Annotated in this window: 62 protein-coding genes and 2 tRNA genes (2 of these 64 cut by a window edge); 46 read left to right on the plus strand and 18 right to left on the minus strand. The window is 62.3% G+C overall.

The features are described 5' to 3' along the window. Positions 1-13: the beginning of a DNA mismatch repair protein MutS gene (gene mutS, locus LOY33_RS06320; protein ID WP_054914991.1), read on the minus strand. It extends 2555 nt beyond the left edge of the window; only the first 13 of its 2568 coding nucleotides appear in the window; its start codon is at positions 11-13; the stop codon falls past the left edge of the window. Between the two features lie 169 nt (positions 14-182). Here mutS and LOY33_RS06325 point away from each other — a divergent pair, with 169 nt between their 5' ends. After that, entirely contained in the window at positions 183-917 is a 735-nt protein-coding gene (locus LOY33_RS06325) for an XRE family transcriptional regulator (protein ID WP_078480062.1), read from the plus strand. A 137-nt stretch (positions 918-1054) separates the two neighbouring features. Here the strand turns inward: LOY33_RS06325 and LOY33_RS06330 are convergent, their stop codons facing one another. Next, the gene (locus LOY33_RS06330; RefSeq protein ID WP_258662299.1) at positions 1055-3064 is read right to left on the minus strand and encodes an acyltransferase family protein; all 2010 of its coding nucleotides are present in this window, start codon (positions 3062-3064) and stop codon (positions 1055-1057) included. A 648-nt stretch (positions 3065-3712) separates the two neighbouring features. On the opposite strand from LOY33_RS06330, the gene LOY33_RS06335 reads away from it, so the two are divergent. From LOY33_RS06335 to recX, 23 genes are all read left to right on the plus strand, one after another. Further along, the gene (locus LOY33_RS06335; protein ID WP_258662300.1) at positions 3713-4066 is read left to right on the plus strand and encodes a phage holin family protein; all 354 of its coding nucleotides are present in this window, start codon (positions 3713-3715) and stop codon (positions 4064-4066) included. Positions 4067-4172: 106 nt separating this feature from the next. Further along, the gene (locus LOY33_RS06340; RefSeq protein ID WP_043864288.1) at positions 4173-4529 is read left to right on the plus strand and encodes a hypothetical protein; all 357 of its coding nucleotides are present in this window, start codon (positions 4173-4175) and stop codon (positions 4527-4529) included. A gap of 103 nt (positions 4530-4632) precedes the next feature. Next, the gene (locus LOY33_RS06345; protein WP_043864287.1) at positions 4633-5154 is read left to right on the plus strand and encodes a hypothetical protein; all 522 of its coding nucleotides are present in this window, start codon (positions 4633-4635) and stop codon (positions 5152-5154) included. Further along, positions 5151-5711, plus strand: coding sequence for a phage baseplate assembly protein V (locus tag LOY33_RS06350; protein ID WP_043864286.1), 561 nt, complete (start codon positions 5151-5153; stop codon positions 5709-5711). The genes LOY33_RS06345 and LOY33_RS06350 overlap by 4 nt, the downstream gene beginning before the upstream one ends. An 80-nt stretch (positions 5712-5791) precedes the next feature. Further along, positions 5792-6118 (plus strand): GPW/gp25 family protein, encoded by a 327-nt coding sequence (locus LOY33_RS06355; RefSeq protein ID WP_043864285.1) that lies wholly within the window; start codon positions 5792-5794, stop codon positions 6116-6118. Beyond that, on the plus strand, positions 6115-6996 hold the full coding sequence (locus LOY33_RS06360) for a baseplate J/gp47 family protein (RefSeq protein ID WP_054914989.1): 882 nt from the start codon (positions 6115-6117) through the stop codon (positions 6994-6996). Before LOY33_RS06355 ends, LOY33_RS06360 begins: the two co-directional genes overlap by 4 nt. A 1-nt stretch (position 6997) precedes the next feature. Continuing rightward, entirely contained in the window at positions 6998-7600 is a 603-nt protein-coding gene (locus LOY33_RS06365) for a phage tail protein I (protein ID WP_054914988.1), read from the plus strand. Then, positions 7600-9498, plus strand: coding sequence for a phage tail protein (locus tag LOY33_RS06370; RefSeq protein ID WP_054914987.1), 1899 nt, complete (start codon positions 7600-7602; stop codon positions 9496-9498). Before LOY33_RS06365 ends, LOY33_RS06370 begins: the two co-directional genes overlap by 1 nt. Before the next feature lies 1 nt (position 9499). Next, on the plus strand, positions 9500-9892 hold the full coding sequence (locus LOY33_RS06375) for a phage tail assembly chaperone (RefSeq protein WP_082405719.1): 393 nt from the start codon (positions 9500-9502) through the stop codon (positions 9890-9892). Between the two features lie 61 nt (positions 9893-9953). After that, the gene (locus LOY33_RS06380; protein ID WP_404940715.1) at positions 9954-10145 is read left to right on the plus strand and encodes a Com family DNA-binding transcriptional regulator; all 192 of its coding nucleotides are present in this window, start codon (positions 9954-9956) and stop codon (positions 10143-10145) included. A 10-nt stretch (positions 10146-10155) separates the two neighbouring features. Beyond that, entirely contained in the window at positions 10156-10488 is a 333-nt protein-coding gene (locus LOY33_RS06385) for a hypothetical protein (RefSeq protein WP_088514470.1), read from the plus strand. 109 nt (positions 10489-10597) lie between these two features. Continuing rightward, positions 10598-11764, plus strand: a complete 1167-nt coding sequence (locus tag LOY33_RS06390) for a phage tail sheath family protein (protein ID WP_043864279.1) — start codon at positions 10598-10600, stop codon at positions 11762-11764. A 12-nt stretch (positions 11765-11776) separates the two neighbouring features. Next, complete coding sequence (locus tag LOY33_RS06395) at positions 11777-12286, plus strand: phage major tail tube protein (protein ID WP_043864278.1); 510 nt, start codon at positions 11777-11779, stop codon at positions 12284-12286. A gap of 9 nt (positions 12287-12295) precedes the next feature. After that, a complete protein-coding gene (locus LOY33_RS06400) occupies positions 12296-12595 on the plus strand; it encodes a phage tail assembly protein (RefSeq protein ID WP_043864277.1) in 300 nt (99 codons plus the stop codon). Between the two features lie 140 nt (positions 12596-12735). Further along, a complete protein-coding gene (locus LOY33_RS06405) occupies positions 12736-14118 on the plus strand; it encodes a hypothetical protein (RefSeq protein ID WP_258662305.1) in 1383 nt (460 codons plus the stop codon). Between the two features lie 9 nt (positions 14119-14127). Next, positions 14128-14973, plus strand: coding sequence for a phage tail protein (locus LOY33_RS06410; protein WP_258662307.1), 846 nt, complete (start codon positions 14128-14130; stop codon positions 14971-14973). Next, positions 14948-15154, plus strand: coding sequence for a tail protein X (locus tag LOY33_RS06415; RefSeq protein ID WP_078480052.1), 207 nt, complete (start codon positions 14948-14950; stop codon positions 15152-15154). The genes LOY33_RS06410 and LOY33_RS06415 overlap by 26 nt, the downstream gene beginning before the upstream one ends. A 64-nt stretch (positions 15155-15218) precedes the next feature. Beyond that, a complete protein-coding gene (locus LOY33_RS06420) occupies positions 15219-16262 on the plus strand; it encodes a phage late control D family protein (RefSeq protein ID WP_258662310.1) in 1044 nt (347 codons plus the stop codon). Between the two features lie 26 nt (positions 16263-16288). Next, positions 16289-16840: a glycoside hydrolase family 19 protein gene (locus tag LOY33_RS06425; RefSeq protein WP_258662311.1), complete on the plus strand. Its 552-nt coding sequence runs from the start codon at positions 16289-16291 to the stop codon at positions 16838-16840. Then, on the plus strand, positions 16837-17331 hold the full coding sequence (locus LOY33_RS06430; protein WP_258662312.1) for a lysis protein: 495 nt from the start codon (positions 16837-16839) through the stop codon (positions 17329-17331). Before LOY33_RS06425 ends, LOY33_RS06430 begins: the two co-directional genes overlap by 4 nt. Before the next feature lie 59 nt (positions 17332-17390). Continuing rightward, on the plus strand, positions 17391-17873 hold the full coding sequence (locus LOY33_RS06435) for a CinA family protein (protein ID WP_054914980.1): 483 nt from the start codon (positions 17391-17393) through the stop codon (positions 17871-17873). 106 nt (positions 17874-17979) lie between these two features. Further along, entirely contained in the window at positions 17980-19062 is a 1083-nt protein-coding gene (recA, locus tag LOY33_RS06440; RefSeq protein WP_043864269.1) for a recombinase RecA, read from the plus strand. A 14-nt stretch (positions 19063-19076) separates the two neighbouring features. After that, entirely contained in the window at positions 19077-19544 is a 468-nt protein-coding gene (recX, locus tag LOY33_RS06445) for a recombination regulator RecX (RefSeq protein WP_043864268.1), read from the plus strand. 53 nt (positions 19545-19597) lie between these two features. Here recX and LOY33_RS06450 read toward each other — a convergent pair whose 3' ends face one another. Together LOY33_RS06450 and LOY33_RS06455 are read right to left on the minus strand one after the other, a co-directional pair. Continuing rightward, positions 19598-20716: an LOG family protein gene (locus tag LOY33_RS06450; RefSeq protein ID WP_043864267.1), complete on the minus strand. Its 1119-nt coding sequence runs from the start codon at positions 20714-20716 to the stop codon at positions 19598-19600. Positions 20717-21061: 345 nt separating this feature from the next. Continuing rightward, the gene (locus LOY33_RS06455) at positions 21062-21481 is read right to left on the minus strand and encodes a quorum-sensing-regulated virulence factor family protein (RefSeq protein ID WP_043864266.1); all 420 of its coding nucleotides are present in this window, start codon (positions 21479-21481) and stop codon (positions 21062-21064) included. A gap of 246 nt (positions 21482-21727) precedes the next feature. On the opposite strand from LOY33_RS06455, the gene LOY33_RS06460 reads away from it, so the two are divergent. From LOY33_RS06460 to LOY33_RS06470, 3 genes are all read left to right on the plus strand, one after another. Next, entirely contained in the window at positions 21728-22438 is a 711-nt protein-coding gene (locus LOY33_RS06460; protein WP_043864265.1) for a tRNA-uridine aminocarboxypropyltransferase, read from the plus strand. Positions 22439-22702: 264 nt separating this feature from the next. Further along, positions 22703-23353: a response regulator transcription factor ErdR gene (gene erdR / locus LOY33_RS06465; protein ID WP_043864264.1), complete on the plus strand. Its 651-nt coding sequence runs from the start codon at positions 22703-22705 to the stop codon at positions 23351-23353. 77 nt (positions 23354-23430) lie between these two features. Then, the gene (locus LOY33_RS06470) at positions 23431-23793 is read left to right on the plus strand and encodes a diacylglycerol kinase (protein WP_054914977.1); all 363 of its coding nucleotides are present in this window, start codon (positions 23431-23433) and stop codon (positions 23791-23793) included. On the opposite strand, the gene LOY33_RS06475 is transcribed toward LOY33_RS06470, so the two are convergent. Next, positions 23790-24716, minus strand: coding sequence for a LysR family transcriptional regulator (locus LOY33_RS06475; RefSeq protein ID WP_043864262.1), 927 nt, complete (start codon positions 24714-24716; stop codon positions 23790-23792). The two genes, LOY33_RS06470 and LOY33_RS06475, sit on opposite strands and share 4 nt — an antisense overlap. A 121-nt stretch (positions 24717-24837) precedes the next feature. On the opposite strand from LOY33_RS06475, the gene fpr reads away from it, so the two are divergent. Further along, positions 24838-25617, plus strand: a complete 780-nt coding sequence (fpr, locus tag LOY33_RS06480; protein WP_043864261.1) for a ferredoxin-NADP reductase — start codon at positions 24838-24840, stop codon at positions 25615-25617. Between the two features lie 111 nt (positions 25618-25728). Here the strand turns inward: fpr and tsaA are convergent, their stop codons facing one another. From tsaA to rimO, 5 genes are all read right to left on the minus strand, one after another. Next, entirely contained in the window at positions 25729-26424 is a 696-nt protein-coding gene (gene tsaA, locus LOY33_RS06485; protein WP_258662867.1) for a tRNA (N6-threonylcarbamoyladenosine(37)-N6)-methyltransferase TrmO, read from the minus strand. A 7-nt stretch (positions 26425-26431) separates the two neighbouring features. Beyond that, positions 26432-26893 carry a DUF1456 family protein gene (locus LOY33_RS06490; protein WP_043864260.1) on the minus strand — a complete coding sequence of 154 codons (462 nt, stop codon included), beginning with the start codon at positions 26891-26893 and terminating at the stop codon, positions 26432-26434. 41 nt (positions 26894-26934) lie between these two features. Continuing rightward, positions 26935-27645, minus strand: a complete 711-nt coding sequence (locus LOY33_RS06495; protein WP_258662321.1) for an rRNA pseudouridine synthase — start codon at positions 27643-27645, stop codon at positions 26935-26937. Positions 27646-27775: 130 nt separating this feature from the next. Further along, positions 27776-28243 carry an acetyltransferase gene (locus tag LOY33_RS06500; protein ID WP_054914976.1) on the minus strand — a complete coding sequence of 156 codons (468 nt, stop codon included), beginning with the start codon at positions 28241-28243 and terminating at the stop codon, positions 27776-27778. Between the two features lie 89 nt (positions 28244-28332). Continuing rightward, a complete protein-coding gene (gene rimO, locus LOY33_RS06505) occupies positions 28333-29670 on the minus strand; it encodes a 30S ribosomal protein S12 methylthiotransferase RimO (protein WP_058541505.1) in 1338 nt (445 codons plus the stop codon). Between the two features lie 267 nt (positions 29671-29937). Here rimO and LOY33_RS06510 point away from each other — a divergent pair, with 267 nt between their 5' ends. After that, on the plus strand, positions 29938-31836 hold the full coding sequence (locus tag LOY33_RS06510) for a potassium transporter Kup (RefSeq protein WP_043864257.1): 1899 nt from the start codon (positions 29938-29940) through the stop codon (positions 31834-31836). Between the two features lie 74 nt (positions 31837-31910). Here the strand turns inward: LOY33_RS06510 and LOY33_RS06515 are convergent, their stop codons facing one another. The 4 genes from LOY33_RS06515 to LOY33_RS06530 all read right to left on the minus strand — a co-directional run bounded on the left by LOY33_RS06515 (position 31911) and on the right by LOY33_RS06530 (position 36355). Then, entirely contained in the window at positions 31911-33203 is a 1293-nt protein-coding gene (locus LOY33_RS06515; protein WP_043864256.1) for a virulence factor family protein, read from the minus strand. Then, entirely contained in the window at positions 33203-35845 is a 2643-nt protein-coding gene (gene mprF / locus LOY33_RS06520; protein ID WP_043864255.1) for a bifunctional lysylphosphatidylglycerol flippase/synthetase MprF, read from the minus strand. The genes LOY33_RS06515 and mprF overlap by 1 nt, the downstream gene beginning before the upstream one ends. A gap of 224 nt (positions 35846-36069) precedes the next feature. After that, positions 36070-36146: transfer RNA gene (locus LOY33_RS06525), tRNA-Met, on the minus strand. A gap of 132 nt (positions 36147-36278) precedes the next feature. Next, positions 36279-36355: transfer RNA gene (locus LOY33_RS06530), tRNA-Met, on the minus strand. Between the two features lie 213 nt (positions 36356-36568). Here LOY33_RS06530 and dinB point away from each other — a divergent pair. Continuing rightward, complete coding sequence (gene dinB, locus LOY33_RS06535) at positions 36569-37633, plus strand: DNA polymerase IV (protein ID WP_043864254.1); 1065 nt, start codon at positions 36569-36571, stop codon at positions 37631-37633. A gap of 45 nt (positions 37634-37678) precedes the next feature. Here the strand turns inward: dinB and LOY33_RS06540 are convergent, their stop codons facing one another. The 3 genes from LOY33_RS06540 to LOY33_RS06550 form a co-directional block, all read right to left on the minus strand. Beyond that, the gene (locus LOY33_RS06540; protein ID WP_043864253.1) at positions 37679-38626 is read right to left on the minus strand and encodes a lipoprotein; all 948 of its coding nucleotides are present in this window, start codon (positions 38624-38626) and stop codon (positions 37679-37681) included. A gap of 20 nt (positions 38627-38646) precedes the next feature. Further along, the gene (locus LOY33_RS06545; RefSeq protein ID WP_043864252.1) at positions 38647-40362 is read right to left on the minus strand and encodes a proline--tRNA ligase; all 1716 of its coding nucleotides are present in this window, start codon (positions 40360-40362) and stop codon (positions 38647-38649) included. Positions 40363-40528: 166 nt separating this feature from the next. Further along, the gene (locus tag LOY33_RS06550; RefSeq protein WP_043864251.1) at positions 40529-41803 is read right to left on the minus strand and encodes an OprD family porin; all 1275 of its coding nucleotides are present in this window, start codon (positions 41801-41803) and stop codon (positions 40529-40531) included. Positions 41804-42574: 771 nt separating this feature from the next. Here LOY33_RS06550 and LOY33_RS06555 point away from each other — a divergent pair. Further along, positions 42575-43000 carry an HIT domain-containing protein gene (locus LOY33_RS06555; RefSeq protein ID WP_078480040.1) on the plus strand — a complete coding sequence of 142 codons (426 nt, stop codon included), beginning with the start codon at positions 42575-42577 and terminating at the stop codon, positions 42998-43000. A gap of 3 nt (positions 43001-43003) precedes the next feature. After that, positions 43004-43210 (plus strand): SlyX family protein, encoded by a 207-nt coding sequence (locus LOY33_RS06560; RefSeq protein WP_043864249.1) that lies wholly within the window; start codon positions 43004-43006, stop codon positions 43208-43210. Positions 43211-43334: 124 nt separating this feature from the next. On the opposite strand, the gene LOY33_RS25905 is transcribed toward LOY33_RS06560, so the two are convergent. After that, positions 43335-43922, minus strand: coding sequence for a cold-shock protein (locus LOY33_RS25905; RefSeq protein ID WP_043864302.1), 588 nt, complete (start codon positions 43920-43922; stop codon positions 43335-43337). A gap of 303 nt (positions 43923-44225) precedes the next feature. Between LOY33_RS25905 and LOY33_RS06570 the strand changes: the two genes are divergently transcribed. The 14 genes from LOY33_RS06570 to pal form a co-directional block, all read left to right on the plus strand. Continuing rightward, positions 44226-44696: a Dps family protein gene (locus LOY33_RS06570; protein ID WP_043864248.1), complete on the plus strand. Its 471-nt coding sequence runs from the start codon at positions 44226-44228 to the stop codon at positions 44694-44696. Between the two features lie 275 nt (positions 44697-44971). Then, entirely contained in the window at positions 44972-45301 is a 330-nt protein-coding gene (locus tag LOY33_RS06575) for a ribbon-helix-helix domain-containing protein (protein WP_054914974.1), read from the plus strand. A gap of 110 nt (positions 45302-45411) precedes the next feature. Continuing rightward, positions 45412-45633, plus strand: coding sequence for a zinc ribbon domain-containing protein (locus LOY33_RS06580; RefSeq protein ID WP_258662333.1), 222 nt, complete (start codon positions 45412-45414; stop codon positions 45631-45633). Positions 45634-45729: 96 nt separating this feature from the next. Then, entirely contained in the window at positions 45730-47505 is a 1776-nt protein-coding gene (gene aspS, locus LOY33_RS06585; protein WP_043864301.1) for an aspartate--tRNA ligase, read from the plus strand. 121 nt (positions 47506-47626) lie between these two features. After that, positions 47627-48373: a YebC/PmpR family DNA-binding transcriptional regulator gene (locus LOY33_RS06590; protein WP_043864245.1), complete on the plus strand. Its 747-nt coding sequence runs from the start codon at positions 47627-47629 to the stop codon at positions 48371-48373. Positions 48374-48489: 116 nt separating this feature from the next. Next, positions 48490-49014, plus strand: a complete 525-nt coding sequence (ruvC, locus tag LOY33_RS06595) for a crossover junction endodeoxyribonuclease RuvC (RefSeq protein WP_043864244.1) — start codon at positions 48490-48492, stop codon at positions 49012-49014. A 108-nt stretch (positions 49015-49122) separates the two neighbouring features. Then, positions 49123-49731 (plus strand): Holliday junction branch migration protein RuvA, encoded by a 609-nt coding sequence (ruvA, locus tag LOY33_RS06600; protein ID WP_043864300.1) that lies wholly within the window; start codon positions 49123-49125, stop codon positions 49729-49731. After that, positions 49732-50787, plus strand: coding sequence for a Holliday junction branch migration DNA helicase RuvB (ruvB, locus tag LOY33_RS06605; protein WP_043864243.1), 1056 nt, complete (start codon positions 49732-49734; stop codon positions 50785-50787). Between the two features lie 125 nt (positions 50788-50912). Then, positions 50913-51368: a tol-pal system-associated acyl-CoA thioesterase gene (ybgC, locus tag LOY33_RS06610; protein ID WP_043864242.1), complete on the plus strand. Its 456-nt coding sequence runs from the start codon at positions 50913-50915 to the stop codon at positions 51366-51368. Positions 51369-51370: 2 nt separating this feature from the next. Then, positions 51371-52066, plus strand: a complete 696-nt coding sequence (gene tolQ / locus LOY33_RS06615) for a protein TolQ (RefSeq protein ID WP_043864241.1) — start codon at positions 51371-51373, stop codon at positions 52064-52066. A gap of 14 nt (positions 52067-52080) precedes the next feature. Further along, on the plus strand, positions 52081-52533 hold the full coding sequence (tolR, locus tag LOY33_RS06620; RefSeq protein ID WP_043864240.1) for a protein TolR: 453 nt from the start codon (positions 52081-52083) through the stop codon (positions 52531-52533). After that, entirely contained in the window at positions 52533-53618 is a 1086-nt protein-coding gene (gene tolA, locus LOY33_RS06625) for a cell envelope integrity protein TolA (protein ID WP_043864239.1), read from the plus strand. The genes tolR and tolA overlap by 1 nt, the downstream gene beginning before the upstream one ends. Before the next feature lie 47 nt (positions 53619-53665). Continuing rightward, on the plus strand, positions 53666-54916 hold the full coding sequence (tolB, locus tag LOY33_RS06630) for a Tol-Pal system beta propeller repeat protein TolB (protein ID WP_213085823.1): 1251 nt from the start codon (positions 53666-53668) through the stop codon (positions 54914-54916). A 52-nt stretch (positions 54917-54968) separates the two neighbouring features. After that, positions 54969-55107, plus strand: partial view of a peptidoglycan-associated lipoprotein Pal gene (gene pal, locus LOY33_RS06635; RefSeq protein ID WP_042121796.1) — the beginning only. It continues 359 nt past the right edge of the window; 139 of the gene's 498 nt are visible here — the first part of the coding sequence; its start codon is at positions 54969-54971; the stop codon falls past the right edge of the window.

The following is a 55107-nucleotide window of genomic DNA, read 5'->3' on the forward strand; positions in this document are numbered from 1 at the left end:
AAAGATCGCTCATTACAGAAACTTGGCTCGCAGTGTCGTTTAGACCAAAGGCAGCGGGCAATGGTACAGGGATTTTTTCCCCGTTGCCGGGCCTAACGCTGCGCAGCGACCTTTTGCCCCTGGCATTGTGTTAATGCATATTTGAATTTGCATTTGTGCACGAGATGGTTACTATGCACGTTATGCAAAAACGCAACGTAGCTACCGTCTTGAGAGCATTGCTCGACCGCCACGGGATCTCCCCCACGGAGCTTCACCGTCGCACCGGCGTGCCCCAATCCACCCTGTCGCGGATTCTCAGCGAGAAGATCGTCGATCCTTCCGACAAGCATGTGTCGAAGATCGCCGAGTACTTCGGCGTGAGCACCGATCAGTTGCGCGGCCGTGCCGACCTGGGCGATACCCGCCCGGCGAACGCGCCGCGCGCCGACGTGCAGCTGCAGGACATCAGCCTGTGGGATGACGACACCCCCGTCGAGGACGACGAAGTGTCCATTCCGTTTCTTCGTGAGGTCGAGTTGGCAGCAGGATCAGGACGATTCGTCATCGAGGAAAGCGAGAAGGCCAGCCTGCGCTTCGGCAAGCGCAGCCTGCGTCACAACGGCGTGCAGTTCGACCAGGCCAAGTGCGTGACGGTGCGCGGCAACAGCATGCTGCCGGTGCTGCGTGATGGCGCCACGGTGGGGGTGAATGCGGGCAAGAGCGGCATCGGCGACATTGTCGACGGCGACCTGTATGCCATCAACCACAATGGCCAGTTGCGCGTGAAACAGCTGTATCGCCTGCCCACGGGTATCCGCCTGCGCAGCTTCAACCGCGACGAGCACCCGGACGAGGACTACACCTTCCAGCAGATGCAGGAGGAGCAAATCAGCATCCTCGGGCATGTGTTCTGGTGGGGCATGTACGCCCGCTAGGTTCTACGCTTTCTCAGAAACCCGCCCCGGCGGGTTTTTTGTGCCTGCTCAAACCCCTTATTGATCCTTTCCGGCAAGACCGATACCTGCAAAAGTTTGCGGGGTCGGCCCTGTCGGAGCAAGCATCAGCGCGCTGGCTACTTCGCCATTTCGGCGGTTTGTGCCGAGCGGGTAAGCCCTTCGGCCAGCGCGGGATAGACCTTGAGCGCCCCCGTGATACTCAGGTGATCATCATCGGAATACAGAAACGCGTTCCCCTCGACCAGCGGGCAGATATCCCCAGGGCACAGCGCGCGGTCGAAGTTGATGATTGTGGCGGATGTCTTGCGCAACGCCGCGTTCACGAATGCTTGATTGCGAACATGCTCTTCGCGGCTGACCGACAACTTCAAGTATTCGCGTTCTATGCCGCGCCCACGCCGTAATACATCCTTGGGCTCATACCGCTGCTGCGGGTTATCCTCGATGAAGATAACGTTCACGCCAATCTGGGCATAGCGAGAAACGGTGTTATCCATTGCCCAGACAAGGTCATGGGTTGAGCTCTGGACCGTTGCCTTTGCGGATGGATCTCTTGCAATGCCATTGAACTCCGAAGGGCGTGACGGTGATGAAGTGTAATACGTCCAGCGATTGATCAATATGACGTGCTTAATACCCGAGGCCCGAACGTCGTTGAAGATGCGCTCGTTCAATGCCTGGCAATTGTGTTTTTCAATTCCGGCTTCGCCACGCAGTGACTGGATACCCAGCAGCGAGGGGCAGCCAGACGTTCCCGTAAACTTCATGCCTACCTTATGGTCGCGTGCAAACTTCTCCAATGCCGGCACCAGGCTCAGTGCATGACTGTCACCGTACGCAAAGTACTCAACGGGCGCACCACGCTCACCCAGCCCGCAGAACCAGCCATCCGGCTTCTTGTAGGCATAGGGTATTTCAAAGCATTCGGCCGCTCGCTCAGTGACTTTTATACTGTTCTGGTAGGCCATGAGTTTTTGGTTATGCGTTCGCTGTGCAATGCTGTCCTGCGTGTAGGTCGCATAGCCTGTTGCTCCGCAGCCAGCTGCCAGCAGCACGAGCACAATGACCTTGGAGCGCCCCTGCCACCTTGAACGCAGGGGAAGCTCCACCAGCCTGTATGTCAGCCAAGCCAGAAGAATAGCCAACAGTACGGCCGCTACGCGAATGCCGACAGTGGGTACTTCGCCTTCCACGATCCTTGCGAAAGACAACAAGGGCCAGTGCCACAGGTAGAGAGGGAAGCTGATCAAGCCGAACCACACGGCCAACTTGTTACCCAGCACCCTGCGATTGAACCAGGCATCAGGGCCCGCCGCAATGATCAACACAGCGCCCAGTACTGGAACGAGTGCCCATTTTCCAGGAAAGTTGAGGCCTTTGTTTATCCTGAAGAAGCCGAATACCAGTAAACACACACCCAGCACGGAAAGCACATGCCCAAGTCGTTTTCGCACGGCACGCGTTCTATAAAGGGTGAGCCATGCGAGAAGCGTGCCGGCCAGCAACTCCCAGAAACGTGTATGTGGTGAATAGAATGTGGCGATCGCATCATGCTTGACGCCTTTGACGCTCAGGAAAAATGAGACAGCACCCAAGAGGATCGTCAAGGCCAGAACGTTGAACCTGAATCGCCACGCCACCCACAACAATATTGGCCAGACAATGTAAAACTGTTCCTCTACGCCCAAACTCCACAAATGCAATAGCGGTTTGGTTTCCACTGAGTTGTCGAAATAACCGACCTCACTCCATAGCACCAGGTTCGAGACGAAACCGGCGCCGCCTGCGACATGTTTTCCCAGTTGCCTGAATTCATCGTCCAGCAACGTGAACCAGCCGAAACCATAACACGCTGAAAGTATCAGCAGCAGCGCAGGAAATATGCGTTTTATACGTCGTGCGTAGAACTCGGTAAAACTGAATGCGCCCCGATCCAGGCTTTCAAAAATGATAGTGGAAATCAGGTAGCCTGAGATGACAAAGAATATATCGACGCCGATAAACCCTCCCCTGAGCACACTGGGGAAGGCGTGATAGATAACTACTGCCAAGACGGCAACAGCCCGCAAGCCGTCGATATCTGGGCGATATTTGGGATGAGAAAGATGAAGGGTAGGTTGTGTCATTTATAGGGTAAGCACTTGATGTCCGACGGAGGAGAACAGCCCCGTCAAAGCGAGGAAAATTCCGCGATTATAGCCTTTCGCCTCACTTCCAATGCAACGTTGATGGCGATGCCACAGCTATCTATCTGCCCGCTCAGGAGCAACTGCGCAGATCTCACCGATCACGAGCAACCAGATGGAAACGGAATTCATCTGCTGGCGCCCGTCAAAATCTCTGCTCCTCATGAGCCCGCTCTTGCCGATTCGCAGCCGGTGTTGACTGCATAAAACAGCCCTGCAGGCCCCACCGCGCAAGGCCAGCATGCGTCAGTGCAAAAGAAAATGCATAAATATTTCCAGAAATGCATTGACTGCATATGCATTGATGCATAATCTTTGTCTCAAGCCGGTCAGACACCGGCAGTGGCAAGGCAGCGATGAACAGGCCTGAACTGTTCAGAGGGTTGGCAACTGACCCGGGTGTGCAGCGTAAAGCACCGTAAGCAGTTATCCGGCGGGCAGGCGGCCGCGGTCGGAGGAACAATTTGAGGCGGGATCGCACGGCGCACCAGCAGTGGCCGGCGATCCGACCACGCATTACTGAAAAGCCTGGGCGGCCGGGCTTTTTGGAATGCCGAGTGATCGGCTGTTCAACAAGGGAGCACGAGCATGACAAACGAGCAACAGACGTTGCTGGAAATGCCGATCTGGCTGGTGATCGTCCTGGCATTGCTGGGTGGTCTGTCTGGCGAGATGTGGCGCGCAGACAAGGAGGGCGCCCGCGGCTGGGGCCTGTTCAGGCGACTGCTGCTGCGCTCCGGGGCCTGCATGGTCTGCGGCGTATCGACCGTGATGCTGCTGTATGCCAGCGGGCTGTCGATCTGGAGCGCCGCAGCCTTTGGTTGCCTGACCGCCATGGCGGGCGCCGACGTGGCCATCGGGCTTTACGAGCGCTGGGCTGCGAAGCGGCTGGGTGTGAAGGATTGCACACCTGTGCAACCAACCGACCATCCACCCCGCTGACGGGCGTCGGTGTTCGGAGGTGAAGGCCATGAGCCTCCAGTCATCGCCTGCGAGCGACACCTACAGGGCACACGCCCGCATTTGATCAATCAACGGAGAAAGACTCATGTCACTTACTGCTGAACAGATTCAGAACTGCAAGGCCCTGGTCACCAGCATCTGGGGCGCCAGTGTGGCAAACAACCTGGACTACAACGAGGAGGTCCTGGCCGTGGTAGGTACGGCGGTGAACGAAATCGGCACATGCAGTGCTCTGCTGGCTGATTTGTTCCGGGCCCTGGTGATCGCCACCGGGGCGGGTGCCGCATTGATCTACTCACGCATGTGGATCGTGGAAGGCGCGCAGAAGATCGCCGATACCATCAACGACATGAAGGAGGCCAATCTGCAGGCCCGGGCCTGCATCGCCACTGCTGCCGCAACCTATCGATCGCCGCTTGAAATGGCATCGATGGGTATTTGAACCCTTGCAGTAGACCCGGCATCCATCTGTCACGCCCAGGTTCGCCTGGGCGTTTTCATTGCGATGCAATAACAGAACAGCGCACCGATAGCGAGGAGTGACCGTGAACGAACTTGGGACGTTACATCAAGCGATCAGCGCCACCCTGAGTGCGGGCATGCCCCAGTTGCGGCACGTGGAAGCGTTTGCGCTGCCGGACGAGAACACGGCCTTGCCTGCGCTGATGCACACCCTCACCGGCATGAGGCCTGGCGTCGACCCCGGCGATGGGCGTACATGCGTTAACGCCTCGTTCGAGGCGAGGATTCTGGTGAGTAAAGCGCGCCAGCAGGCTTCGCTGGAAGCAATGACACTGGCCGCGCAATTGACCGCGCTGCTGCGCCAGCAGTTCTGGAGCCTGGGTTTCGTCGACGCCATCTCCCAGGTGCAGGCCCGCCCTTCAGCCATACCTGCCGAAGTACCCGGCACCCTGGAATGGCGGGTGCAATGGCAGCAGCCCGTTTATCTTGGCGACCTGCAGTGGCCCTGGCCAGACCAGCCACCCGGTTCGCTGCTGTTCGCCTTCAGCCCGGACACAGGGCCCGCGCACAAGGACAGCTACCAGGCACCGGAGGACATGGCATGAGTTACGCCAGCTCCATGCATGACCGCATGCTGGCGGCGTTGGTCATTCCATGTCGGGTGGTCGGCATCGACCTGGCAGCAGCGCGGGTACGGGTCTCCGATGGCGCCGGCTGGACCAGCGCCTGGGTGCGCTGGCACAGCCACGCGGCAGGCAAGGCCCGCCACTGGCGTGCGCCGAGCCTGAACGAGCAGGGCGCACTGCTCAGCCCCAGCGGTGAGCCGGCGCAGGGCACCTTCGTACCGGGCCTGTACGGCAATGCCGGCGCGCCACCCGACAATCGCGAGCACGTCGAGGTATGGCGCTTCGATGACGGTGGCTCGCTGGTCTACGACTGGCAGGCCCGCAGCTACAGCATCGAGCTGCCCGGTGGCACCGTCAGCCTCAAGGTGGCCGGCAGCTCGCTGCTGGTCACCGACAACGCAATCACCCTGAACGCCGCCAACATTGCCCTGACCGGTGAGGTGAGCATCAACGGTGGCCTGCGCGTGACCGGTGACATTCTGGGGGCCGGCAAGATCATCGACACCGGCGGCAACACCGCCAATCACAAGCACTGAACCCCGCCCGCCGACGCGGGCTTTTTTATGCCTGGAGACAACATGGCTAGTGAATGCATTCAGGCCAGGGAGGTACCGCGATGATCGGCATGAGCCGCCACGGCGGGCAGACGCTGTCCGGCATCGGGCACCTGCGCCAGTCCATCGAAGACATCCTCACCACCCCGCTGGGCAGCCGGCGCATGCGCCCCGACTACGGCAGCAAGCTGCGCCGTTTCGTCGACCTGCCAGTCAACGAGGGCTGGAAGAGTGCGGTGCAGGCCGAGGTCGCCCGCGCCCTGACCCGCTGGGAACCACGCCTGAAATTGCAGCGGGTGCGCGTGGTGGCGGTAGTGGGCGGGCAGATCAGCCTGCAGCTGAGCGGGCAGTACCTGGGTGACAGCCAACTGCTGGAGATAACGGCATGAGCAACGTGGAACTGTCGGCGCTGCCCGCGCCGCAGGTGCTGGAAGACCTCGACTTCGAGGACATCTTCCAGGATGACCTGGCGGCCTTTCGGTCGCACATGGGCGAGAACTGGGACGCGCTGCTGGAAAGCGACCCGGTGACCAAGCTGCTGGAGGTGGGCGCGTACCGCAAGCTGCTCAATCGGGCGCGGGTCAACGATGCCGCCAAGGCGTTGCTGCTGGCCTATGCCCAGGGTAGCGACCTGGACCAGCTGGCCGCCAACGTGCAGCTCAAGCGGCTGGTGGTACAGGCCGAAGACGCGAACAGTGTGCCACCGACCCTCGAAGTGCTTGAGGAAGACGATGCACTGCGCGAGCGGGTGCAACTGGTGTACGAGGGCCTGACCACCGCCGGCCCGCGCAACAGCTACATCCTGCATGCACGCAATGCCTCGGGGCAGGTGGCCGATGCCTCTGCAGAAAGCCCGTCACCGGCAGTGGTGGAGGTGACGGTGCTGAGCCTGGAGGAGGACGGCATCGCCAGTGCGCAGTTGCTGGCCGAAGTGGCCGCCTATTTCAACGACGACGATGTACGCCCGGTGGCGGACCGCCTGGAAGTGCGCAGTGCCGAGGTGATTCCTTATCGCATCGATGCCGTGCTCTACATGGCCGGGACGGGGCCGGAGAACGAAGCGACCCTGGCCGAGTGCCAGCGGCGCCTGCAGGCCTGGGTCAACCCCCGACGACGCCTGGGCGTGGAGGTCTCGCGCTCGGCCATCGATGCGCAACTGCACATCGCCGGTGTGAGCCGGGTGGAGCTGCGCAACTGGACCGACATCCGCCCGAGCAAGGCGCAGGCGGCCTGGTGCACCGGGTTCGAACTGACGCGGGGGGGCTGACATGCACAGCCTCCTGCCGCTCAACAGCACGCCGCTGGAACGGGCCGTCGAGGCGGCCTCCAGCGAAGACCTCAAGGTCACCCTGCGCACCCTGTACAACCCCGATACCTGCCCGGCGAACCTGTTGTACCAGCTGGCCTGGGCCTGGTCGGTGGACCGTTGGGACGACACCTGGCCCGAGGCGATCAAGCGCTCGGTGATTCGCTCCTCGTTCTACGTGCATGCCCACAAGGGCACGATCGGCGCATTGCGCCGCGTGGTGGAGCCGTTTGGCTATTTGATCGAAGTGATCGAGTGGTTCAAGGCCACGCCCCCGGCGGTGCCCGGCACGTTCGCGCTGAAGATCGGCGTGTCCGAGGCGGGGATCAGCGAACAGACGTACCAGGAACTGACCTGGCTGATCGACGACGCCAGGCCCGTCAGCCGACACCTGAGCGGCCTGGTCATCAGCCTGGAAACCGCCGGCTCGCTTTACCTCGGCGCCGCGCTGCAAGACGGCGACGAACTTGACATCTACCCGCCTGCGCCGGCCGACCTCACGGTCATGGGTGCCATCGGGCGTGGTGGGCGAGAACACACCATTGACTATCTGGACATTTACTAATGGTTGATCAGAACTCCCAGTTCTACGCGATCCTGACCAAGGTGGGGGCCGCGAAACAGGCCAATGCGGATGCCCTGGGCATTCCTTGGAAAATCACACACATGGCCGTCGGTGACGCCAGTCCGGCAGGGCTGGACAACCCGCCGCTGCCAATGCCCGACGCGAGCTGGACCAGCCTGCTCAACGAGTGGCGGCGGGCGCCGCTGAACCAGCTCAAGGTCGACGAAAAGGACAGTGCGGTCATCGTCGCCGAGCAGGTGATTCCTGCCGAGATTGGCGGGCGCTGGATTCGCGAGGTGGGGCTGTACGACGCCGACGGCGACCTGGTGGCGGTGGCCAACTGTGCGCCTACCTACAAGCCGCTGCTCAACCAGGGCTCGGGCCGCACCCAGGTGGTGCGCATGAACCTGGTGGTCAGCAGCGCCAGCAATGTGCAACTCAAGATCGATCCGGGTGTAGTGCTGGCGACCCGCGAGTTCGTGACCGAGGAACTGGCCAAGCGCGACTTCAAGCACTCGGTGCTGGCTGCGACCACCGCCGCGGTCACCTTGAGCGGGTTGCAGACGATGGATGGTGTTGCGCTACAGGCGGGCGCGCGCGTGCTGGTGAAGAATCAGGCCGCTGCCAAGGACAACGGCCTGTATCTGGTTGCCAGTGGAGCGTGGACACGTTGCCCGGATGCGGACAGCAGCGCCAAGGTCACGCCCGGCCTGCTGGTGCTGGTGGAGCGGGGCGCGGCCAACGGTGACAGCGCCTGGCAACTGACCACGGATGCACCCATTACCCTGGGCGTCACTGCGCTGGCCTTCGAAATGGCCTTCGGGCGCAGCGGGGTCGCCGCCGGTACCTATCGCAGCGTCAAGGTGGATGCCTACGGCCGTGTCATTGCCGCGACGAATCCAACCACATTGGCCGGCTACGACATCACCGATGCGTACACGATGGCGCAGATCGATGCTCTTCTGGAGCAGAAGGCCGGGTCTGCTGGTGTGTACAGCTTCAGCATCGACAAGACCTTGACCAGCTCGCACCGGGGGCTGGTGCTGCTCGATGCCAGTGCTGGCACGCGCACGATTACTTTGCCGGCGGTTACCCCCGCCCTGGGTGTGATGGACGTGATCCTGCGCCGTGTCGACCTGACGACCAACGCCCTGGTAATTGCGGCAAGTGGCACGGACAAGATTTTGCTCGATACCACGGGATCGACCTCCGGCCAGACCTCCACCGAGCTGCTGTTTGCCGGGGATTACCTCTGCCTGCGTAACGATTCGGTAGGCCGATGGTGGTGTGTTGGGCAGGCCCAGTTGCCGCCAAGTATCGAAACGGTGATCACGAAGTACTCGACCCCTGGAATTTTTACTTACACGGTGCCGCCACTGTTTCGTTCGGGGCGTCGCCGGGCTCGGGTGAAGGTGACCGCCGGCGGTGGTGGCGGCGGGCACGTAGAAGGTAATGGCGTAGCCGGTGGTGGTGGCGGCGGGGGTGGCATGGGCTCATCGGTGCTGGATCTGAGCGGCGTCGTATCGGTAACCGTTACCGTCGGGGCCGGCGGTGCTGCCCGTCCTGCCGGCGCCTCGCTTGCCGGTGGGGCTGGCGGGGCTTCGTCGTTCGGTGAGCTGATCAGCTCGACCGGCGGCAGCGGTGGTTCATCGCCCAGTGGCGGGATTACCGGCAGCACAACAGGTCAAATCGTGTACCCGGTATCAGCGTCTGGTTGTGGCACGGCGTCCTCTCTTGGACACGGTGGCGGCCATGGCGGGTGCAGTAAGGCTTTCAATTGGCAAGTCGGTGATCCCGGCGTCGGCCCTGGTGGTGGTGGTGTAGGTGGTGCAGGAACGTCAGGCGCACGGGGCTCTGGCGCGGGTGCACCGGGTGAAGTGCTGATCGAGGTGGCGTGATATGTGGGCATTGGTTGTAGGCGACAAGGTTATCGAGGTGACCCCAATTGACCCGGTTGGCCGGTTCCATCCCGCACTTAATTGGCTGCCGTGCGCGGCCGATGTTGTTCCGGGTTTCCGGCTGGGAGACAAGGGCTTTGAGCCTGCGCCCGAGGGCGACCGGATCGCCGCTGAGCGTGAATGGCGGGATGCCCAGGTTAGCGGTACTGAATGGCTGGTAAATCGACACCGCGACGAACAAGACATGCAGTTGACCACGACGCTGCAGGCGGGGCAGTTCGCCGATCTGCTGCAGTACCGCCAGGCCCTGCGCGACTGGCCCCAGTCGGAGCTGTTCCCAGTTTCTGAGCACCGGCCGGTACCGCCGCTCTGGTTGGAGAGCATCACCCCCTGAAGCCCCGCACTGTCGGGGCTTTTTCATTCTTCAAGACCCTTCAGCAGAAAATCACAAGGCTTTGCAGATGTTGAAAGATTGCAGATGCGGCAGATGCAAACGACTGCTTGCCCGTATGGGCGAGTTCACAGAACTCCAGATCAAATGTTCCCGCTGCGGAACGTTGAATCATGTGAAGGCCACGAGCCTCGAACCATCGCCTGTGAGCGACATGAACGCGGAATGTTCCGCTACCCAGCATTCGACTCGATAGGTGAAAAATCATGGAACCAGTAAAAGTAGGCAAGCATTTCTTCAACGCTCACCCGACCACGGTAACTCAAGTCTTCAGCCCGGAAGAAAACAAGGAAGGTGTCTATCTGCGCACCGCCACCATTTGCACCGGCGGCGGCATCATCAACCTGTACAGCGGTCCCAAGGCACCTGCTCGTCTGGGTGACATGACGGTGCACGCCATCATGGGCGGAGTAGCCAGTAGCAACAACTGGCAGTACACCCAACCCTACCCACTGCTTATCCCTGCTGGCTACGGGCTGTGGACCGTCTCGAACAACTCTGTCGCCGCGATCTCGCTGACCTGGGACTTCCTCGCCTGATTTTGGCCACCGCATCTGTACCTGCAACGGCCGGTTCACCCCGATAGTTGCCGATCCAACCTTACAAGGCCCTGCACCGCAGGGCCTTTTTCATACCCGGAGTTTACCCATGAGTGGTTTCTTTCACGGCGTCACCGTCACCAACGTCGACACCGGCGCACGCACCATAGCATTGCCGTCGTCCTCGATCATCGGTCTGGTGGACACCTTCACCGAAGGCCCGACCGCCAGCGCCAAGTTCAACGACCTGGTGCTGATCACCAGCGAGCGTGAAGCCATCGCCGCCTTCGGCGCCGACGCGGCCATCACCCGTGCCTGCCAGGCCATCTACCAGCGCGCCAAGGCGGTCATCGTCGCCTGCGGTGTGGCCAAGGTAGCCGACGCCGCCGAGCAGACCTCGGCCATCATCGGCAGCGTGCTGGCCGACGGCAAGCGTACCGGCCTGCAAGCGCTGCTCGACGGCAAGAGCCGTTTCAACGCCCAGCCGCGCCTGCTGGTCACTCCAAAGCACAGCGCAACTCAAGCCGTCGCCACCGCCCTGGTGGCCCTGGCCGACAAGCTGCGCGGCCTGGCCATCATCGACGGCCCGGCCACCACCGACGAGGCCGCCCTGGCCTACGCCGAAAACTTCGGTGCCAAGCGCGCCTTCCTGGTCGACCCGGGCGTGCAGTACTGGGACACCACCACCAGCGCCACCGTCGATGCAGCGGCCTCGGCCTGGGTCGCCGGCCTGTTCGCCTGGACCGACAACGAGTACGGCTTCTGGGCCTCGCCCTCGAACAAGGAGTTCGTCGGCATTACCGGCACCACCCGCCCCATCGAGTTCCTCGATGGCGACGAGACCTGCCGCGCCAACCTGCTCAACAACGCCAACATCACCACCATCATCCGCGATGACGGCTATCGCCTGTGGGGCAACCGCACCCTGAGCAGCGACCCGAAGTGGGCCTTCGTCACCCGCGTGCGCACCATGGACATCGTGATGGACGCGATTCTCTACGGGCACAAATGGGCAGTCGACCGTTCGATCACCGCCACCTACGTCAAGGACGTGACCGAAGGCCTGCAGGCGTTCATGCGCGACCTCAAGGCCCAGGGCGCGATCATCAACTTCGAAGTGTTCGCCGACCCGGAACTCAACAGTGCCAGCCAGCTGGAGCAGGGCAAGGTGTACTGGAACATCCGCTTCACCGACGTACCACCGGCCGAAAACCCCAACTTCCGCGTCGAGGTCACCAACCAGTGGCTGACCGAAGTTCTCGATAACGCAGCTTAAGGAGCACTAGCAATGGCAATGATTCCCGAAACCCTGGCGAACCTGAACCTGTTCGTCGATGGCACCAGCTTCCAGGGCGATGTCACCAGCCTGACCCTGCCCAAGCTCACCCTGAAAATGGAAGAGCACCGGGTGGGCGGCATGGATATGCCCATCGAGATGGACATGGGCATGGAGAAGCAGGAAGCCGGCTTCACCACTACCGGCGTGCGCCGTGAGTCGCTGAAGTTCTTCGGCCTGGCCGATGGTTCTGCGTTCAACGGCACCTTCCGCGGTGCCTTCAAGGGCCTCAAGGGCGCTGTCACCCCGGTGATCGTGACCCTGCGCGGCGCGCTCAAGGAAGTCGACATGGGCGATTGGAAGGCCGGTGACAAGGCCGAGGTCAAGCACACCGTCGCCGTCACCTACTACAAGCTGGAAGTCGGCGGACGCCTGATCTACGAGATCGACCCCATCGGCATGAAGCGCGTGATCGACGGCGTCGACCAGCTCGCGGCACAACGTTCGGCCCTGGGCCTGTAAGGACTTCTCATGACCCAAGCAAAGATCCCCAGCTGGATGAAGCTGAGCGCCGACGGCGTGGTGGTGGCGCTGACCCGGCCGAGCGAAGCCAATGGCATCAAGGTCGACAGCCTGTCGTTGCGCTCGCCTACGGTACGCGACATTCGTGCGGCTCAGTCGGCCGGCAGCGGCGACGACGAGCAGCGTGAGCTGAACCTGTTCGCCTCCCTCGCCGAGGTGGGCATCAAGGACCTGGAGGGCCTCGCGCTCAAGGACTATGGCCGCCTGCAGGCGGGCTATTTTCGCCTGGTGCAAGACGACGAGCTTTGACCCCTCCCTTCAGAAGGTGGCCGCCAGGCGGCTTGCCCGTGAGCTGAATTTTTCTGCCACCGAGATCATGACCATGTCGTTCAACGACATGGTCTGGTGGCTCACGGAGTGAGCCGGTTTTGCACGCACAGGGGGACCGTATGGCAAACGCGTTAGCGTTGAAACTGGTTATCGGCGCCTCGGTCAGTTCGACGATCGGCGCATCATTCAAGCTGCTTGAGGCGCGGATCCGGCAACTCAGGCAATTGAGCAGCGAAGGCAAGGGCGACCTGTACCCGCTCGGGCACGAGACGCAGGGCAACGGGATGCTCGACAGCGCTCCTGGTGATCCGCCAGGCGCGAGAACTCAAGCAAAGACCGGGGGCGTCGTACAGGCTGCTGAAACACAGGGCTCCCGGCACAAGCTGACATTGTTGAAGAGCATCGACGGGCACTTGCAGGTGATCAGTTTCCAGGTCGCCGATGTTGCGCGCCGGCTTTCGCAATCGAAGCCCGCCAGGGTATTCGTAAACATCAGATCGCAAGCGGCACCGCAGGCACCCGCAGGGGCAGCTGCGGCTGCTTCACTGGAGACTGCAGCGCCTGCATCTCTGCCAACCGATGGGACACCTGCGGCGGGTCGGGTATCCGACCCGCTCAGCAGGAGGATGGCGGGGAGCGATGATACCGGGCCTCCGGCAAAGGGGCCGCAGCCCATAGGTATCATCGCTGTTGCCAGTGATTTCAGGGCAGGGCCACGGAAGGCTGGCGTGCTGGGTGGCGACGCTCCCAAAGGCGCAAGGGCGCCGCAACGCGTGTTTGTCGTCAATGCCCAGGACTTTTGCTGCGGCGCGATAACTTCGAGAAGGGGTAGAGGGGGAAGAAAGAACAGCCCCTCCAGGCGCCGACCTTCATCTGCTCCGGTTGGGCGCTGGGAAAGCATCAAAGGTTACCTCGGCAAGGCTGTTCCGGCGATCAAGGCCGCTCGAGCGCCCGCAGCCGTCGAGGCCATCTACAAGTTCGGCAAGACCTTCCTCACTGCAGAAACCACCGAGCAGAAGGCCGAGGGATATGGTGGGGCAGTGGGCGGTTTTGGTGGCGCACTGGCCGGGGCTGCGCTGGGCGCTTTCGTTCCTGTCATCGGTCCTGCGATCGGTTCGGTGATCGGGGGTATTGTGTTCAGCGAGTGGGGCTCCTCGTTAGCCAAGAAGTGGTTTGCAGACGACGATGCTGCCAAGCCTCCTGCTGGCGAACCCACTCACTTGTCCAAGTCGTTGGGCGATGTCGCTCGTTCGATGAATCCCGGCGCTGGCGAGCCGATGACAATTCTGTCGTTGCCTCCTGCGCCACCTTCGATCAGCCCTGCGCCGCAGCCGATTGCCCAACAGATCACCTTCGCCCCGAACATGCCCATCACCGTGCAGGGCAGTGTCACCGACCCGGCCCAGTTGGCGATGAACATCGAGCCGATCATTCGACGTCAGTTCCTCGAACTGACCCGTCAGGCTTCGATGCGGCAACTGGCCGACCCCACATTTGTATAAGGAGCTGCCATGACCTACATGGACCAGTTGCACTCGGCCCTGCGGGCGCTGATCGCAGCGGGGGAGGCGGGCCGGCGCAGTGCCGACGAGATGCTGGAGCCCATGACCGGCGCCATCAGCGATATCGCCGAAGCCGCTGCCGCGCTCGAGGACATCCCCTACGTCGGGCCGCTGATCGGCGCCAGGCTGCAACGCACGATGCGCGCCATCAACCGGGCGCAGCAGGGCGTCGACAAGGTGCTGGGCCGTTACAGCCGCGCCGTGGCCAAGGTTGCGCTGGTGCAGGAGCGCATCGTCATCTTCGAGCAGAAGGCGGCCAAGGCTGCCGCAGCCATCAACAAGGTGGCGGGTCGCATCAGCCCGTCGCTGGGCACGTTGCTGCCCACCGGCAGTTTCGCGCTGTCGGTCACGCCGGCAGCCGAGGTGGTCAAGCCGTTCCCGCACCTGCTCATTCTGCAGTCGTTGCAGGCGCAGGCGCAGCCTTACTACTTCAACCTCGACACCGCGACCTTCGATGAACTGCGTCGCCAGAGCGGCTTTCGCTGGGCGGGCCAGGAGCGCCTGAGCCGCCACCCGGCGCAGCAGGCGGTGGGGCTGGGCGAAGAGCGCATCACCCTCAAGGGCACGATCTTTCCCGGTGCCCAAAGCGGGCTCGGCCAGTTGCAGGCGCTGCGCAGCATCGGTCGGCAATTGCAGCCACTGAGCCTGACCACCGGCTACGGTGAGGTACTGGGCAACTGGTGCCTGACCAGCATCGAGGAGGACCAGAGCAGCCTGGTGGCTGGCGGCATTCCTCGCAAACAAGGCTTTTCATTGGAGTTCGTGAGCTATGGCGACGATCTGCAGAACCTCTGACGGCGACCTGCTCGACAGCCTCTGCCAGCACTATTACGGGCACCTCAACGGCAGCGTCGAAGCGGTACTCGATGCCAACCAGGGCCTGGCCGACCAGGCGCAGCCGTTTGGTGCCGGGGTGCTCATCAGGCTGCCCGCATTGACGCCCGCCCGCCAGGCCCTGGTGCAGTTGTGGGACTGAGCTGGCGCGCCCCCCCTGCCTGCCAGCGCTGCGTGCGCGGGCAGGCCCTTCTGGAGCAGCAACCATGCAACCTGTGTTTCGCATCGTGGCCGATGGCAAGGACATCACCGCGCTGATCAATGATCGCCTGCTGTCGCTGCGTACCACCGACAAGCCGGGCATGGACTCGGACGAGTTCGAACTGCGTATCGACGATCGCGACGGCGAGGTGGCATTGCCGGCACGCGGTGCCTTCATCGAGGTGCATCTGGGCTACGCCGGCCAGGCATTGACCCGCCTGGGGCGCTACGCCGTGGATGAGGTGGAGCTGTCCGGGCCGCCTGACAGCATCGTGATCCGAGGCAAGGCCAGCGACATGCGCGGCAGCGGCAAGACCACCCGCAGCGGCAGTTGGGAGAACGTCACCCTGCAGCAGATCGTGCGCGACATCGCCGCGCGCAATGGCTGGCAGCCAGCGTGCCCGGTGACGCTGCGCATACCGCGCATTGACCAGTTCAACGAGTCGGACTTCAACTTCATCACCCGTCTGGGGCGCCTGTTCGACTGCACCGCCAAGGTAGCGAACGGCGCGCTGCTGGTGATGCCGCGCCAGGCCGGCAAGAGCGCCAGCGGCAAGGCCCTTGGTAACGTCAGGATCAGCCGGGGCGACGTGCGCAGCTGGCAGTTTCGCATGACCGACAAAGGCACCCACAAGGCCGTGCAAGCCCGTCATCTGGACAGCAAGACCGGCCAGCAGAGCGTGGTCGACCTGCCCAACGACGACGCGCCCGACGGCCTGTCGCCTGTGCACACCGACCGCCACCTGTACCCCAACCGTAGCGCTGCCGAGCAGGCCGCCAAGGCCCGCCTGGCGGCGCTCAACCGCAGCACCGCCAGCCTGCGCCTGGAAATGCCGGGCCGCACCGACCTGTTCGTCGAACGCACCCTCGATGCCCAGGGCTTCAAGCCCGGCCTCGATGGCGAGTACCTGATCGAGTCGATCGAGCAGGTGTTCAGCGCGTCCGGGTGGAGCACCACGGTCGAGTGCAATGGCGGCAAGCAAGGCAAGGCCAGGGCCAAGGGCGGGCAGGGTAATGCCGGTCGTTCGCTCAAGGCCGGACAGGCCTGAACCCCTATGCATTTTGGAGAATGATGATGGTCATCACTCAGCAGAACTTGATGCAGATTCTTCCCGGTGCCGGCGCCAATGCCGGCATTTTTTCACCCGCCCTGAACACCGCCATGGCCCGTTGGGAAATCGACAACCCCCGACGCATTGCCGCCTTCCTCGCGCAGATCGGCCACGAGTCGGCCCACCTGCGTTACGTGAAGGAGCTGGGCAGCGATCGCTACCTGTCCCGTTACGACACCGGCGCCCTGGCCCTGCGCCTGGGCAACACGCCGGAGGCGGACGGCGACGGTCAGCGGTACTGCGGCAGGGGGCTGATCCAGGTTACAGGGCGCAACAACTACCGCGCCTGCAGCATGGCGCTGTTTGGCGACGAGCGTCTGCTGGAGTTGCCGCAGTTGCTCGAGCAACCGCGTTGGGCCGCCGAGTCGGCTGCCTGGTTCTGGCACTCGCGCGGGCTTAACGCGCTGGCCGACCGCGGTGAGTTCAACCGCATCACGCGGCATATCAACGGTGGCCTCAATGGCCTGGAGGATCGCCTCAAACTCTGGGCCCGCGCCCGCGAGGTGCTGTGTTGAACCGCTTGCACGCTGGCGTGCTGCTGAGCCTGGCGCTGCTGGCCTGCGCATTGACCTGGCAGCTCCAGGGCTGGCGCCTGGGCCGCCAGCTGGCGCAGCAGCAACAGGCCTGGGCATTCGAACGCCAGCAACTGGCCGAGCGTGCTGCCGCCGAGCTGCAGGGCGAACGCCAGCAACGCCATGTGCTGGAGCGCCAGCTGGACTTGAACGACAATACCCATTATCAGGAGCTTCTCGATGCACAACAGGCTCAGGCACGCTTGCGTGATCGGCTGGCTACTGCTGATCTGCGGTTGTCGGTCCTTCTCGACCGCGACGCCACTCCCGACCTGCCTGCCGCCCCCGGCGCCGGCGGCCTGGATCATGGCGCCCCACGCGCCCGACTTGACCCGGCGCATGCTCGACGAATTATCGCCATCACCGATGCCGGTGACGCCGGACTGATCGCCCTGCGCGCCTGCCAGGGTTACATACGCGCGCTCACACCTTGAGTGTTCAGCCACGCCGATAGCTGGTGTAGGGTAGGCGCCAGACCTTCAAGGAGCCTGCCATGGACCCGATCACCGCACTTTCTGCCCGGCTGGGGGAACACCTGCGCCGTTACAATGCCCAAGTCACCACGGCCGAGTCCTGCACCGGCGGCGGTATCGCCGAGGCCATCACGCGTATTCCTGGCAGTTCGGCCTGGTTCGAAGCGGGCTACGTGACCTACTCCAACGCCCAGAAGACTCGCCAGCTGGGGGTAGACCAGGCACTGTTCCCGCAGGTCGGGGCGGTCAGCCAGGAAGTGGTCGAGGCCATGGTGCGCGGCGCCCAGGCTGCCAGCGGGGCACGCTTTGCCGTGGCGGTCAGCGGCGTGGCAGGGCCCGATGGCGGCTCGCCGGCCAAGCCGGTGGGCACTGTATGGCTGGCCTGGGGCGACGGTGCGCATGTGGCCAGCGAGCGCCGGCACTTCGATGGCGACCGCGATGCGGTGCGCCGACAAACGGTAATCGCCGCCCTAGAGGGCTTGTTACAGCTTGGCGCAGAGTAAATCGCAAATCGGGGGTAGGCGGAAAGAAAACCCTGTGGAATAATACTGGCTACTTATACAGGTGTTGTGGCCGTCAGGCCCTATCGATGATTACGTGAGGACTTCAATGGACGACAACAAGAAGCGTGCCTTGGCTGCGGCCCTGGGTCAGATCGAACGTCAATTCGGTAAAGGCGCGGTCATGCGCATGGGCGATCACGATCGCCAGGCGATTCCGGCAATCTCGACCGGCTCGCTGGGTCTGGACATTGCTCTGGGCATCGGCGGCCTGCCAAAGGGCCGTATCGTCGAAATCTACGGTCCTGAGTCGTCGGGTAAGACCACGCTGACCCTGTCGGTGATCGCCCAGGCACAAAAAGCCGGCGCCACCTGCGCATTCGTCGACGCCGAACACGCCCTCGACCCCGAGTACGCCGGCAAGCTGGGCGTCAATGTCGACGACCTGCTGGTCTCGCAGCCGGACACCGGTGAGCAGGCCCTGGAAATCACCGACATGCTGGTGCGCTCCAACGCTGTCGACGTGATCATCGTCGACTCCGTGGCAGCCCTGGTACCCAAGGCCGAGATCGAAGGCGAAATGGGCGACATGCACGTGGGCCTGCAGGCTCGCCTGATGTCCCAGGCACTGCGCAAGATCACCGGCAACATCAAGAACGCCAACTGCCTGGTGATCTTCATCAACCAGATCCGCATGAAAATCGGCGTGATGTTCGGCAGCCCGGAAACCACCACCGGTGGTAACGCGCTGAAGTTCTACGCTTCGGTACGTCTGGACATCCGCCGTACCGGCGCGGTGAAGGAAGGCGACGAAGTGGTCGGCAGCGAAACCCGCGTCAAAATCGTCAAGAACAAGGTGGCGCCGCCGTTCCGCCAGGCCGAGTTCCAGATTCTGTATGGCAAGGGCATCTACCGCAACGGCGAGATCATCGACCTGGGCGTGCTGCACGGCTTCCTCGAAAAAGCCGGTGCCTGGTACAGCTACCAAGGCAGCAAGATCGGTCAGGGTAAAGCCAACTCCGCCAAGTTCCTGGCAGAGAACCCGGAAATCGCCGCGACCCTCGAGAAGCAGATCCGCGACAAGCTGCTGACCGGTGGTGTTGAAGCTGCAGCTGCTGCGGCTGCTGGTAAAACGGCTGCTGCAGAACCTGAAGATGATCTGGTCGACGCTGACGCCGACGCCAACTTCTGATTTGCAGATAGACCATGTCCGTCGTACTCGATACCCCCGTCGCCGTAAGGCGGACAGCTATGGACCTGCTCGCGCGACGCGAGCATGGTCGTGTCGAGCTGACGCGCAAGTTGCGTCAGCGCGGCGCTGAGCTCGAATTGATCGACCAGGAACTCGACCGTCTGACGGAAGAGGGCCTGCTCAGCGAAGCGCGCTATCTCGAAAGTTTCATCAGTTACCGCTCCCGTTCGGGCTATGGCCCTGCGCGTATCCGTGAAGAGCTCAGTCAGCGCGGTTTGCAGCGTAGTGATATCGAACAGGCCTTGCGTGAGTGCGGCATCGACTGGCAAAGCCTGCTGATCGATGTATGGCAACGCAAGTTTTCCGGGCAACTGCCCTCCGATCCGCGCAGTCGCGCACAGCAAACCCGTTTTCTGGTCTACCGTGGTTTTTCCATGGAGATGGTCGGTCGTGTGCTGAGTGGTCGCAGCCTGGACGATTGAGCGATGGCCGACCCCGAAAGGGGGTAGGCCAGGCATGTTCACGGTGTGGCTGTTCAGGTGACCTTGAGGGGTTCACGTGCCCGTTGCGGGGCTTCATTGTGCTGAGGCTTTGCCCAGTTTTCCGAGCGGTTGATGAAGTCCACCAGCTCGCGCAGGCGGCCCTGATCGCGTCCATTGAAGGCAAAAGCCAGGCGTGACAAGTGGCTGAACTGTGCCTCGTCATGCTCCTCGCCTGCATAGGCGTGCTGATGGAAGTCGCCACTCAGGCGCAGGTCGGCGAAGGACTGCTGGATGTCGAGCAGGGCCGCTTCGCTGAGCGGGTGGTGTGTGCGAATCACGAACTGGTTCTTCAGCCAGCGGCTGGAGTGGTAGTTGCTGTAGAACTGGTTGATTTCCGCTACCGCATCGTCGGCGTTGTTCACCAGGCGCACCAGCTTCAGATCGTTCGGCAGGATGTAGCGATTGCCTTCCAGCTGGCGGGTAATGAAGTCCAGTGCATCCTGCCAGAAGGTCCCCCCCGGTGAGTCGAGCAGTACCACCGGCACCAGCGGACTCTTGCCGGTCTGGATCAGGGTCAGCACTTCCAGGGCCTCGTCCAGGGTGCCGAAACCGCCCGGGCACAGTACCAGCGCGTCAGCTTCCTTGACGAAGAACAGCTTGCGAATGAAAAAGAAGTGGAACGGCAGCAACTTGTCCGTTCCATCCACCGTGGCATTGGCGTGCTGCTCGAAGGGCAGGGTGATGTTGAAGCCCAGGCAGTTGTCGACGCCTGCGCCTTCGTGAGCCGCAGCCATGATGCCGCCCCCGGCCCCGGTGATCACCATCAGGTCCGAGCGCGCCAGGGTCGCACCCAGCTCGCGGGCCAGGGCATACATGGGGTGTTCGACCGGGGTGCGTGCCGAGCCGAACACGGTGACCTTGCGTCGCCCCTTGTACTGGTGCAGCACACGGAAGGCGTGGTCGAGTTCACGCAGTGCCTGCAGGGTGATCTTGGCGCTCCAGCGGTCGCTGTCATCGTGCGCCATGCGCAACACGGTCAGCATCATGTCCCGGTACAGTGGCAGGTTGGGGCTGTTGGGGGCGACCAGGTTGAGCTGTTGTTCGAGGTGGGTCAGGTCGATTGCATTGTTCTTGAAATGGTTGGCTAGCAATTCGTTGGTCTGGTACGGCATTCAACTTCTCCTTTTGCAGCAAAACCTTCGGCCTGGCCGCACATCGGTCAGGCCCCTCTGCTTGTCCGCAAAGTGAAAGGTCCTGGCTATAAATCTAGACCTTGTCGCAGGGTTATGCCGGTGTCGATCGTGGGCTCGCGAGGACGCGGCAGGCAATGGGCTGTGCGTGATGTTCAGGTGGGAGCCGGGCGGACAAGCCGGGCCCGAACTGCGCAGTACAGGCCAACAACCGGGGCCTGAAGTGACAAGGCCTGTAGTGACCGTGCGTAGAGTACGCGTCACATTCAGGCCTTGATCGCTGAGCTGCGCGCCGATGGCGAGCAGCGGCGCAACAGAGGACGCTGGTTACTTCTTCTTCTGCCCGGAAACGCAACTGGCCTTGTTGAACGACTGGTCGATCACCGGGCGGTTGGTCTTGTACTCGGTGAAACGGTAGGTCAGCACGGCACCGCGGTCCATCAACTGGCGAAAGCCGGTGTTACGGCACACGCTGTCTCCCAGTTGGCCGCGCATGACTTCCGGGTTTTGCTGCATTTTTTGTGCATGGCCGGCGCGAACGCTGAGGTGGTTGATCAACTGGTTGCCTTCGACAGTGTAGCCCTGATCGAGGATGTCTTCGTTGATTGCCCGAGGGGTACCCACGCTGCTTTCCTTGGCGACTTCTTGAAGCTTCTGGTTCAGGGCGTACTCTTGCTTGGAGACGGCATGCGCGCCCAACGGCAGGGCAAGCAACAGGCTCAAGGATGGGGCAATGAAACGCAGCATGAATCTCTCCTGGTTCGATAACTGGCGATTTGACCGGTCATTGCGCGCAGTGTTCCGTCACAGGCGCGATGGCAGTACTGGCAGGTCTGTACAGGCTGGAGATTATAAGGGAGTAGCGCGCAACGCTGCACGGCAAATACGGCCAGTGGAGGCGGGCTCTGGTAAACTGCCGGGGTTTTAGTCTCGCTGAGCCTGCGTCGTGCCCTGCCTTTATTGCCATCCCCATTGCCACCGTTGCGCCCTGTCATGAGCCATGCCGTCTCGCGCCTGCGCGCCGAGCGCCTGGCGCGCAGTGTCAAACCCTTCGTCGCGCGCGGCTCGCGTGCGCCACGCTGTCCCGGCTGCCGGGTAATCCCCGAATACTGTCTGTGTGCCTGGCGCCCGCGGGTGCAGGCGCACTCGGGCATTTGCCTGCTCATGCATGACACCGAACCACTCAAGCCTACGAACACGGGCTGGCTGATTGCCGACGTGATCGGTGACACCACGGCGTTTGCCTGGGAACGCAAGGCGGTGGATGCACAGTTGCAGGCGCTGCTCGATGATCCACAGTGGCAGCCCTACATCGTTTTCCCGGGTGAATTCGTGGCGCCGGAGCGAGTGGTCAGCAGCGTCGCCCCAGCGTCGGGCAAGCGCCCGCTGTTCATTCTGCTGGATGCCACGTGGCCCGAAGCCCGCAAGATGTTTCGCAAAAGCCCGTACCTGGAACGGTTCCCGGTGCTCAATCTGCAGCCTGAACAGATCTCGCGCTACACATTGCGCCGCTCGCGGCGCGACGACCATTTCTGTACCGCTGAAGTGGCAGCCATGTGTCTGGAACTGGCCGATGACCAGCAGGCCTCGCAGGCACTGGATGCCTATCTGGACGTATTCAGCACCCATTATCTGGGCGCCAAGAACAGGCTTGTGCTGGATGAAGACGATGCCGTGCACCAAAAACTGCGGCCCTTCCTATAGTTCAAGGGGCAAGTACGCCACTTTGCTTCATAATGTGTGCACTGGCGCCATGGGCTACGAGACAACCACCGGGCTTTGAACTTGACCACCCGGTCCGGGCTCGGCATCCTTGGCGCCGATTCGGGCACGACGAAGGCTTGAATGCTGTTTTCCTGGCCCCGACGTGCCTTTTTGGCTTCCGGCACTGCCGCCCGATGCCCTTGAGCTGCCCCGCCAGGCGCCCCCACGCTGGCTGCGCCTGCACAGAACAGGATCATTAGATCGATGGCCACATACGAAATCCTGATTGCCGATGACCACCCGCTGTTTCGCAGTGCGCTGCGCCAGGCCGTTACCCTGGGCCTTGGTCCGGACGTTCGACTGGTTGAGGTGGCAAGCATCGCCGAACTGGAAACCCGCCTGGCCGAGAAAAACGACTGGGACCTGGTGCTGCTGGACCTGAACATGCCCGGTGCCTATGGTTTCTCGGGGCTGGTGCTGCTGCGCGGTCAGTATCCGCAAATCCCGGTGGTGATGGTCTCGGCCCAGGAAGAGGCGGCCGTGGTGGTAAAGTCCCGAGAATTCGGTGCCAGTGGCTTTATCCCAAAATCCAGCCCGCTGGAGCAGATTCAGGACGCGGTCAAGAAAGTGCTCGATGGCGATGTCTGGTGGCCGCCGCAAGCCTTCGAGAAGATCGATGTGTCCGCTGAAGCCAAGGCCGCCAGCGAGGGCCTGGCCAGCCTTACCCCACAGCAATTCCGCGTGTTGACCATGGTGTGCGAAGGTCTGCTGAACAAGCAGATTGCCTATGAGCTGAGCGTGTCGGAGGCCACCATCAAGGCCCACGTCACCGCGATCTTCCGCAAGCTGGGCGTGCGTACGCGCACCCAGGCCGCGTTGTTGCTGCAACAATTGGAATCGGTTTCAACGAGTTAAGGCCACTGGCCTTCACGCTTTTTTGACTCGGCGTGCACTAGCCTGCATCGCTCCTCATTGGGTTCAAGTGGCTTTCTATGTCGCCTTTCAAGGGCCAGACCGGCCTTAAACGAGTGTTCAACGCCGCCGGCTATTCGTTCGACGGCCTGCGCGCCGCCTTTACCGGCGAAGCGGCGTTTCGTCAGTTGGTGCTGCTCAACGTGGTGCTGATCCCGGTCGCCTTCTGGCTGGATGTAAGCCGTGCCGAACGCGCGATCCTGATCGCGGTGTGCCTGCTGGGGCTGATCGTCGAGCTGCTCAACTCTGCCGTGGAAGCCGCGATCGATCGTATTTCCCTGGACCGCCACCCGTTGTCCAAGAACGCCAAGGACATGGGCAGTGCTGCCCAGTTCGTGGCGTTGAGCATCGTGGCGGTGGTGTGGGCGGTGATTCTGCTCTAGGCAATGTGCGGCAGCACGATTTCGTCGCTGCGTCGTACCCCGGCGGTAAAGTTGCGGCACAACTCCAGAAACTCGCGCATCGCCGAGGTCTGGTACTTCTGCTTGTGCCAGATGAAGTAGAACTGCCGCGCCAGGTCCAGGTCGGGGGTTTCCACCGCCACCAGGCTGCCGCGACGAAACGCATCGCGCAGCGCCAGACGTGAAATGCAGCCGATCCCGAGCCCTGATTCCACCGCGCGCTTGATCGCTTCGGTATGTTCCAGTTCCAGGCGGATGTTGAGTGTCGAGCGATGGTGGCGCATCGCCTGGTCAAAGGTCAGGCGCGTGCCTGAACCCTGCTCGCGCAGAATCCAGGCTTCATGGGTCAGTTCCTCAAGGCTGGCGCGACCCTTGAGCGCCAAGGGGTGCTGCGGCGCGCAGAACACCACCAGTTCGTCCTCGACCCAGGGCTGAACCTCCAGGTCGGGGTGGTTGCAATCGCCTTCTATAAGACCCAGATCAATTTCATAGTGCGCGACCTGATGCACGATATGGGCGGTGTTCTGTACATGCAGTTTGACCTGGCTTTCCGGGTGAACCTGCATGAAGCTGCCGATCAGCAAGGTGGCCAGGTAGTTGCCGATGGTCAGTGTGGCGCCCACTGCCAGAGAGCCGAAGCCGGACTTGCCGTTGAGCAGGTCCTCGATTTCCTTGGCCTGGTCGAGCAGGGCCACGGCCTGGGGCAGCAACTGGTGCCCCAGTGCATTGAGGCTCAGGCGCTTGCCGGCACGATCGAACAGCTGACAGCTGGATTGCCGTTCAAGCTCGGTGATGGAGGTGCTCGCAGCCGACTGCGACAGCGCCAGTATCCCGGCCGCACGGGAGACGCTCTGGTGTTGCGCGACGGCCACGAAGACCTGAAGTTGACGCAGTGTAAATCGCATATCTATATAACCGATAAGACATATCTTGATAATTCATTTAACAGATATTGTCGCTCGCACTAAACTATCGCGCAATCGCGCTCACGGTCAGCGCTGCGTTATTTTTCAGGAGCCCCCGTACATGAGCAACATGAACCACGAACGTGTCCTCAGTGTTCATCACTGGAACGACACCCTGTTCAGCTTCAAGTGCACCCGCGACCCGGGCCTGCGCTTCGAGAACGGTCAGTTCGTGATGATCGGCCTGCAACAGCCTAACGGCCGCCCGCTCATGCGCGCCTATTCGATCGCCAGCCCTAACTGGGAAGAGCATCTGGAGTTCTTTAGCATCAAGGTGCCGGACGGCCCGCTGACCTCGCAGTTGCAGCACCTGAAGGAAGGCGACGAGATCATCATCAGCAAGAAGCCTACCGGCACCCTGGTGCTGGATGACCTGAACCCGGGCAAGCACCTGTACCTGCTGAGCACCGGCACTGGCCTGGCACCGTTCATGAGCGTCATCCAGGACCCGGAAACCTACGAGCGCTTCGAGAAAGTGATCCTGGTCCACGGTGTGCGCTACGTCAACGAAGTGGCCTATCGCGAGTTCATCACCGAGCACCTGCCGCAGAACGAGTTCTTCGGCGAGGCGCTGCGTGAAAAACTGATCTACTACCCCACCGTCACCCGCGAGCCGTTCGAGAATCAGGGTCGCCTGACTGACCTGATGCGCAGCGGCAAACTGTTCAGCGACATCGGCCTGCCGCCGATCAACCCGCAGGACGATCGTGCGATGATCTGCGGTAGCCCGAGCATGCTGGATGAAACCAGCGAAGTCCTGAACAGCTTCGGCCTGAAAGTCTCCGCACGCATGCGCGAGCCAGGTGACTATCTGATCGAGCGTGCGTTCGTCGAGAAGTAAGCAGGCAGTACCAATAAAAAACGCAGACCTTGGTCTGCGTTTTTTTTTGCCCTGGATTTGTGGTGCGGCATTCGCCGGCGCGGCGTTCCTGGGACCTTGCGGGCGCCGGCCCTACGCCTCGCGCACCACCTCCAGCACCCGGATCGTATCCAGCTGAGGGTAGTGCCAGCGTACCTGCACATCCCAGAACCTCACCCCGTACACGCGCTCGACCGGGGGCACCTGATAGGCCGGGCGTGGATCCTGTGCCAGGCATTGTTCTATCAGCTCTACCAATGGCTCTGCGAGACGCAGCGCATGCGCATGGGCCTGCTGCAGTGCCGAGTTGCTCCATTGCACCGTGATCGGCGCAGGCGGGGCGCTGGCCATGTGATTGACCGCCCCGGCTACGCTGTCGGCATAGGGTACATAGGGCTTGATATCGATGACCGGCGTGCCGTCCAGCAGGTCGATGCCCGACAGCAGCAGTCGCCCGGCCTCGACGCCCTCCAGCTTCACCACCGATTGCCCGATGCCGTTTGGCCGGTGGGTGGCGCGGGTGGCGAACACGCCCATCGACGTGTTGCCGCCCAGGCGCGGCGGGCGCACCTTCAGGCGCGGCTTCTCTTCCAGGGCCTGATGAAACAGGAACAGCAGCCACACGTGGCTGACCTGCTCTAGCCCGGCAACCGCTTCCCCCTGATCGAAAGGCGATACCAGCTCCAGCACCCCGCGCGCAGCCGGAGCCAGCTGCGGCTGGCGCGGGATGGCGAATTTCTCCTTGAAGCAGGAGCGCACGTAGCCGACCGGCTCGACACTGTAGGCCATGATCGAATCAGCCACGCACTCGCAGGGTCAGGCCCTTGAGGAAGTTGCGCAGCAACTGGTCGCCACAGGGGCGGTAGTTGCTGTTGCCGACCTTGCGGAACAGGGCGCTGAGTTCAGGCTTGGATACCGAAAAATCCGCCGCCTTGAGAATGGCATGCAGGTCGTCTTCCTTTAGCTCGAAGGCCACCCGCAGTTTTTTCAGGATGATGTTGTTGGTGACCGGCAGTTCGACCGGCAGAGGCGGGCGGCTCTCGTCACGACCACGCTTGAACACCACCAGGCCATCGAGAAAATGCGCGATGACCTCGTCCGGGCAGCGCACGAAGCCTTCTTCCTCGTCTTTTTTCAGGTAGCTGGCAATGTCGGCATCGCTGACGTCAAAACCGTTGATGCGGGTGATCTCTGCCAATTTGGCATCGCTGATATCCAGCATGTAGCGCAGGCTGCGCAGCACATCGTTGTGAATCATTGGACAATCCTGATCAAGTGGCAACGCCCGAGTGGCGAGGCCTAGAATTTTTCTTTGCTGGATAGGTAGCGCCACTGGCCCAGCGGCAGCTTGCTCATGGCCACGCCGCCCAGGCGGATACGGCGCATGCTGACCACGCTGACACCGACACTGCGGCACAGCAGCTCGATCAGCCCCGGCGCCGGGTTTTTCAGCACCATGCGCAGGTGCGTCTCGTTCTGCCAGCTGGCCTTGATGCGGGGCAGTTCCTGGCCCTTCCAGGTGAAACCGCGGTTAAGGCGTTCGAGGCCATGGGCAACCATCTCGCCGCTGACCTCGACCACATACTCCTGCTCCAGCTTGGCCAGGTCCGAGGTGACCTTGCGCACGGCACGCCAGTCCTGGCTGTACACCTGCAGGCCGCTGGCGCCCTGTTGCAGCTCGGCGACGCAGGTCAGCCGGGCAAAGTGGCCCTTGAGCGGGCGATGCCCTTCGGCGTGGGCCTCGGACAAGGTGGCCGGGGTCATGCTCAGGCGAGCGCTTTCGCTGTCCTGGTCGGCGGCCTGGTGCAGCAGCAGGGTTACCGGTTCCAGGGCTTCGGCCTTGGCGCCCGGCAGCAGGGCGACGACCTGGCCGTCGACCTTGAGCTGTGGCTCGTCGACGACGTTGCCGTCAACGGTCACCCAACCGCCTTCGATATAGAGTTCGGCCTCCCGTCGGGAGCAGCCGACCAGTTCGATAAGGCGTTTGGAAAGACGAATGGGTTCAGACATGACGGCGGCCGTGGCACAGGGAAAGGCGCCCATTGTAACCGCCCGGGCGAGCGAAGGCCCGGCTACATTCGTGCCGGGCGGCTATTAATGCCGTGAGGGGATGATTTTCGGATCGGCCTTACAGCGTCCTTCAGCCCGTGCTCGCAGACTGTGTACGACCTAGCCTGAGGTGAAGCAGGGGGTAGGGTTTGCCCATGCCGTCCTTTTCCGAGCGCCCGATGACTTCGAAGCCTTGGCTGGCATAGAAGCCGATGGCCTGGGGATTCTGCTCGTTGACGTCGAGCTCATCGGCGTTCAGCTCATTGATGGCATGCCGCAGCAACTGCTTGCCGATGCCCTGACCGCGATACTGCGGGTCGACGAACAGCATTTCGACACGCCCGGCCGCTACACCGGCAAAGCCGGTGATGCGTTGCTGGCTGTCCTTGCAGCAGATCAGCATCACTGCATCCAGGTACTTGGGCACCAGTTCACGCAGCAGCACGATGTAGCTTTCGGGGAGAAAATCGTGGGTGGCACGTACCGAGGCTTCCCATACCTGCAGCAGGCGAGGGTAGTCGTGGGGGCTAGGGGTTTGCACGGTGGAATGCGCGCGCATCGCAGGGTCTCCTGGGGTGTCCGTACTGGACACGATAGTCCAATAAAAAGCCCCGCCATGATGGCAGGGCTTTTCCAGGCCGCAAAGCGTCAGACAGGCTCGGCCCACAGGTCGTATTCGTCGGCATCGGTGACGACGCACCAGACCTTGTCCCCCGGCTTGAAGCCGTGGTCGCCGTCGATGAACACATTGCCGTCGATCTCCGGGGCGTCGAAGAAGCTGCGGCCCACCGAGCCCTGCTCCTCCACTTCGTCGATCAGCACTTCGATGCGCTTGCCGATGCGCAGTTGCAGGCGTGCGCTGCTGATGGCCTGCTGGTGGGCCATGAAGCGATCCCAGCGGTCCTGCTTGACGTCATCAGGAACCACGGGCAGGTCCAGGTCGTTGGCCGGTGCGCCTTCGACGGGCGAGTACTGGAAGCAGCCGACGCGGTCGAGCTGAGCTTCGGTGAGCCAGTCGAGCAGGTACTGGAAGTCTTCCTCGGTCTCGCCGGGGAAGCCGACGATGAAGGTGGAGCGGATGATCAGCTCCGGGCACTGTTCGCGCCATTTCTTGATGCGTGCCAGGGTCTTGTCTTCGAAGGCAGGGCGCTTCATCGACTTGAGCACCTTGGGGCTGGCGTGCTGGAACGGGATGTCCAGGTACGGCAGCAGCTTGCCGGCGGCCATCAGCGGGATCACGTCATCGACGTTCGGGTACGGGTACACATAGTGCAGGCGCACCCACACGCCCAGGCTGCTGAGCGCTTCGCACAGCTCGAGCATGCGCGTCTTGACCGGCCGGCCGTTCCAGAAGTCGGTCTTGTACTTGACGTCGACGCCGTAGGCGCTGGTGTCCTGGGAGATCACCAGCAGCTCCTTGACGCCGGCCTTGACCAGGCGCTCGGCCTCGCTCAGCACCTCGCCCACCGGGCGGCTGACCAGCTTGCCACGCATCGACGGAATGATGCAGAAGCTGCAGGTGTGGTTGCAGCCTTCGGAAATCTTCAGGTAGGCGTAGTGACGCGGGGTCAGCTTGACACCCTGGGGCGGCACCAGATCGATCAGCGGATTGTGGTCCTGACGTGGTGGCACCACTTCGTGCACGGCGTTGACTACCTGCTCGTACTGCTGCGGCCCGGACACCGACAACACGCTGGGGTGCACGTCGCGAATGTTGTTGGCGTCGACACCCATGCAGCCGGTAACGATGACCTTGCCGTTTTCCTTGATGGCCTCGCCGATCACTTCCAGCGATTCGGCCTTGGCCGAGTCGATGAAGCCACAGGTGTTGACCACCACCACGTCGGCATCCTCGTAGGTGGGCACGACTTCATAGCCTTCCATGCGCAGCTGGGTCAGGATGCGCTCGGAATCGACCAGGGCTTTGGGGCAACCCAGGGAAACGAAGCCGACCTTTGGCGTGGTGGGCGTGGCGGTGGTGGACATGGTTAACCTCGGTGTAGAGGGGCTGCTTGGCACGCGAAGGTGGCAGCCCTGACGGGCGCTTTGGGGCGCCTCTGATCAAAAAGTGCGCAATTCTAGCGAGGCACAACGCGCTTGACTAGCAGAAATGCGACGAACGCTGCGCTATGCTTCGCGCCATCGCTCCCGCGTCGTTCAGCGCTGCGTTCGGCACGCTGCGACGGGTTGCAAAAATGATAGCGCCTGGCGCGAATTTCGCCGGCCTCTGGGTCTTGGTTGCGGGAGTGGTTGATGGTTCAGGCAAGCAGTCAGGCCAATGCCGGGCATACGGCGGCAAAGCCGCTGAGCCTGCTGGTGGCGGCAGTCGGGGTGGTATACGGCGATATCGGTACCAGCCCCTTGTATACCCTCAAGGAAGTCTTCTCCGGCGGCTACGGGGTGCCGGTCAACCATGATGGTGTGCTGGGCATCCTGGCGTTGATCCTGTGGTCGCTGATCTGGGTGGTGTCGATCAAGTACGTGCTGTTCATCCTGCGCGCGGACAACCAGGGGGAGGGTGGCATCATGGCCCTGACCGCGCTGGCCCGACGAGCGGCTGCACCTTATCCCAGGCTGCGTGCGCTGCTGGTGGTGTTCGGCTTGTTCGGTGCGGCGCTGTTCTATGGCGACAGCATGATCACCCCGGCGATTTCGGTGCTGTCGGCGGTCGAAGGCATGCAACTGGCGTTCGATGGCATCGATCACTGGGTGATACCGGTGGCGCTGGTCGTGCTGGTGGCGCTGTTCCTGATCCAGAAGCACGGTACCGCGCGCATCGGCATTCTGTTCGGGCCGGTGATGGTGGCCTGGTTCGTGGTGCTGGCGGCCCTGGGCGTGCACGGCATCGTCCAGCGCCCCGAAGTGCTGCAGGCGCTCAACCCGATCTGGGCCGTGCGCTTCTTCATCGTCCACCCCGGCATGGGCGTGGCGATTCTGGGCGCCGTGGTGCTGGCGCTGACCGGGGCCGAGGCCTTGTACGCCGACATGGGGCATTTTGGCCGCAAGCCGATCGCGCGGGCCTGGTTCGCGCTGGTGCTGCCGGCGCTGGTGCTCAACTATTTCGGTCAGGGCGCATTGCTGCTGGAGAACCCCGAAGCGGCACGCAACCCGTTCTACCTGCTGGCCCCCGGCTGGGCGCTGGTGCCGCTGGTCGGGCTGGCCACCCTGGCCACCGTGATCGCTTCCCAGGCGGTGATTTCCGGGGCCTTCTCCCTCACCCGCCAGGCCATCCAGCTTGGTTATGTGCCGCGCATGCAGATCCAGCACACCTCCAGCGACGAGCAGGGGCAGATCTACATCGGGGCGGTCAACTGGTCGCTGATGGTCGGGGTGATCCTGCTGGTGCTGGGCTTCGAGTCCTCCGGCGCGCTGGCGTCGGCCTATGGCGTTGCGGTAACCGGGACCATGCTGATCACCACCATCCTGGTGTCGGCGGTGATGTTGCTGCTGTGGAAGTGGCCACCGCTGCTGGCGGTACCGGTACTGCTGGGCTTTCTGTTCGTCGACGGGCTGTTCTTTGCCGCCAACGTGCCCAAGGTGCTGCAGGGTGGGGCATTTCCGGTGCTGGCAGGGATTGCGCTGTTCATCCTGATGACCACCTGGAAGCGCGGCAAGCAGATCCTGGTGGAGCGCCTGGATGAGGGCGCGTTGCCATTGCCGGTGTTCATCGCCAGCATCCGCGTGCAGCCGCCGCACCGTGTGGAAGGTACGGCGGTGTTTCTGACCGCGCGTTCGGACGCGGTGCCCCATGCGCTGCTGCACAACATGCTGCACAACCAGGTGCTGCACCGCCAGGTGGTGTTGCTCACCGTGGTCAACGAGGATTCACCGCGGGTACCGCCACAGCGGCGTTTCGAGGTGGAGGGGTATGGCGAGGGGTTCTACCGGGTGATCCTGCATTTCGGCTTCATGGACGAGCCGGACGTGCCGGCGGCGTTGAAGCTGTGTCACCTGGACGAGCTGGATTTCAGCCCCATGCGCACCACCTACTTCCTCAGCCGCGAGACGGTGATCGCATCCAAGCTGGTGGGCATGTCGCGCTGGCGTGGGGTGCTGTTTGCCTTCCTGCTGAAGAATGCCAACGGCAACCTGAGGTTCTTCAACCTGCCATTGAACCGGGTGATCGAGCTGGGTACGCAGGTGGAGATCTAGCGGGACCTTTCGCCGCCAAGGCGGCTCCTGCAGGATGCGATCCGTTGCAGGAGCCGGCCTTGCCGGCGAGGCTTCTACTGTTCAGCGACGCTGGACTTTCCCTGGCGCGTTTCGATCTCGCTGATCAGGCGTTTGGCCAGGGCCGGGTAGTTTTCGTCGAAGTGGTGCCCGCCGGGCAGCTTCACGCGCTCACCCACGGCGGTATGGTCTGTGCAGCCGCTTTCATCGGCCTCTTCTTCACCATAGATGCACAGCACCTTGCTCGGCGGCATCCTGGCCATCTCAGGCCCGGTTGGCGCCTCCTTGCCGGCATTGCCCAGCCAGCCCTCGACCTCGATCTCGAAACTGCCACTGCGCGCGAACGCCAGCAGAATCACCGCATCGATGCGCTTCTGGTCTTCGGGTGGCAAGCGGTTGTAGATCGCCGGCAGCACGTCGGCACCGAATGAATAGCCGGTCAGTACGAAGCGTTTGGTGCCCCACTTCTGGCGGTAGTGCTGCATCAGCTCGGACAGGTCGACTGCGCTCTGCTCCGGTGTCTTGTGCTGCCAGTAGTAGCGCAGGGTATCGATGCCCACCACCGGGTAGCCCAGCTTGGCCATCTCGCCCGCCACGTCGCGGTCAAGGTCGCGCCAGCCGCCATCGCCGGACAGGAACAGCGTCACGGTGTCGGTGGTCTGGCCGGCCGGCACTTCCACCACCGGAATGCTCAGTGCATTGCCATCCACGCCCAGCAGGGCCTGGGTCAGTTGGGCCTTGAGCACCTGGGGCAGGTGGATGTCGTAATCGCTGATGCTGGTCTGTGCATTGGCCTGGTCGCGCACGAAGGCGGCACTGGCGTCATCCGGGTTGTCGTTCCAGGCCACGTTCCAGTGACCATGGGCGGCCGACTTGGGCAGCGCGGCGCTGCAGCCGGGCTGCTCGATGCTGAACCCCACGGAGATGGCCTGGGCCTTGTCGTTGGTCTGCCCGGCCAGCCAGCTCCAGGCCAGCCCGGCTCCCGGGCCGATGCCGGCAACCAGCGTCGGCGTGCCCTGCAACTGTTGCAAGGCCTGCTGCAGCGCCTGCTGCTGCAGGTTGCAGTCGCTCGGCGGCAGGATCACCTGTACCAGCTGGGCGCGGGCACTCTGGCTCAGGTCGATCAGTTGCTTGTCGCTCAGGGCCTGGTCCTGCGGCACGGCCACGGCCACCAGGTCCTTGCCTCGCGTGCTTGGGGTAACCCGCACCAGGCTGCTGCCATCGGCCAGGGTCAAATGTTCAAGGTGCGGTTGCGGGGCAGGGCGGGCCCACAGCCAGAAGCCCAGGGCCGCCGCGAGCAGGGCCAGCACCAGGGCGGCCAGTACATGAAGCCAGTAGCGTCGAATCATCAGCGTTTCACCAATCCGGTCAGGCCGCCTGCAATCAGGGCGGCGGTATCGGCCAGGGCCACCAGGGGATCGAGCCCGGCGGGTACGGCCATGTAACGGGGTTCCCAGTCAGGCTGGAACTTGTCTTTGAAGCGGCGCAGGCCCTGGAAGTTGTACAGTTGCTCGCCGCGCTGGAACACCATCGAGCCCAGGCGCTGGGTCAGAGGTGCGCCGCGACGCGGCTGCAGCCCGGACAACGGCACCATGCCGAGGCTGAAGCGCGCATATCCATGCGTCTTGTAGTGTTGGATCAGGCCGATCATCAGAAACTCCATGGTCAGCTTTGGTGCTTGCGGGTGCGCGCGCATCAGGTCCAGGCTGGCCAGCTCGCGGCTGTGGGTTTCGAGCAGGTTGGCAAAGGCCACCGGCTGGCCCTGGAAGCGAATCAGCGCGATGCGGAAGTGCTGCAGGTACTCTGCGCTGAAGCGGCCCAGCGAAAAGCCTTTTTCGCGCACGTTCTTGCCTTCGAGCCAGGCATCGGAAATCACCTTCAGTTCCTCGAGCGGGGCTTGCCCGGGCTCGTGGATCTCCAGGCTCAGGCCGTCGCGCCCGCCGCGGTTCCAGGTATAGCGCAGGTCTTTCATCTCCTTGCCCTTGGCGTCGAGGTCGAAGCGCAGCAGGTCCACGCGGGCCTCTTCGCCCAGCTTGATCGCGGTCAGGCCGATGTCCATGTAGAAGGGCAGGTTCTCGGCACGCACCTGGTAGAACACCGGTCGAGCGTGGTGGATATCGCACAGGTCGCGAAACTGCCAGATCATCTCGGCGCGGCGCTGGGCCGGGCCGATCGGGTCGTACAGCGCCACCAGGCTGCGCCCGCGGCGGGCGTACATCAGGAAGGCGTCATCCTGAGGGTGGAACAGCAACGCCTTGTCGCCGGTCAGCGCCAGGCCGCCATCGGGCTGGTCGGAGCTCTGCAGGATGCGGTTGGCCCGTTGCAGCTCGTCACCTGTAGGCAGGTGGATGGTCGGGCGTGCGGTACGCAGCAGCCAGGTCAGTGCAACGATCACCAGCAGTACCGCGCTACCGAGCAATGAGCGCAGCCCGCGCGGGGCATCGGCGTCCAGGGTGAACTGCCACCACAGCTGGTGGCTGTAGGGCACGTCCTGGTAGGCGAACAGCAGCAGCCACACCGACGCGCCGATCACACAGGCACTGGCCACCACGTAGACCGGCGAGAAGGGCAGCTCGAGCAGTCGGCTGGGCCGGTAGAACGAACCGCGGAACACTGCCAGCAGGCAGGCGGTAAACGTCAGCAGGCTGGCCTCTTCCCAGTCGAAGCCCTTTAGCAGCGACAGCAGGGCGCCGACCAGCAGCAGCACGGTGGTGAGTATCCAGGCTGCCGACAGGCGCCGCCGCAGGCCCTGGGCCAGCAGCAGGCACAGCACGCCGATCAGGCTGGCGCCGAAGTGCGAGGCATCGATCAAGCGGTGCGGCACCAGGAAACCCAGGTGCTCCAGGCGCGTGTCGATTTCAGGCGTGGCCCCGGAGAACAACAGCACCACGCCCGACAGGAACACCAGAATCGCCAGTACCGGTGCGGCAAGCCCGGAGGCCACCTTCATGGCCTGGCGCGCGAACAGAAAGCGCTTGGCTTCGCTGGCCAGCAGGACCACGCAGGCCACCAGCAGCGGCAGCACGACATAGATCAGGCGGTACAGCAGCAGCGCAGCGGCAAGTGGCGCTGCCCCCAGCTGGTCGGCGAAGGCGGCCAGCAGGATGGCCTCAAAGACCCCGACCCCGCCGGGCACGTGGCTGAGCACACCGGCAGCCAGGGCCAGCAGGTACACCAGCAGGAACGCACCGAAGGGCGGAGCCTCGGGCAGCAGCAGGTACAGCACCGTGGCGGCGGCGGCCACGTCCAGTGCGGTGATCAGCAGCTGCAGCAAGGTCAGGCGCGCGCCCGGCAGGCGCAGTGTGCGTCGGCGTATGCGTACCAGCAGGTTGTCGGCCAGCGGCTGTTCCGGCAGTCGACGCCGGTACAGCCCGTAGGCCAGGGCCATGCTCAGGCCCAGTACCGCGACGGCGATGGCGGCCAGTACCGGGGCCGGCGTGCGCAGCGCCATGGCCGCGGCGGGCAGGTTGCTCAGGGTGGCCAGCGCTGCCAGCGGCGGCAGCGCGCAGCCCAGCGACAGGCTGGCAAACAGCGTCATGCGGGCCACTTCGGCACCGCCTATGCCGTGGCGGGCGTACAACCGGTAACGCACCGAGCCGCCGGACAGCAGCGACAACCCGATCGCGTTGCCGATGGCGAATGCACAGAAGCCGCCCATGGCCAGGGTGGCTGAAGGCAGCCGGACCCCGGCATAACGGCTGGCTGACCATTCATAGCCCAGCAGGATGACAAAGCCTGCGACCGTGGCCAGCAGTGCACCGGCCAGGGCGGGCTTGGGCACACTCAGCAGCGAGTCGTGCAGGGCATAGATATCCAGCTCGCTGAGCAGATGGCGACAGGCAATCAGGGCGATGCCGAACAGTAGCAGGGTGACCGCCAGGCCGATCGGCTGACGATACCGGCTGAGCAGTTCCAGCCAGCGCAGGCGATGCGGGGCGATGGGCTGGGCGGCGCTAACGGGGGTTTCTGCTTCGGGCGTTTGTGGGCGCATCAATCACCTTTTTGGATTGCGCGCGACTGGACGATGTATCCGACCAAGTTACCAATCCCTATGGAAAAATAATGTCTGAATCTTACTCGCGATCATGCCGATCCGCGCCCATCAGGATAGTTAAAGAAGTTTCATGCTGCCGCAAGGGCATGGAGAGGAGGGGAAGGTATTTTTCGCCAGACGCAAAAAAGGCCACTTTTTTCAAAGTGGCCTTTCCTGTTGTTTGGTTGCGGGAGCCGGATTTGAACCGACGACCTTCGGGTTATGAGCCCGACGAGCTACCAGACTGCTCCATCCCGCGTCTGTGGGGCGGATTCTACAGCGTATGGAGATGCTGTCAATGCTTAATTGTTGATTTACAACAAAAACCTGCTATGGGCCAAACAGCGCCCAACAAAAAAGGCCACTTTTTCAAGTGGCCTTCTCTGATGTTTGGTTGCGGGAGCCGGATTTGAACCGACGACCTTCGGGTTATGAGCCCGACGAGCTACCAGACTGCTCCATCCCGCGTCTGTGGAGTGGATTCTACAGATATCTCAGAACGTGTCAACCGCTAAAATCCAGAAATCCTTTTTTGTTCAATTGCTTAGCGTTTGTGATCTGGCTGCGGGCGCGCTAAGGCGGGGGCTGCAGGGCATTTGCCCGGGGTGACGGGTGCAGGGTGCAGCCGGTGGTGACGAGTGAGATACTGCGCGTACGAATCAACGGTGTTAACGGTCATCCATGTCCCAACGCAAGATCATCCACATCGATTGCGACTGTTTCTACGCAGCCATCGAGATGCGCGACGACCCGCGGCTGGCCGGCAAGCCTCTGGCCGTGGGTGGCTCGGCCGACCGGCGCGGGGTGATTGCTACCTGCAACTACGAAGCGCGGGCCTTTGGCGTACGCTCTGCGATGTCGTCGCACCACGCGTTGAAGCTGTGCCCCGACCTGACCATCGTCAAGCCGCGCATGGATGCCTATAAGGAAGCCTCGCGGGAGATTCACAACATCTTCCGCGAGTACACCGAGCTGATCGAGCCATTGTCGCTGGATGAAGCCTATCTGGACGTATCCGACAGCCCGAAGTTTTCCGGCAGTGCCACGCGCATTGCCGACGACATTCGCCGGCGGGTGTCCCAGCGCCTGCACATCACGGTATCGGCGGGGGTGGCGCCCAACAAGTTCCTGGCCAAGATTGCCAGTGACTGGCGCAAACCCAACGGCTTGTTCGTGATTACCCCGGCACAGGTGCAAGACTTCGTCGCCTGCTTGCCAGTGACCAAGCTGCATGGAGTTGGCAAGGTCACGGCTGACAAGCTGGGGCGCCTGGGCATTGTCGATTGCAAGGATCTGCGCGAGTGGGACCGCCTGGCCCTGGTCCGCGAGTTCGGCAGTTTCGGCGAGCGTCTTTACGGGCTGGCGCGCGGCATTGACGAGCGGGTGGTGCACAACGACAGCCGGCGCCAGTCGGTGAGCGTCGAGAACACCTACGACAGCGACCTGCCGGACCTGGCCAGCTGCCTTGAAAAACTGCCTGAACTGCTGGAATCGCTGGGCGGTCGCATGGCCCGGATCGACGACAGTTACCGGCCGGGCAAGCCGTTCGTCAAGGTCAAGTTCCATGACTTCACCCAGACCACCCTGGAGCAGGCGGGGGCGGGGCGTGATCTTGAAAGCTACCGGCAACTGCTCAGCCAGGCTTTCGCGCGTGGCGCCAAGCCGGTCAGGTTGCTGGGAATTGGCGTGCGGTTGCACGACTTGCGTGGGGCGCATGTTCAGCTGGAGCTGTTCACGCCCGAGTGAAACGCCAGGCATCGTGGTCGATGCCTGGCGTTCATGGTGCTGGAGCTACTTCGCGCCGGGGTCTGCCACCAGGCGGCCGGCATCCCTGGTCAGCGCCTTGAGAAACTCCTGTTGCAGCTCCGGATCATTGCGGGTCAGCTCGATCAGGCTCTGTTCCAGCTCGCTGGCTTCCTCTTCCAGGCCGAGTTCGGACAAGCGCTTGACCCGGTGCACCCACTCGCTCACCTCGTCGTCTTCAAGGTCGTCGTAGATCAGCTCATGGGCTTCGACCAGTTTGCCGCGCAGCGTTGGGCTGAGCAGCAGGCTGGCGTCGGCACGCACGTTGTTTTCTTCATCGGCCACGGCCAGGTGCAAGGTGCCCACCTGGGTCAGGTTCTGTTCGGTGAACGGGCTGTCGAGCAGGTTCAGGCGCAACACACCATTGCGGTCGGTGGTCAGCTCGTGGGTGAGCTTGCCAGCCTTGACCTCGACCGGGCGTTCGCCCCACGGCAGGCTGGTGTACTCCTGGCGTTTGTCTTTCTGCACTTCGCTGATACTGGCCAGGTTCTGTTGTGCGCGGCCGTTGGACTGCACGTTCATGAACGGGTTGAGCCCGGCCACGCCATAGCTGAGCCAGTCATGGGTCACGCTGTCGGGCAGGTTGCCCAGTGCGAACACATTGACCACATTGGCGCCGATACCGGCAACCACGGCCACTGCGCCCAGCGGGATCTCGTAGATTTCGCGCCAGGGTTGGTAGGGCGTGTAGCGATCATAACGACGGGTCACTTCGAATTCGGTGACTTCGAAGTTCTTCTGTTCGTGAACGCGCACGCGCCGTTGCGGCAGCTCGAGTACCTTGGGCTCTCCGACATCGATCTGCAGGCTGTGCTCGAGCAGCTTGCGCTCGATCCGCTCCTCATGCTCGCTGCGCTGGGACATCTGGTTGGCGCAGCCGCTGAGCAGCACGGCGCCGCACAGGGCGGCGCCTCCGAAGGTGATTCGCTTGAACATGGCTACTCTTGTATTGGCTATCAGCGACGAATACGGGCTTGCAGGAACGACAGCACCTCGGCCACGGGCAAGGCCTGGGCCTCGCTGTCCTTGCGGTACTTGTATTCCAGGTTGCCTTCGGCCAGGCCCCGGTCGCTGACTACGATGCGGTGCGGGATGCCGATCAGTTCCATGTCGGCGAACTTGATCCCCGGGCTGGTTTTCTTGTCACGGTCGTCCAGCAGCACTTCGAAACCGGCGGCTGTCAGCTCGGCGTAGAGCTTGTCGGTGGCTTCGCGCACTTCGGCGGTTTCGTAGCGCAGCGGTACCAGGGCGATCTGGAATGGCGCGAGGCTATCGCTCCAGATGATGCCCTTGTCGTCGTAGTTCTGCTCGATGGCAGCGGCGACCACGCGCGAAACACCAATGCCGTAGCAGCCCATGGCCAGGGTCACCGGCTTGCCGTTCTCGCCCAGCACCTGGCACTTGAGTGCTTCACTGTACTTGGTGCCCAGCTGGAAGATGTGCCCGACTTCGATGCCGCGCTTGATCATCAGCGTACCCTTGCCGTCCGGGCTCGGGTCGCCGGCTACCACGTTGCGCAGGTCGGCGATTTCCGGTACGGGCAGGTCGCGCTCCCAGTTCACGCCGAAATAGTGCTTGTCGTCGATGTTGGCACCGATGCCGAAGTCGCTCATGAAGGCCACGGAACGGTCGATGATGCACGGCAGCGGCAGGTTCAGCGGGCCCAGGGAACCGGCGCCGGCGCCGATGGCGTCACGCAGTTCGGCGTCACTGGCCATCACCAGCGGGCTGGCCACCTGTGGCAGGTTGGCAGCCTTGATTTCGTTGAGCTCGTGGTCGCCGCGGACGATCAGGGCAATCAGCTTGCCTTCTTCGGCGGCATGCACGATCAGGGTCTTGACGGTGCGCTCGATAGGCACGCCGTAGTTTTCGACCAGGGCAGCGATGGTTTTCGCGTCCGGGGTATCGACCAGGCGCAGCTCCTCGGTGGGGGCAGGGCGCACGGTTTCCCGTGGGATCGCTTCGGCCTTCTCGATGTTGGCGGCGTAGTCGGAGCTGTCGCTGAAGATCACGTCGTCTTCACCGGACTCGGCCAGCACGTGGAATTCGTGGGACCAGCTGCCACCGATCGAGCCGGTGTCGGCCTGCACGGGGCGGAAATCCAGGCCCAGGCGGGTGAACACATTGCAGTACGCCTGGTGCATGCGGTCATAGGTTTGCTGCAGGGATGCCTGGTCGGCATGGAAGGAGTAGGCATCCTTCATGATGAACTCGCGACCGCGCATCAGGCCGAAGCGCGGACGGATCTCGTCGCGGAACTTGGTCTGGATCTGGTACATGTTCAGTGGCAGCTGTTTATAGCTGCTCAGCTCGTTGCGCGCGAGATCGGTGATGACCTCTTCGTGGGTAGGCCCCACGCAGAACTCGCGACCATGACGGTCCTTCAGGCGCAGCAGCTCGGGGCCGTACTGCTCCCAGCGGCCGGACTCCTGCCACAGTTCAGCGGGCTGAATGGCCGGCATCAGCACTTCCAGGGCGCCTGCGGCGTTCATTTCCTCGCGTACCACGGCTTCGACCTTGCGCATCACGCGAAGGCCCATCGGCAGCCAGGTATAAAGGCCGGATGCGAGCTTGCGGATCATGCCGGCACGCAGCATGAGCTGGTGGCTGATGACGACCGCGTCGGAAGGGGTTTCTTTCTGTGTGGCGAGCAAATATTGACTGGTGCGCATGGTAGGCCGTTGTCGGTTGCTTAACTGAAATGACCCCGCATTGTACGGGGGCGATTCGGTGACGTATAGGATGGTGGCGCGGGAAACTGCGCCAAGTGCATCAACACAAAAGAAAAAGCCCGGCAGGGCCGGGCTTTTTCGAGCTGGGGTCCGTGAGCCGGAAGGCTTACAGGATGCTCAGCGGGTACTCGACGATCAGGCGCAGTTCGTCGATCGAAGGCGACGAGTTGTTGTACACCGCATCGCTGGAGCGGTAGGTGGCCTGGCGAACGCGGAAGCTCAGGTCTTTGGCCGGGCCTTCCTGCAGTACGTACTTGGCTTCGATGTCGCGTTCCCACTCTTTGCCGTTGTTGCCGGAGGAAACGTTGGCATCGGTACCACGGATGTAGCGGGTCATGAAGCTCAGGCCCGGTACGCCGAAGGTGGCCATGTTGATGTCGTAGCGAGCCTGCCAGGATTTCTCGTCTTCGGAGTTGAAGTCCGAACGTGCCACCGAGTTGGCCAGGAACACGGTACCGCCGCCGTCGACGCCGTAGGCGTAGCCGCCGTCGCCGCTGATGCGCTGGTGCGCCAGGGTGAAGGTGTGCGCGCCGATGGTGTAGGCGGCGGACAGGCTGAATGCACGGCTGTCGATCTTGTCGCCGTCGTAGGCTTTTTCCAGCGCGGCGCCGGTGCTCTTGGTGTTGTAGAAGTTGAAGTCGAACACCAGGCCCTGCTCGTCGTTGATCGGCAGGCTCCAGTTCACGTTGGCGTAGTATTTGCGCCAGTAGTCTTCGACCTTGGAGTAGTAGAGGCTGGTGCTGAGCTCGTCGCTGAACGCGTAGGTGCCGCCCAGTACGTCGGCCTTGGTCAGGTGGATGCCGCCGTCACGGTTGGTCTGGTCTTGTGCGGTGATGCTGGTGAAGCGACCGGCGTTGAGCGTCAGCCCCTTGATTTCGTTGCTGGTGATCAACGCGCCCTGGGCCATTTCAGGCAGCAGGCGGCTGTCGTCGGTGGCCAGCACTGGCAGCGAGGTGAACTGGTCACCCACTTTCAGGACGGTGTCGGAAATCCGGAACTTGATGGCTGCGCCGCCTTTGGAGTAGTCATCCTGCGAGCGTTCGTCGGAGCCGGTCGGGAACAGGCCGGTGCCGGCAGTGCCCTTGCCGCCGTCCAGTTTCAGACCCAGCATGCCGATTGCGTCGACGCCGACGCCGATGGTGCCTTGGGTGAAGCCCGACTCGAAGGTGCCGATGAAGCCTTGGCCCCACTCTGCAGCGCGGCTCTGCTCGGTGTTGGGGACGTTGCGGTAGTCACGGCTGAAGTACAGGTTGCGAAGTTTGACGTTCAAGCTGCTGTCTTCTACAAACCCCTTGGATTCATCCTGAGAAGACGCCATGGCCAGCTGCGAGGTGCCTGCCGCTACGGCCAGGGCGATTATGCTCCACTTCATCACGCGCATCGTGATTTGCTCCTTTGGTTTTGGAAGATTACGGCCTTGCCCCCTGGTTTTTTTATGGGGCGGCTCTTTCTTTTTTGAGTCGGCGAAATGTATATCACGCTGACTGTCGTTGGCGATACTTGCGAAAGGAACCTTTCATTAACTTTATGGTCCCGTCGCAAACGGTTAAATCCCTGTCGCAAATTACGCCCCGGCATGACCGGTGCGTTCAACTACAGCGCTGTTTCGCGGAGCAGCAAAGGCAGCGCAATCACGCCAAGCCTTTGATGCCAAAACTCCCTGGTTGCCCTTGCAGCTGTTGTTATTTGTCGCACTTGGCTTGCTTATGCAGGCGCCATGCCGACGTTGGGCAGAGATGAATGCAACAAGCGTGCTCAATTGCGCTGTGTGTTGATGAAATTTTCACATTTCGTTGGCCGAAGGGCGCGTGGTGCCCGAAAACCGGGGGTGTACAAATCTTTTGGTTTGAGGGTCGATGCCGTCGCGGAATAAGCAAAAAATCGACTTTGAAGTCAAAACGTTACCGGCTTGTAGGACAAGTGAGTAGTTTTCGGTAGGAGGCGGTGCTGATTGTGTTCGCGAGGCGCTATTTTGGTGCGAAAAGTAGCGTTTTGTTACCGGCGTGAGCGGACCTCCTGCGTGCAGTGTGGTCTGCCTGCTCCGGGATGGAGCGCCATGTACTCATGCCTGTGACTCCAATCGGGAGTATCCTTGCGTCAATCACCTGCCGGGTGCAGGTATCGGGATTGAAAGGTGCGAGGAGATTGTTCTGTGTTTGCTCTTGATTCACGTTTGCAACAAGACACGATTGCGTTGGGGGACTTTCCTCTTTGTCGCTTGTTGCTTAGTAAGGATGCTAACTATCCGTGGTTCATTCTGGTGCCGCGGCGTCCTGCTGTCAGCGAAGTATTCGAACTTGATGAAGAGGCGCAGCAGCAACTCTGGCAAGAGACCACGTTGCTGGCCAAGTTGCTCGACGGGCTGTTCGATGCCGACAAGATGAATGTCGCGACCCTGGGCAACGTCGTGAGCCAGTTGCACATGCATGTGATCGTGCGACGCCAGAGCGATGTGGCATGGCCTGGCCCGGTGTGGGGGCGCGTGCCGGCGCTGGTTTATACAGCCGAGGCGCTGGCTCATGTGCGCCGCATCGTCGAGCGTGAGCTTGGTGATTATCTTCAACCGATCGAGGCTTGAATCATGACCCTGGAAGCACGGGTAACCGAGTTGGAGAGTCGTCTGGCATTTCAGGACGATACGCTGCTGGCGCTGAACGATGTGCTGGTGGAGCAGCAGCGGGTGGTTGAGCGGCTGCAGCTGCAGATGGGCGCGCTGCTCAAGCGTTATGAGGAGATGGTGGGGCAGTACGAGTCCAACGAGGAAGAAGCGCCGCCCCCGCACTATTGATGCATGCGCCTCGCGCAGCGGGCTTAAAGGCTCAGTGCAGATCGACAGCAGAGCAGGGCGGGTGAGTAGGCGTAAAAAAAAACCGCGATCGGCCGAGTGGCCGTCGCGGTTCTTCACGCGAGGATCAGCGACGCGGTGCCGCAATCACATCCTCGGCCTGCAGGCCCTTGTCCCGGTTCATCACCGAAAACTCCACGCGCTGACCCTCCACCAGCACCCGGTGACCCTCGCCACGAATGGCCCGGAAGTGCACGAAGATGTCATCGCCGGAATCCCGCGAAATGAATCCAAAGCCCTTGGACGTGTTGAACCACTTCACGGTACCCGTGTCGCGGTTGCTCATGTCGTAGGCAGGTGCCTGGCTGCGCGCACGGCCAACCTTGGCCAGGCCCGCCACCAGATGCAGCAGCACGGCCAGCAGAGCGCAGACCATGGCCGCGACATTGCCCAGCTCCGGGCGCAGCAGCACAGTGACCGCTTGCAATACCACTGCAAGCACCAGCAGCGCGCTGGCAGTGTGTTGCAGGTACTGGCGCGCGCCGCGGTAGTGCATTGGCAGCACAGGCACCAGGATCAGGTTGAGCAGCCCGAACAGCGCCAGGTAGATGGCATCGGGTTGTTGCAGGAAAGGGACAGCTTCGCCCCTCAGGCTAGGAATCAGGGACAGCAGCAAGGCAGCTGCGCCCGTCAACAGGTGAACGATCTTGAACATGGTGGTTTGGCTCACATTTTATTCAGGCATATCACAGGAAGAGCTGAACCCACGGTGCGCGGTTACCGATGAGGCGCCAAAGCGTGGCTGCAGCCTATGCGCCATTGCACAAAAAATGCGCAATGACGGCACAGTGCCTATTTAACAGCAAAGCCGGGTGCTTCTCAAATCAGCGGGCCAAACGGGCCGCGCGGCTGCAGCCCTGTGTCGCACGCCAGACCGGCAATCGGAGCTGCAGGCACGCGCAACTCTTGGTACAGTGCTTCCAGCATGTTGAACTGACATCACAGGAAGGAAATGTACATGGCAATTGATATTGGTATCAGTGAAGAAGATCGCAAGTCCATTGTTGACGGCTTGTCGCATCTGTTATCGGATACATATGTACTGTACTTGAAGACCCATAACTTCCACTGGAACGTGACCGGGCCGATGTTCAATACACTGCACTTGATGTTCGAAGGCCAGTACAACGAACTGGCCCTGGCAGTCGATGCCATCGCCGAGCGAATTCGTGCACTGGGCTTCCCGGCGCCGGGTACTTATTCCACCTACGCCAAGTTGTCCTCGATCAAGGAGGAGCCAGGTGTGCCGGCGGCTGAAGAGATGATCAAGCAACTGGTCGATGGCCAGGAAGCCGTGGTGCGGACCGCGCGCAGCCTGTTCCCGTTGCTGGACAAGGTCAGCGACGAGCCGACCGCCGACCTGTTGACCCAGCGCATGCAGGCCCATGAAAAGACTGCCTGGATGCTGCGCTCGCTGTTGGCCAAGTGAGTGTTCGGCGCCTGTAAAGGCGCCTGTTGAAAGACGCAAGCCCGATTTTTCTTTAGAGGAATCGGGCTTTTTTAATGGGTACTTCCTGCGTGCTGCGGCCGGCGTGGAACAGTTTCAGCAGGTGTGGTACATGAACTCAACTAAAAGGTTATTCCTACGCTGCGCAGGCTCGCGGTCTGCTGGTTGCAATACGATGAACAGCGCTTCATAGGCAGGTACCTGGATAGCAAGTATCCAGGTGATGAACTTCCTGTCAGTCAATGCGTGGGATGAATATGTCGCGAGTCGTGAATGAACGTGCATGCACCGCCGAGCAACTTCGTATGGCCCCTGGTGATCCTTTTCAGGCAGATTTCAATATGGGCCTGGCGCGCCCGCTGTCGCGTTCGGTGCGACTCAACGGCTTCGCCACCTGCTTGCGCCTGGAAGAGGTCTACTGGAAAATCCTCGAGCGCATTGCCGCCGCCAACCGGTGTACGGTCAATGCGGTGCTGTCCCATGTGGACCGCGAAGTCCACCTTCGCCACGGCGGCGTCAAGAATTTCAGCGGCCTGGTGCGGGTGATCTGTGTGGTCTACGTGCTGGGGGGCGGCGCCAAGCCCTGAACCATTCGTGCGCTGGCACGGCGGGCGGGCTGCACAGCCCCGGTTAACCATATATAATCCCGCTTTTTGCTGCGTGGCGCGGCCCGCGCAGTGGTCAACGAGATACGCCAATGCCCCTGTACGACTATCAATGCGGTTCCTGCAGCCACCAGATGGAAGTTCTGCAGAAGATCAGCGCAGCGCCGCTGACCGATTGCCCGGCCTGCCAGGCACCTGCCCTGAAGAAGCTGATTTCTGCCCCGGGCTTCCGCCTGGGCGGCGCCGGCTGGTATGAAACCGACTTCAAGACCGGCACCAAAAAGAACCTGGCGGGCGCCGACAAGGCCGACTGAGTTGAACTGTACTGCCAGGGTCTTGCACTATGGGCCCCCTGGGGCCGGCAAGGTCCACACCCGAATTCACGAATGACGAGAAGCGAAACCACCATCATGATGCGCAGCCACTATTGCGGCCAACTGAACGAGAGCCTGGAAGGTCAGGAAATTACCCTTTGCGGCTGGGTCCATCGTCGTCGCGACCACGGCGGGGTGATCTTCCTCGACATCCGTGATCGCGAAGGCATGGCTCAGGTCGTGTTCGACCCGGACCGCGCAGAAAGCTTTGCCGCCGCCGACCGCGTGCGCAGCGAGTACGTGGTGAAAATCACCGGCAAGGTGCGTCCGCGCCCTGCAGGCGCAGTCAACGCCAACATGGCCTCGGGCGCCATCGAAGTGCTGGGCTACGAGCTCGAAGTGCTGAACGAAGCGGAAACCCCGCCGTTCCCGCTCAACGAGTACTCCGACGTGGGTGAAGAGACCCGCCTGCGCTATCGCTTCATCGACCTGCGTCGTCCGGAGATGGCCGAGAAGCTGCGTCTGCGCTCGCGCATCACCACCAGCATCCGTCGCTTCCTCGACGAAAACGGCTTCCTCGACGTCGAGACGCCGATCCTGACCCGCGCTACCCCGGAAGGCGCGCGTGACTACCTGGTGCCAAGCCGTACCCACGCCGGCAGCTTCTTTGCCCTGCCGCAATCGCCGCAGCTGTTCAAGCAACTGCTGATGGTGGCCGGTTTCGATCGCTACTACCAGATCGCCAAGTGCTTCCGCGACGAAGACCTGCGCGCCGACCGCCAGCCGGAATTCACCCAGATCGACATCGAGACCAGCTTCCTGGACGAGACCGAGATCATGGGCCTGACCGAAAGCATGATCCGCAAACTGTTCAAGGAAGTCCTGGACCTGGAGTTCGGCGAATTCCCGCACATGACCTTCGAAGAGGCCATGCGCCGCTACGGTTCGGACAAGCCTGACCTGCGCAACCCGCTGGAACTGGTGGATGTGGCCGACCAGCTGCAAGCGGTCGACTTCAAGGTGTTCAGCGGCCCGGCCAACGACCCGAAATGCCGCGTTGCCGCACTGCGTGTACCGGGCGGGGCGAGCATGCCGCGCAGCCGTATCGACGAGTACACCAAGTTCGTCGGCATCTACGGTGCCAAGGGCCTGGCGTACATCAAGGTCAACGAGCGCGCCAAGGGCGTCGAGGGCCTGCAGTCGCCAATCGTCAAGAACATCCCCGAGGCCAACCTGAACGTGATCCTCGATCGCGTGGGCGCGGTCGATGGCGACATCGTGTTCTTCGGTGCCGACAAGTCCAAGATCGTCAGCGAAGCCCTGGGCGCGCTGCGCATCAAGGTCGGCAACGACTTCAACCTGCTGACCTGCGAATGGGCACCGATGTGGGTTGTCGACTTCCCGATGTTCGAAGAGAACGACGACGGCAGCTTCACGGCGCTGCACCACCCGTTCACCGCGCCAAAATGCTCCCCTGAAGAGCTGGAGGCCAACCCGGCCACCGCGCTGTCGCGTGCCTATGACATGGTGCTCAACGGCACCGAGCTGGGTGGCGGTTCGATCCGTATCCACCGCAAAGAGATGCAGCAGGCCGTGTTCCGCCTGTTGGGCATCGAGGCGGCGGAACAGGAAGAGAAGTTCGGCTTCCTGCTCGACGCGCTGAAGTTCGGTGCACCGCCGCACGGTGGCCTGGCCTTCGGTCTGGACCGCCTGGTGATGCTGATGACCGGCGCCCAGTCGATTCGTGAAGTGATCGCCTTCCCGAAAACCCAGAGCGCTGCGTGCGTCATGACCCAGGCCCCAGGCCTGGTCGATGCCAAGGCACTGCGTGAGCTGCACATCCGTCTGCGCGAACAGCCCAAGGCTGAGTAAGCGGGCCCGGGGCGCATCCACTTGGATGCGCCTTTGCGTTACGGCATACCGAATTGATTGCCCACGCCAGGTTTTTCCGGGCGGGGGCGTGGTTTTGTTTCAAGGATTTCTGGAGTCAGTTATGGCGGGTCATTCCAAGTGGGCGAACATCAAGCACCGCAAAGAGCGCCAGGATGCCAAGAGAGGCAAGATCTTCACCAAGTGGATTCGTGAGCTGACCGTCGCCGCCAAGCAGGGCGGTGGCGACCCGAATTCCAACCCGCGCCTGCGCCTGGCGCTGGACAAGGCCTTGGGCGCGAACATGAGCCGCGACATCATCGATCGCGCCGTGGCCCGTGGTGCAGGCGCAACCGAAGCCGACAATGTCGAAGAGCTCAGCTACGAAGGCTACGGCCCGGGCGGCGTGGCGATCATGGTCGAGGCCATGACCGACAACCGCAACCGCACCGCCGCGGCCGTGCGCCATGCCTTCAGCAAGTGCGGTGGCAACCTGGGCACCGATGGCTCGGTGGCCTATCTGTTCGAGCGCAAGGGGCAGATCAGCTTTGCCGCCGGTGTCGATGAAGACGCGCTGATGGAAGCGGCGATGGAGGCCGATGCCGACGACGTGGTCAGCAACGAAGATGGCTCGTTCGACGTGTTCACCTCGTTTGCCAGCTTCTACGCGGTGCGTACTGCCCTGGAGGCTGCCGGCTTCAAGGCTGCGGATGCGGAAATCGTCATGCAGCCGACCACCAGCGCCGAACTCGACCTGGAGGGCGCACAGAAGGTGCTCAAGCTGATCGACATGCTTGAAGACCTGGACGATGTGCAGAATGTGTATTCCAACGCCGAAATTCCTGACGAAGTCATGGAACAACTCGGCTAAGGTTCAGTTCTGGCGTACTCGAGGCCGGATTCGTCCGCAGGCACCTTGTGCCCGTGACGGGTCCGGCTTCTGTCTTTTTAATGGCGCCCCGGTGCGCCACTGGTTGCGCAGGCGATATGACTCTGATTCTTGGTATTGACCCCGGCTCGCGGATTACCGGCTATGGTGTGGTGCGCCACACGGCGCGCGGGTGCGAGTACGTGGCCTCCGGTTGCATCCGTACCGGCAGCGGCGAGCTGCCCGAGCGCCTGCAGGTGGTATACCGCAGCGTGCGCGAAATCATCCAGTTGCACGGGCCGGTGACCATGGGTATCGAGCGGGTGTTCATGGCGCGCAACGCCGACTCGGCGCTCAAGCTCGGCCAGGCGCGCGGCGCCGCCATCGTCGCCGGGGTCGAAGAGGGCCTGGAGATCGCCGAGTACAGTGCCACCCAGGTCAAGCAGGCGGTCGCCGGTACGGGCGGGGCCAACAAGGAACAGGTGCAGATGATGGTCATGCACCTGCTCAAGCTCACCCAGAAGCCGCAGATAGACGCCTCCGATGCCCTGGCCATCGCCCTGTGCCATGCCCATACCCGTTCCAGCCTGGTGCCGCACGGGCTGGGCGCTGCACGCAGCCGCAGTGGCCGCCTAAGGCTCTGATAGCATCATCGGTTAACACAATTTCGCTTGCCGGCCACCGCCGGCTTGCAATCATGGCGGCTGATGGCGGGCTCGATCGCCCCGGCGCCCTGGATAAAGGACCTGAACGTGATTGGACGTTTGCGCGGTACCCTGGCTGAAAAGCAGCCGCCGCACCTGATTGTCGATGTCAACGGCCTGGGCTACGAGCTCGAGGTGCCGATGACCACCCTGTATCGCCTACCCAAGGTTGGCGAGGCAGTGACGCTGCACACCCACCTGGTGGTACGTGAAGACGCGCACCTGCTGTATGGCTTTCACGAAAAGCGCGAGCGCGAGCTGTTCCGCGAGCTGATCCGCCTCAACGGCGTAGGGCCCAAGCTGGCCCTGGCATTGATGTCGGGCCTGGAGGTCGACGACCTGATACGCTGCGTGCAGGCCCAGGACACCTCGGCGCTGGTCAAGGTGCCGGGGGTGGGCAAGAAGACCGCCGAGCGCCTGCTGGTCGAACTCAAGGACCGCTTCAAGGCCTGGGAAACCGCGCCAAGCCTGTTTACCCTGGTGTCCGACGGCCCGCAGCCGGTGGCAAGTGCCTCCACTGCCGAAACCGATGCGGTCAGCGCGCTGATCTCGCTGGGCTACAAGCCGCAGGAAGCCAGCCGCGCCGTGGCGGCCATCGATGCCAAGGGCCTGAGCAGCGAAGAGCTGATCCGGCGCAGCCTCAAGGGGATGATTTAAGTGATCGAAGCCGACCGACTCATAGCCGCTACCGGGCGCGACCGCGAAGAGGTCCAGGACCGGGCGATCCGGCCATTGCGCCTGGACGAGTACATCGGGCAGCCAGTGGTGCGCGAGCAGATGGCGCTTTTCATCCAGGCGGCACGTGGGCGCAGCGAGTCGCTGGACCATACGCTGATCTTCGGCCCGCCGGGCCTGGGCAAGACCACCCTGGCCAACATCATCGCGCAGGAGATGGGCGTTTCGATCAAGAGCACCTCCGGGCCGATCCTTGAGCGTCCGGGCGATCTGGCGGCGCTGCTGACCAACCTGGAACCCCACGATGTACTGTTCATCGACGAGATTCACCGGCTTTCGCCGATCGTCGAAGAGGTGCTGTACCCGGCCATGGAAGACTTCCAGCTGGATATCATGATCGGCGAGGGGCCGGCCGCACGTTCGATCAAGCTCGATTTGCCGCCGTTCACTCTGGTCGGGGCAACCACCCGCGCCGGCATGCTGACCAATCCGCTGCGCGACCGTTTCGGTATCGTGCAGCGCCTGGAGTTCTACAACACCGCAGACCTGGCCACCATCGTCAGCCGCTCGGGCGGGATTCTGGGCCTGCCGATCGAGGACGAGGGCGCCTTCGAGATCGCCCGGCGCGCCCGCGGCACCCCGCGTATCGCCAATCGTCTGCTGCGTCGTGTACGCGACTACGCCGAGGTGCGTGGCAAAGGTGACATCACCAAGGCCATCGCCGACCTGGCGCTGAACCTGCTGGACGTGGACGAGCGTGGTTTCGATCACCAGGACCGGCGCCTGCTGCTGACCATGATCGAGAAGTTCGACGGTGGCCCGGTGGGTGTTGACAGCCTGGCGGCGGCGATCAGCGAAGAACGTCACACCATCGAGGACGTGCTGGAGCCCTACCTGATCCAGCAGGGCTACATCATGCGCACACCCCGTGGGCGCGTGGTGACCCGGCACGCCTACCTGCACTTTGGCCTGAACATTCCGGGCCGCATGGGCGAGTCGGTCAACGGCGAGGGTTTTTCCGACCTGGCCGATGAATGACAGACTTATCCGGCGTTTTCGTGGTCCTATCGGCGGACACGCATGAGTCGCGCTGGCAATACGACATAATCCGTTAAAAACAGTTGGTGGGGCGGATTGGCAAGCTGAGGAGTTAGCACTAGAGTATGCGCGCGCAAAATGGGGTTGAGTCGTTCGCACATCGCTGTCGCGTCTATTACGAGGACACCGATGCGGGCGGCGTGGTGTATTACGTCAATTATCTGAAATTCATGGAGCGTGCCCGCACCGAGCGGTTGCGCGAGCTGGGCTTTGCCCAGTCTGCGATGGCAGAACAGAACACCTTGTTCGTCGTTCATTCCAGCGAGGCGCGCTACCACGCGCCGGCCCGCCTGGACGATGAATTGCGGGTCACCGCACAAGTGCTTGAATTGAATCGTGCCAGCCTGCGCTTTGTGCAGCAGGTCTGGCGCGAGCGTGATGCAACGCTGCTCTGCGAGGGGCAGTTCCTGGTGGCCTGTGTGCGCGCCGATACGTTCAAACCCCGGGCCATTCCTTCCGAGCTGCGTGCAGCCTTTGTGGCGGCGGATGGTGCGGGTAACCAAACAATTGCAGGAGATTAAGCGTGGAAGCTAACGTCGTCGACCATACCTCCATGTGGAGCCTGGTCAGTAATGCCAGCATCGTGGTGCAGCTGGTCATGCTGATTCTGGTGGCCGCATCGGTGACCTCGTGGATCATGATTTTTCAGCGCAGCACCATGCTGCGTGCCGGTCGTCGTGCGCTGGAAAGCTTCGAGGAGCGCTTCTGGTCGGGCATCGACCTGTCCAAGCTGTACCGCCAGGCCGGCAGCAACCCGGACCCGGACTCGGGCGTGGAGCAGGTCTTCCGTGCCGGCTTCAAGGAATTCTCGCGCCTGCGCCAGCAACCGGGCGTCGACCCTGACGCCGTGATGGAAGGCGTTGGCCGGGCCATGCGCGTGGCCATCTCGCGTGAAGAAGAGAAGCTCGAACAGAGCCTGCCGTTCCTCGCCACCGTCGGTTCCACCAGCCCGTACATCGGTCTGTTCGGTACCGTATGGGGCATCATGAACTCCTTCCGCGGCCTGGCTTCGGCCCAGCAGGCGACCCTGGCCACTGTGGCTCCGGGTATCGCCGAGGCACTGATCGCCACCGCGATCGGCCTGTTCGCCGCAATCCCGGCAGTTATTGCCTACAACCGTTTCGCTGCACGCAGTGAAGTCTTGATCGGCCGCTACTACACGTTCGCCGACGAGTTCCAGGCCATCCTGCACCGTAAAGTGCACACCAGCGAAGAGTGATCAGGTAAAAGCCCATGGCTCGAGTTCGACACAAACGCAAGCCGGTCGCGGAGATGAACGTGGTGCCCTACATCGATGTGATGTTGGTACTGCTGGTTATCTTCATGGTGACCGCACCGATGCTCAACCAGGGCGTGAAGGTCGACCTGCCCAAGGTTTCCAGCGAAGCCTTGCCGCAGGACAACAACGTCCAGATCCTTACCATTTCGATCAAGGCCGACAAGACCTATTTCTGGAACCTTGGCAGCGAAGTCGACACCGAAAAGCAGATGGACAAGGCCATGACCTTGCCGCAAATGACCGACGCGGTGACCAAGATCATCGCGGCCGGACGTGACCAGGGCAAACAGACCCAGGTGTTCATCCGTGGCGACAAGGCCGTCGACTATGGCGCGGTGATGGGCGCCATGGGCGGGTTGCAGAAGGCCGGTGTCGGTAACGTTGGCCTGATTACCGAGGCGCCCTGATGCAACAGCGAGAGCCATCCGCCTCGGAAAGCTATTTCTGGCCCAGCGTCTGGGCCATCGCGCTGCACGTTCTGGTGTTCGGCATGCTGTTCGTCAGCTTTGCCATGACCCCGGAACTGCCGCCGGCCAAGCCTATTGTCCAGGCGACCCTGTACCAGCTGAAGTCCAAAAGTCAGGCCACCACCCAAACCAATCAGAAGATTGCGGGTGAAGCGAAGAAAACCGCTGCGCGCCAGACCGAAGTCGAGCAGATGGAACAGAAGAAGGTCGAGCAGCAGAAGCAGGAAGCGGTGAAGGCTGCGGAACAAAAGAAAGAAGAGGCGGCTCAAAAGGCCGAAGAAGCCCGCGAGGCGGCCGAAGCCAAGAAGGCCGACGAGGCCAAGAAAGCCGACGAGGCCAAAAAGGCCGACGCGGCCAAGAAAGCCGAGGAAGCCAAGAAGGTCGAAGAGAAACAGCAGGCCGACCTCGCCAAGAAGAAAGCCGAGGAAGAGGCCAAGAAACAGGCAGCAGAAGAGGCCAAGAAGCAGGCCGCTGAAGACGCCAAGAAGAAAGCCGCCGAGGATGCCAAGAAAAAGGCAGCCGAGGATGCGAAGAAAAAAGCGGCAGCCGAAGAGGCCAAGAAAAAGGCCGCCGAGGACGCCAAGAAGAAAGCCGCAGCCGATGCGGCCAAGAAGAAGTCAGCAGAAGCGGCGCGCAAGGCGGCGGAAGACAAGAAAGCCCAGGCCCTGGCCGAGCTGTTGTCCGACTCCACCGAACGGCAGCAGGCGCTGGCCGACGAGCAGGGTGACCAGGTGGCCGGCGACTTCGACGACCTGATTCGTGCCCGCGCAGCCGAAGGCTGGGCGCGCCCACCTTCTGCACGCAAGAACATGACGGTGGTCCTGCAGATTGGCATGTTGCCCGATGGCACCGTGACCACGGTGAGCGTTGCACGCTCCAGTGGTGATGGTCCGTTCGATGCCTCTGCGGTAGCAGCGGTCAAGAACATTGGCCGCCTGACCGAAATGCAGGGCTTGAAACCGAGCGAATTCAATCCCTATCGTTCATTCAAGATGACATTCACACCTGAGGATCTAGCCTTGTGATTAACCTTCTTAGAGGACTGCTGGTCGTTCTCTGCTGCGCAGCAGGGATGGCCGTTGCAGAAGAAAAGAACATCCTGGTCACCAGCGGCAGTGACCGTGCCACGCCGATCGCGGTCGTGCCGTTCGCCCTGCAGGGTGGCAGTGTGCTGCCCGAGGACATGGCCGATATCATTGGCAATGACCTGCGCAACTCCGGCTACTATGCGCCGATTCCGCGCCAGAACATGATCAGCCAGCCTAGCCAGGCCAGCGAAGTCATCTTCCGCGACTGGAAGGCCCTGGGCGCCCAGTACGTGATGGTAGGCAGCATCGTGCCAGCGGGCGGTCGCCTGCAGGTGCAATATGCGCTGTTCAACGTCGCCACCGAGCAGCAAGTGCTGACCGGCAGCGTCTCGGGCACTACCGACCAGCTGCGTGACATGTCGCACTACATTGCCGACCAGTCGTTCGAGAAACTCACCGGCATCAAGGGTGCGTTCTCCACGCGCATGCTGTACGTCACCGCCGAACGCTTCTCCAAGGACAACACTCGTTACACGTTGCAGCGTTCGGACTACGACGGCGCCCGCGCCGTGACCCTGCTGCAGTCGCGCGAGCCGATCCTGTCGCCGCGCTTCGCGCCAGACGGCAAGCGCATTGCCTATGTGTCGTTCGAACAGCGTCGTCCGCGTATCTTCGTACAGCACATCGACACTGGCCGTCGTGAGCAGATCACCAACTTCGAAGGCCTCAACGGTGCACCAGCCTGGTCGCCCGATGGTTCGCGCCTGGCGTTCGTGCTGTCCAAGGACGGCAACCCTGACATCTATGTGATGAACATGGCTTCGCGCCAGATGTCGCGTGTCACGGCCGGCCCGGGTATCAACACCGAGCCGTTCTGGGGCAAGGATGGTTCGACCATCTATTTCACGTCGGATCGTGGCGGCAAGCCGCAGATCTACAAAACCAACGTTTCGGGTGGTGGTGCCGAGCGTGTAACTTTCGTGGGTAACTACAACGCCAACCCTAAACTGTCGGCGGATGAAAAGACCCTGGTAATGATTCATCGCCAGCAAGGTTTCACCAACTTCAAGGTGGCCGCGCAGGATTTGCAGCGAGGAAGTGTAAAAATCCTCTCTGAAACAAGTCTTGATGAGTCACCCACTGTTGCGCCCAACGGCACCATGCTAATCTACGCCACCCGCCAGCAGGGCCGGGGAGTCTTGATGCTCGTCTCTCTCAACGGACGCGTGAGGCTCCCGCTTCCTACCGCTCAAGGCGAAGTCAGAGAACCGTCCTGGTCCCCTTACCTGAACTGACGCGGCGCTTTACGTAACACTTAACACATTGGGGTTCATTAGGAGTTTCACGATGGAAATGCTGAAGTTTGGTAAGTTTGCTGCGCTGGCTCTGGCCATGGCTGTAGCTGTAGGTTGCTCCTCCAAGGGCGGCGACAACGCTGGTGAAGGCGCTGTTGATCCAAACGCTGGTTACGGCGCTAACACCGGTG

The sequence above is a fragment of the Pseudomonas sp. B21-036 genome, from assembly GCF_024748925.1.
GTDB lineage: Bacteria > Pseudomonadota > Gammaproteobacteria > Pseudomonadales > Pseudomonadaceae > Aquipseudomonas > Aquipseudomonas palmensis.

Bases quoted from the DNA above. Each gene is read 5' to 3' on its own strand.
- LOY33_RS06325 (WP_078480062.1), top strand. From the start codon at position 183: ATGCAAAAACGCAACGTAGCTACCGTCTTGAGAGCATTGCTCGACCGC.
- LOY33_RS06425 (WP_258662311.1), top strand. From the start codon at position 16,289: ATGGTCATCACTCAGCAGAACTTGATGCAGATTCTTCCCGGTGCCGGC.
- LOY33_RS06420 (WP_258662310.1), top strand. From the start codon at position 15,219: ATGCAACCTGTGTTTCGCATCGTGGCCGATGGCAAGGACATCACCGCG.
- erdR (WP_043864264.1), top strand. From the start codon at position 22,703: ATGGCCACATACGAAATCCTGATTGCCGATGACCACCCGCTGTTTCGC.
- LOY33_RS06570 (WP_043864248.1), top strand. From the start codon at position 44,226: ATGGCAATTGATATTGGTATCAGTGAAGAAGATCGCAAGTCCATTGTT.
- LOY33_RS06395 (WP_043864278.1), top strand. From the start codon at position 11,777: ATGGCAATGATTCCCGAAACCCTGGCGAACCTGAACCTGTTCGTCGAT.
- LOY33_RS06405 (WP_258662305.1), top strand. From the start codon at position 12,736: ATGGCAAACGCGTTAGCGTTGAAACTGGTTATCGGCGCCTCGGTCAGT.
- LOY33_RS06390 (WP_043864279.1), top strand. From the start codon at position 10,598: ATGAGTGGTTTCTTTCACGGCGTCACCGTCACCAACGTCGACACCGGC.
- LOY33_RS06400 (WP_043864277.1), top strand. From the start codon at position 12,296: ATGACCCAAGCAAAGATCCCCAGCTGGATGAAGCTGAGCGCCGACGGC.
- LOY33_RS06355 (WP_043864285.1), top strand. From the start codon at position 5,792: ATGATCGGCATGAGCCGCCACGGCGGGCAGACGCTGTCCGGCATCGGG.
- LOY33_RS06415 (WP_078480052.1), top strand. From the start codon at position 14,948: ATGGCGACGATCTGCAGAACCTCTGACGGCGACCTGCTCGACAGCCTC.
- LOY33_RS06410 (WP_258662307.1), top strand. From the start codon at position 14,128: ATGACCTACATGGACCAGTTGCACTCGGCCCTGCGGGCGCTGATCGCA.
- LOY33_RS25905 (WP_043864302.1), bottom strand. From the start codon at position 43,922: ATGTTCAAGATCGTTCACCTGTTGACGGGCGCAGCTGCCTTGCTGCTG.
- LOY33_RS06360 (WP_054914989.1), top strand. From the start codon at position 6,115: ATGAGCAACGTGGAACTGTCGGCGCTGCCCGCGCCGCAGGTGCTGGAA.
- LOY33_RS06460 (WP_043864265.1), top strand. From the start codon at position 21,728: ATGAGCCATGCCGTCTCGCGCCTGCGCGCCGAGCGCCTGGCGCGCAGT.
- LOY33_RS06490 (WP_043864260.1), bottom strand. From the start codon at position 26,893: ATGATTCACAACGATGTGCTGCGCAGCCTGCGCTACATGCTGGATATC.
- aspS (WP_043864301.1), top strand. From the start codon at position 45,730: ATGATGCGCAGCCACTATTGCGGCCAACTGAACGAGAGCCTGGAAGGT.
- fpr (WP_043864261.1), top strand. From the start codon at position 24,838: ATGAGCAACATGAACCACGAACGTGTCCTCAGTGTTCATCACTGGAAC.
- LOY33_RS06435 (WP_054914980.1), top strand. From the start codon at position 17,391: ATGGACCCGATCACCGCACTTTCTGCCCGGCTGGGGGAACACCTGCGC.
- LOY33_RS06540 (WP_043864253.1), bottom strand. From the start codon at position 38,626: ATGTTCAAGCGAATCACCTTCGGAGGCGCCGCCCTGTGCGGCGCCGTG.
- LOY33_RS06575 (WP_054914974.1), top strand. From the start codon at position 44,972: ATGTCGCGAGTCGTGAATGAACGTGCATGCACCGCCGAGCAACTTCGT.
- dinB (WP_043864254.1), top strand. From the start codon at position 36,569: ATGTCCCAACGCAAGATCATCCACATCGATTGCGACTGTTTCTACGCA.
- LOY33_RS06590 (WP_043864245.1), top strand. From the start codon at position 47,627: ATGGCGGGTCATTCCAAGTGGGCGAACATCAAGCACCGCAAAGAGCGC.
- tolR (WP_043864240.1), top strand. From the start codon at position 52,081: ATGGCTCGAGTTCGACACAAACGCAAGCCGGTCGCGGAGATGAACGTG.
- LOY33_RS06330 (WP_258662299.1), bottom strand. From the start codon at position 3,064: ATGACACAACCTACCCTTCATCTTTCTCATCCCAAATATCGCCCAGAT.
- LOY33_RS06560 (WP_043864249.1), top strand. From the start codon at position 43,004: ATGACCCTGGAAGCACGGGTAACCGAGTTGGAGAGTCGTCTGGCATTT.
- LOY33_RS06470 (WP_054914977.1), top strand. From the start codon at position 23,431: ATGTCGCCTTTCAAGGGCCAGACCGGCCTTAAACGAGTGTTCAACGCC.
- LOY33_RS06455 (WP_043864266.1), bottom strand. From the start codon at position 21,481: ATGCTGCGTTTCATTGCCCCATCCTTGAGCCTGTTGCTTGCCCTGCCG.
- tsaA (WP_258662867.1), bottom strand. From the start codon at position 26,424: ATGGCCTACAGTGTCGAGCCGGTCGGCTACGTGCGCTCCTGCTTCAAG.
- tolB (WP_213085823.1), top strand. From the start codon at position 53,666: ATGGCCGTTGCAGAAGAAAAGAACATCCTGGTCACCAGCGGCAGTGAC.
- rimO (WP_058541505.1), bottom strand. From the start codon at position 29,670: ATGTCCACCACCGCCACGCCCACCACGCCAAAGGTCGGCTTCGTTTCC.
- ybgC (WP_043864242.1), top strand. From the start codon at position 50,913: ATGCGCGCGCAAAATGGGGTTGAGTCGTTCGCACATCGCTGTCGCGTC.
- LOY33_RS06450 (WP_043864267.1), bottom strand. From the start codon at position 20,716: ATGCCGTACCAGACCAACGAATTGCTAGCCAACCATTTCAAGAACAAT.
- LOY33_RS06370 (WP_054914987.1), top strand. From the start codon at position 7,600: ATGGTTGATCAGAACTCCCAGTTCTACGCGATCCTGACCAAGGTGGGG.
- LOY33_RS06335 (WP_258662300.1), top strand. From the start codon at position 3,713: ATGACAAACGAGCAACAGACGTTGCTGGAAATGCCGATCTGGCTGGTG.
- LOY33_RS06340 (WP_043864288.1), top strand. From the start codon at position 4,173: ATGTCACTTACTGCTGAACAGATTCAGAACTGCAAGGCCCTGGTCACC.
- mprF (WP_043864255.1), bottom strand. From the start codon at position 35,845: ATGCGCCCACAAACGCCCGAAGCAGAAACCCCCGTTAGCGCCGCCCAG.
- LOY33_RS06580 (WP_258662333.1), top strand. From the start codon at position 45,412: ATGCCCCTGTACGACTATCAATGCGGTTCCTGCAGCCACCAGATGGAA.
- recA (WP_043864269.1), top strand. From the start codon at position 17,980: ATGGACGACAACAAGAAGCGTGCCTTGGCTGCGGCCCTGGGTCAGATC.
- LOY33_RS06350 (WP_043864286.1), top strand. From the start codon at position 5,151: ATGAGTTACGCCAGCTCCATGCATGACCGCATGCTGGCGGCGTTGGTC.
- tolA (WP_043864239.1), top strand. From the start codon at position 52,533: ATGCAACAGCGAGAGCCATCCGCCTCGGAAAGCTATTTCTGGCCCAGC.
- LOY33_RS06545 (WP_043864252.1), bottom strand. From the start codon at position 40,362: ATGCGCACCAGTCAATATTTGCTCGCCACACAGAAAGAAACCCCTTCC.
- LOY33_RS06515 (WP_043864256.1), bottom strand. From the start codon at position 33,203: ATGATTCGACGCTACTGGCTTCATGTACTGGCCGCCCTGGTGCTGGCC.
- LOY33_RS06510 (WP_043864257.1), top strand. From the start codon at position 29,938: ATGGTTCAGGCAAGCAGTCAGGCCAATGCCGGGCATACGGCGGCAAAG.
- LOY33_RS06365 (WP_054914988.1), top strand. From the start codon at position 6,998: ATGCACAGCCTCCTGCCGCTCAACAGCACGCCGCTGGAACGGGCCGTC.
- LOY33_RS06475 (WP_043864262.1), bottom strand. From the start codon at position 24,716: ATGCGATTTACACTGCGTCAACTTCAGGTCTTCGTGGCCGTCGCGCAA.
- LOY33_RS06495 (WP_258662321.1), bottom strand. From the start codon at position 27,645: ATGTCTGAACCCATTCGTCTTTCCAAACGCCTTATCGAACTGGTCGGC.
- recX (WP_043864268.1), top strand. From the start codon at position 19,077: ATGTCCGTCGTACTCGATACCCCCGTCGCCGTAAGGCGGACAGCTATG.
- LOY33_RS06385 (WP_088514470.1), top strand. From the start codon at position 10,156: ATGGAACCAGTAAAAGTAGGCAAGCATTTCTTCAACGCTCACCCGACC.
- LOY33_RS06375 (WP_082405719.1), top strand. From the start codon at position 9,500: ATGTGGGCATTGGTTGTAGGCGACAAGGTTATCGAGGTGACCCCAATT.
- LOY33_RS06500 (WP_054914976.1), bottom strand. From the start codon at position 28,243: ATGCGCGCGCATTCCACCGTGCAAACCCCTAGCCCCCACGACTACCCT.
- ruvC (WP_043864244.1), top strand. From the start codon at position 48,490: ATGACTCTGATTCTTGGTATTGACCCCGGCTCGCGGATTACCGGCTAT.
- LOY33_RS06550 (WP_043864251.1), bottom strand. From the start codon at position 41,803: ATGCGCGTGATGAAGTGGAGCATAATCGCCCTGGCCGTAGCGGCAGGC.